The organism is Segatella buccae ATCC 33574 (assembly GCF_000184945.1).
Taxonomy (GTDB): Bacteria; Bacteroidota; Bacteroidia; order Bacteroidales; family Bacteroidaceae; genus Prevotella; species Prevotella buccae.
This window is the reverse complement of sequence record NZ_GL586311.1, coordinates 2,874,435-2,915,061: the sequence shown is the minus strand read 5'-3', so window position 1 is coordinate 2,915,061 and position 40,627 is coordinate 2,874,435. Positions and strand designations below refer to the sequence as shown.

32 protein-coding genes and 1 tRNA gene are annotated in these 40,627 nt (G+C 56.9%); 19 read left to right on the top strand and 14 right to left on the bottom strand.

The window, feature by feature from the left end; translation table 11 throughout:
* The first annotated feature begins 694 nt into the window (after positions 1 to 694).
* From HMPREF6485_RS11560 to HMPREF6485_RS11525, 8 genes are all read left to right on the top strand, one after another.
* Positions 695 to 1,363 carry a ParA family protein gene (locus HMPREF6485_RS11560; protein ID WP_004342380.1) on the top strand — a complete coding sequence of 223 codons (669 nt, stop codon included), beginning with the start codon at positions 695 to 697 and terminating at the stop codon, positions 1,361 to 1,363.
* 350 nt (positions 1,364 to 1,713) lie between these two features.
* Complete coding sequence (locus HMPREF6485_RS11555; RefSeq protein WP_248622308.1) at positions 1,714 to 2,424, top strand: hypothetical protein; 711 nt, start codon at positions 1,714 to 1,716, stop codon at positions 2,422 to 2,424.
* 332 nt (positions 2,425 to 2,756) lie between these two features.
* Positions 2,757 to 3,485 carry a hypothetical protein gene (locus HMPREF6485_RS11550; protein ID WP_004342382.1) on the top strand — a complete coding sequence of 243 codons (729 nt, stop codon included), beginning with the start codon at positions 2,757 to 2,759 and terminating at the stop codon, positions 3,483 to 3,485.
* 653 nt (positions 3,486 to 4,138) lie between these two features.
* Positions 4,139 to 5,194 carry a MotA/TolQ/ExbB proton channel family protein gene (locus HMPREF6485_RS13780; protein WP_155814413.1) on the top strand — a complete coding sequence of 352 codons (1,056 nt, stop codon included), beginning with the start codon at positions 4,139 to 4,141 and terminating at the stop codon, positions 5,192 to 5,194.
* A complete protein-coding gene (locus HMPREF6485_RS11540; RefSeq protein WP_004346705.1) occupies positions 5,191 to 5,706 on the top strand; it encodes a hypothetical protein in 516 nt (171 codons plus the stop codon). Before HMPREF6485_RS13780 ends, HMPREF6485_RS11540 begins: the two co-directional genes overlap by 4 nt.
* Positions 5,703 to 6,299 carry an ExbD/TolR family protein gene (locus HMPREF6485_RS11535; RefSeq protein WP_004346703.1) on the top strand — a complete coding sequence of 199 codons (597 nt, stop codon included), beginning with the start codon at positions 5,703 to 5,705 and terminating at the stop codon, positions 6,297 to 6,299. The genes HMPREF6485_RS11540 and HMPREF6485_RS11535 overlap by 4 nt, the downstream gene beginning before the upstream one ends.
* Positions 6,296 to 6,763 carry an ExbD/TolR family protein gene (locus HMPREF6485_RS11530; protein WP_004343374.1) on the top strand — a complete coding sequence of 156 codons (468 nt, stop codon included), beginning with the start codon at positions 6,296 to 6,298 and terminating at the stop codon, positions 6,761 to 6,763. Before HMPREF6485_RS11535 ends, HMPREF6485_RS11530 begins: the two co-directional genes overlap by 4 nt.
* A 71-nt stretch (positions 6,764 to 6,834) precedes the next feature.
* Positions 6,835 to 7,335 (top strand): Lrp/AsnC family transcriptional regulator, encoded by a 501-nt coding sequence (locus HMPREF6485_RS11525; RefSeq protein ID WP_004346701.1) that lies wholly within the window; start codon positions 6,835 to 6,837, stop codon positions 7,333 to 7,335.
* Between the two features lie 161 nt (positions 7,336 to 7,496).
* Here the strand turns inward: HMPREF6485_RS11525 and HMPREF6485_RS11520 are convergent, their stop codons facing one another.
* The 4 genes from HMPREF6485_RS11520 to HMPREF6485_RS11505 all read right to left on the bottom strand — a co-directional run bounded on the left by HMPREF6485_RS11520 (position 7,497) and on the right by HMPREF6485_RS11505 (position 11,600).
* The gene (locus HMPREF6485_RS11520) at positions 7,497 to 8,780 is read right to left on the bottom strand and encodes an ATP-binding protein (protein ID WP_004346700.1); all 1,284 of its coding nucleotides are present in this window, start codon (positions 8,778 to 8,780) and stop codon (positions 7,497 to 7,499) included.
* A 206-nt stretch (positions 8,781 to 8,986) separates the two neighbouring features.
* Positions 8,987 to 9,484: a dihydrofolate reductase gene (locus HMPREF6485_RS11515; protein ID WP_004346699.1), complete on the bottom strand. Its 498-nt coding sequence runs from the start codon at positions 9,482 to 9,484 to the stop codon at positions 8,987 to 8,989.
* Positions 9,485 to 9,493: 9 nt separating this feature from the next.
* A complete protein-coding gene (locus HMPREF6485_RS11510; RefSeq protein ID WP_004346698.1) occupies positions 9,494 to 10,288 on the bottom strand; it encodes a thymidylate synthase in 795 nt (264 codons plus the stop codon).
* 13 nt (positions 10,289 to 10,301) lie between these two features.
* Positions 10,302 to 11,600 (bottom strand): methyltransferase RsmF C-terminal domain-like protein, encoded by a 1,299-nt coding sequence (locus HMPREF6485_RS11505; protein ID WP_004346697.1) that lies wholly within the window; start codon positions 11,598 to 11,600, stop codon positions 10,302 to 10,304.
* A 162-nt stretch (positions 11,601 to 11,762) separates the two neighbouring features.
* Between HMPREF6485_RS11505 and HMPREF6485_RS11500 the strand changes: the two genes are divergently transcribed.
* From HMPREF6485_RS11500 to HMPREF6485_RS11490, 3 genes are read left to right on the top strand one after another with little or no spacing between them, the layout of a single operon-like run.
* Positions 11,763 to 12,482 carry a DUF6249 domain-containing protein gene (locus HMPREF6485_RS11500; protein WP_004346695.1) on the top strand — a complete coding sequence of 240 codons (720 nt, stop codon included), beginning with the start codon at positions 11,763 to 11,765 and terminating at the stop codon, positions 12,480 to 12,482.
* Between the two features lie 44 nt (positions 12,483 to 12,526).
* On the top strand, positions 12,527 to 13,069 hold the full coding sequence (locus HMPREF6485_RS11495) for an RNA polymerase sigma factor (RefSeq protein WP_004346693.1): 543 nt from the start codon (positions 12,527 to 12,529) through the stop codon (positions 13,067 to 13,069).
* Positions 13,050 to 13,457 (top strand): DUF5056 domain-containing protein, encoded by a 408-nt coding sequence (locus HMPREF6485_RS11490; protein WP_004346692.1) that lies wholly within the window; start codon positions 13,050 to 13,052, stop codon positions 13,455 to 13,457. The genes HMPREF6485_RS11495 and HMPREF6485_RS11490 overlap by 20 nt, the downstream gene beginning before the upstream one ends.
* Positions 13,458 to 13,597: 140 nt before the next feature.
* Here HMPREF6485_RS11490 and HMPREF6485_RS11485 read toward each other — a convergent pair whose 3' ends face one another.
* Together HMPREF6485_RS11485 and pyk are read right to left on the bottom strand one after the other, a co-directional pair.
* Positions 13,598 to 14,518 carry a putative 2-dehydropantoate 2-reductase gene (locus tag HMPREF6485_RS11485; RefSeq protein WP_004346691.1) on the bottom strand — a complete coding sequence of 307 codons (921 nt, stop codon included), beginning with the start codon at positions 14,516 to 14,518 and terminating at the stop codon, positions 13,598 to 13,600.
* 163 nt (positions 14,519 to 14,681) lie between these two features.
* On the bottom strand, positions 14,682 to 16,139 hold the full coding sequence (pyk, locus tag HMPREF6485_RS11480; RefSeq protein WP_004346690.1) for a pyruvate kinase: 1,458 nt from the start codon (positions 16,137 to 16,139) through the stop codon (positions 14,682 to 14,684).
* Between the two features lie 222 nt (positions 16,140 to 16,361).
* Between pyk and HMPREF6485_RS11475 the strand changes: the two genes are divergently transcribed.
* Positions 16,362 to 16,436 (top strand) — tRNA-Val (locus tag HMPREF6485_RS11475).
* Between the two features lie 957 nt (positions 16,437 to 17,393).
* Here the strand turns inward: HMPREF6485_RS11475 and HMPREF6485_RS11465 are convergent.
* The 6 genes from HMPREF6485_RS11465 to HMPREF6485_RS11440 form a co-directional block, all read right to left on the bottom strand.
* Positions 17,394 to 18,677, bottom strand: coding sequence for a hypothetical protein (locus HMPREF6485_RS11465; protein WP_004346688.1), 1,284 nt, complete (start codon positions 18,675 to 18,677; stop codon positions 17,394 to 17,396).
* A 232-nt stretch (positions 18,678 to 18,909) separates the two neighbouring features.
* Positions 18,910 to 19,128, bottom strand: a complete 219-nt coding sequence (locus HMPREF6485_RS11460) for a hypothetical protein (RefSeq protein WP_004343358.1) — start codon at positions 19,126 to 19,128, stop codon at positions 18,910 to 18,912.
* A 15-nt stretch (positions 19,129 to 19,143) separates the two neighbouring features.
* A complete protein-coding gene (locus tag HMPREF6485_RS11455) occupies positions 19,144 to 20,544 on the bottom strand; it encodes a RagB/SusD family nutrient uptake outer membrane protein (protein ID WP_004346687.1) in 1,401 nt (466 codons plus the stop codon).
* Between the two features lie 13 nt (positions 20,545 to 20,557).
* Positions 20,558 to 23,869, bottom strand: a complete 3,312-nt coding sequence (locus HMPREF6485_RS11450) for a SusC/RagA family TonB-linked outer membrane protein (protein WP_004346685.1) — start codon at positions 23,867 to 23,869, stop codon at positions 20,558 to 20,560.
* A 15-nt stretch (positions 23,870 to 23,884) separates the two neighbouring features.
* Positions 23,885 to 26,200 carry a S9 family peptidase gene (locus HMPREF6485_RS11445; RefSeq protein ID WP_004346684.1) on the bottom strand — a complete coding sequence of 772 codons (2,316 nt, stop codon included), beginning with the start codon at positions 26,198 to 26,200 and terminating at the stop codon, positions 23,885 to 23,887.
* A gap of 69 nt (positions 26,201 to 26,269) precedes the next feature.
* Positions 26,270 to 27,799 (bottom strand): S8 family serine peptidase, encoded by a 1,530-nt coding sequence (locus tag HMPREF6485_RS11440; protein ID WP_044126087.1) that lies wholly within the window; start codon positions 27,797 to 27,799, stop codon positions 26,270 to 26,272.
* Positions 27,800 to 28,908: 1,109 nt separating this feature from the next.
* Between HMPREF6485_RS11440 and HMPREF6485_RS11425 the strand changes: the two genes are divergently transcribed.
* Complete coding sequence (locus tag HMPREF6485_RS11425) at positions 28,909 to 29,463, top strand: hypothetical protein (RefSeq protein WP_004346680.1); 555 nt, start codon at positions 28,909 to 28,911, stop codon at positions 29,461 to 29,463.
* A gap of 7 nt (positions 29,464 to 29,470) precedes the next feature.
* The gene (locus HMPREF6485_RS11420) at positions 29,471 to 30,415 is read left to right on the top strand and encodes a nucleotidyl transferase AbiEii/AbiGii toxin family protein (RefSeq protein WP_004346679.1); all 945 of its coding nucleotides are present in this window, start codon (positions 29,471 to 29,473) and stop codon (positions 30,413 to 30,415) included.
* 122 nt (positions 30,416 to 30,537) lie between these two features.
* Here HMPREF6485_RS11420 and HMPREF6485_RS11415 read toward each other — a convergent pair whose 3' ends face one another.
* Entirely contained in the window at positions 30,538 to 31,245 is a 708-nt protein-coding gene (locus HMPREF6485_RS11415; protein ID WP_004346677.1) for a tRNA1(Val) (adenine(37)-N6)-methyltransferase, read from the bottom strand.
* A gap of 292 nt (positions 31,246 to 31,537) precedes the next feature.
* On the opposite strand from HMPREF6485_RS11415, the gene HMPREF6485_RS11410 reads away from it, so the two are divergent.
* The 5 genes from HMPREF6485_RS11410 (at position 31,538) to HMPREF6485_RS11390 (ending at position 39,843) form a co-directional block, all read left to right on the top strand.
* Positions 31,538 to 32,893 (top strand): ATP-binding protein, encoded by a 1,356-nt coding sequence (locus HMPREF6485_RS11410; RefSeq protein WP_044126436.1) that lies wholly within the window; start codon positions 31,538 to 31,540, stop codon positions 32,891 to 32,893.
* 284 nt (positions 32,894 to 33,177) lie between these two features.
* Entirely contained in the window at positions 33,178 to 35,664 is a 2,487-nt protein-coding gene (lon, locus tag HMPREF6485_RS11405) for an endopeptidase La (protein ID WP_044126435.1), read from the top strand.
* Positions 35,661 to 36,788, top strand: coding sequence for a tRNA guanosine(34) transglycosylase Tgt (gene tgt / locus HMPREF6485_RS11400; RefSeq protein WP_004343123.1), 1,128 nt, complete (start codon positions 35,661 to 35,663; stop codon positions 36,786 to 36,788). Before lon ends, tgt begins: the two co-directional genes overlap by 4 nt.
* A gap of 24 nt (positions 36,789 to 36,812) precedes the next feature.
* The gene (locus tag HMPREF6485_RS11395) at positions 36,813 to 38,063 is read left to right on the top strand and encodes an LptF/LptG family permease (protein WP_004346672.1); all 1,251 of its coding nucleotides are present in this window, start codon (positions 36,813 to 36,815) and stop codon (positions 38,061 to 38,063) included.
* Positions 38,064 to 38,103: 40 nt separating this feature from the next.
* Positions 38,104 to 39,843 carry a DEAD/DEAH box helicase gene (locus HMPREF6485_RS11390; RefSeq protein WP_004346671.1) on the top strand — a complete coding sequence of 580 codons (1,740 nt, stop codon included), beginning with the start codon at positions 38,104 to 38,106 and terminating at the stop codon, positions 39,841 to 39,843.
* A 304-nt stretch (positions 39,844 to 40,147) separates the two neighbouring features.
* Here the strand turns inward: HMPREF6485_RS11390 and HMPREF6485_RS11385 are convergent.
* Positions 40,148 to 40,627 (bottom strand): HU family DNA-binding protein (locus tag HMPREF6485_RS11385; protein WP_004346670.1); only part of this gene is annotated, 480 nt, incomplete at its 5' end.

Sequence of the window (40,627 nt, the reverse complement as noted above, 5' to 3'; positions counted from 1 at the left end):
AAGGTGTAAATTGTTATAGAATAAAGTGCTTTAAATCTTTAGAATGTTAGTGTTATAACGCTAAATAAATATAGTTGTATAATTGTAAAGGTGTAAATATCTAAATGAATAAAATGTTTTAAGTCTTTATATCTTTATGATTTTAGTGTTGTATGACTTTGTTTGTAAAAAGATATAATTATAAATATGTTTAGGTGGAAAGTAAATTATATCTTAATAATTATAACATTATAGTAGAAAAGGGGTAAAAGAGCATAAAACTATAGTGAAATATACACTTTCTCCGGGGTTTGTTTGGCCGGATAAAGCAAAATTCTTAAATTTGCCAAAGGTTTGGACGAAAGTCAAACCGCGTGCCAAGAAATAGCCGGTCTCACGCATATAATTATGTGTTTTCATTGGTTGATGAACATGATTTGATGGGCTGGCGAGTGACGTTCGAATGAGTGGGCGAGTAAGTGGACTCCGAATGATAGAGGAAACATTTATAAGCTGACGAAAAAGGTAGCTGGCGTGATGAAGGAAGCTGAGTGAAATGATGAGGAAAAATAGCTGGCGTGATGAAGGGAGATGAATGAAATGATGAGGAAAAATGGATAGGAGGATGAAGAAGGAAGGGTAAAATGATAAAAGGGAAAAGAATAGAAGAATAAAGGAAAATGGATAGAACGATAAAGAATAATAAATAAAAACGATGAAGAAAAACTTGAAAATAGTATTTGCCAATCAAAAAGGTGGGGTGGGGAAGACAACGCTTTGTATGCTCTTCGCCAACTATCTGGCAAGCAAAAACAAGCCCGTGTGCGTGATAGACACCGACTTGCAGAAGACGATATTCACGCAGCGGGAGGACGATTTGAAGGAAAACGGCGAGGAGGTGGAAATACCCTACGTGGTGCAGGCGTTCTCGCTGAAAGATCCCGAGAACGTGCGGCAGCTCATGGAGAGCGTGGAAGAGACACCGGGCTACTTCCTTTTCGACGCGCCGGGAAACATCAATGAAGACGGGCTGGTGCAGCTCTTCGCAGGAGCCGACTACATCGTGTGCCCCTACCAGTATGAGAAGAAGACCATCAACTCCACGGGCATTTTCATTGAAGTGATCAATCAGCTGAAAGACCAGATACCTCAGATGGCTGCCGAGATGTTTTTCGTGCCCAACAAGTTCGATTCCCGCACGGGCACGGTGCGCGAATTGCAGTCGTATATGGCCACCGACGACCTTTTCAAGAAGTTCGGACAGGTGACACCGCGCATCCCGCAACACATCGGGCTGACGCGCATCGACACGATTTCCAACTCGAGCGATCAGGTGAAAGACGTGAAAGGGACGTTCGACTACATGATTCGCAACATGAAATAGGGTAGGGGAGAGCTCCTTCCGATGCCTATATATAATAAGGTGGAAAACCATCGGCGCGGGGCCTTCCGCACACTCTGTGGCGGATGCACGCCCGACCCAATGCTCGGGCAGGCTGCAGGAAGAGGCCCCCACGGCCCGGAGAGGAAAACCTCCGAACGGTGATGCGAGCGATGTGAAACACGTTGAGTGTCAGAGGAATAGTCCCAAAAGAAGCAGGATAGGCTGAACTTGGCGGCTTCAGCAGGAGAGTGGGGGCAACCGACAGCCCCTTTCGTTCCGAAACGAGAGTTTACGAAACTTAAATAATTGATATAACCGATACGAATATGGCAAAAAAGCACAAAGAAAATATGATTTCGATACCGTCCTCGCTTGCAGGACTTGTTGAACGCGCACAGGGTGTGCAAACCATTCCCGCGATGCCCCCGATAGGCGGCCGACGCGAAGAATCCAAAGAGGAGAAGCCGGCTGCCGAGGCTGCCGCACCTGTTCCGGCCCATGAGACAGCGGCTCCCACACAGTCGGAAACCGCCCCCGTGCAGTCTGCCTCCGCCCCCACACGGCAGGAGACGGCTCCCGCGCAGCAACCGTCAGCACCCAACGGCAGGCCGGCTGGCGAGGAAGTGGCCTCCCCGGCCGTCGCCCCCGCCCTTTCAGCCGCTTCCGCCCCTTCCGCAGACGAGATGGCGGCTGCTCCCGCTGCCCGTCCGGCATCGGCCCGCGATACTTCCGCTCCGGCCAATGGCGCCGTAGAGTCGGCTGCCGAACTCGATGATGCTGCCGCCAAAGGTGAAGAGAAGAAGGCACCGAGCCGTCGCAGCAAGCGGGGGCAGGAGTGGCAGAACTTCATCGACTCTGCCGTGGCCTTCAAGAAAAACAAGACCTACATGGAGACGATTCTCATCGACAAAGACATGAAAAACATGGTGGAGTTCTTGAAGTCTATCGTGGGTGAGAAGGTGACGGCCAAGGATGTGGTGAGCGGCATCGTGCGGGCCTTTGCCGAGGAGAACAAGGACATCATCAATGAGGTGTTCAACACGCGGCAGATAGGGCGTTGAAGAAAAAGGCCTCACCCCCGGCCCCTCTCCGAGGGGAGAGGGGAGTGATGTGCCCATAGGTGAGGTGGTAGGTGATGGGTGGTAGAAGATGTGTGAAATGGTGGGGATGTAAAAGCATAAATTATTTTAGTAATAAAGTTGTTTGTTGCTATAATTCTTTGTGATGATATTCCTTTTTTACTGTGATCTCGCCTTCCTCTGCCTTTGTAGCTACCCAAGGGTAGTGTCGCTCATGTGCGAAGTGGGGGCTGAGTGGGGGCGAAGTGGCGTCGCTCACGCACAGAGTGGGAGCGGAGTGTCTGCCATGATAGAGACGATATAATCCTTGCAGTATGAAAAAGACGATACTTGCAGCGGTTTGGCTGCTGTTTTCCGTTGCCGCTCAGGCTGGCAATGGGAAGAATGGAAATCTCCCCCAGTCTGCGGTGGGCCTGGAGGGAGAGCGGGGCGTGGAGCGAGTGGCTGCGGCCGGAGAGCCCGGAGGGGCGTCGGATGAGGGCAAGTTGCCCCTACGCCGCCACGAGATAGGTTTCCATGCCGGCCTGTTCGGTGAGTGCTCCTCCACCCGTGACGAGCGGCAGACGGCTCCCAAAGATGCCCCGGGCGGCGACTGTTGCGACGATGATTTCTGCGGACTGCGGTTGGCTGCCCACATCACTGCCGCCGTCGAATACTACTACAACATCGACCGCCACTGGGCCGTGGGCGGACTGGTGGCCACCGGCAGCGGTGCCCATTCCTTCAACGGCCCCTCGGGGTGCGAGGAGCGGCGGGGCAGCAACATCTGGTTTGCGATGCCCCACGTGCGCTTCACGTGGCTGCACAGCCGTTTCGACATCTTGCGCCTCTATTCCCGCATAGGGCTCGGTTATCTATGGCAGCACCTTAGTGCCGAGCAGAGCTGTGCGGGCAGGGTCTATGCCGCCGACCACCGTTCCCGGTTGGCCTATCAGGTGAGCGTCGTGGGCGTGGAGTTTGGCTGCCGGGCCGTGCGCCTTTACAGCGAGTGCGGCTACGGGGCGCAGGGCGTGTTCACCCTCGGGGTGAAATATGCGTGGTGAGCGAGCGTGAGGGCAGGCGGAATGTCTGCCCCGAGGGGCGCGGCAGGAGGGAGCCCGACCGTGGCCGGGAGAGGCTTGAGGTGTAAAGGAAATTCGCCGCGCGTTTGCATTTCGCGCGTTTTTATTGTATCTTTGCGGTAGCGGAGGGAGCACGGGTGTGCCCCCTTTTTTTGTGCCCGGGCGGTTGGGGAGGGTGTCGCGCGGGCCGAATGGCGGGACAAAAGGGCTGCGGCGGGTGGATGAAAGGGCCCCTTTCGCCGGATGAGAGGGGCCTTTTTGCCGGATGAGAAAGGCCGGATGAGGGAGAGGAGGGGTGTCGATGGCGGGGAGAGGGGGAGGCCCTCACGGCGTGAGGGCTTACCCGACCACAGCCGCGTGTCCGCTATTTTCATTTTTGTGATGAGTTTCAGGCTATAGACCGAGGAGGGAGAGTGGAGCGGAGAGCGGGGCGGGAGGAGATGCCGGAGGGAAAAAAGACGGAGGAAAGAAAGGGAGGCTGGCGGAGTGGTGGGGGAGGCTGGCGGAGTGGGGGGCGGCTGGAGGCGCCGGGCGTAAGACGGGCGGGGGCGGCTGTAAACAGAAATTAAAAGAAAAGGTTTGGCTGTTTCTGCAAAATGTCGTACTTTTGTGCCCAACTATCAACCAAGAAGAAAATGATGAAGGCTAAGTCGGTTGTTGCCCGAGTGGCAATGTTGATGATGATATATGGCAGCACGCTTGCACTTGCCGCACAGACGGGCGACGCTCCCCACAGACAATCGGCGGCGCAGGCTGCCGCTCAGGCCCCAGCCGGCGGTCCGGCCGTGCAGGCGAAAGATGCTGCCACGGCGACCCGTACCAAGGGTGTAGCCGCCCGGAGTCAAGGCCCGGCCGCCCGGCAAGGAGGCGGGTCCGCTCAAGCCGGGGAAGGCGCAGCTGCTTCGGGAGCCGCTTCCGCCCCCGGCGGAAAGGCAAATGCTCCGGCGACGGAGGCTGCCGCCGGAGCCGACACGGCCGATGTTGGCGCGCAGGCCGGTCTCGACAGTCTGCCCGAGGCAGGCGGCGAGGCCTTTGGCGAAGCCGACGAGGGCGGCGGCATCTACCACTCGCTCAAGACGAAATTCATTGAGGGCAACGCCGGCTTCATGTCGCTCGTGGCACTGGCCCTCATCCTCGGTCTGGCCTTCTGCATCGAGCGCATCATCTATCTCAGCCTGTCTGAAATCAACGCCAAGCGTCTCATGGCCGACATCGAGGAACGCTTGCAGCGCGGCGATCTCGAAGAGGCCAAGACGCTCTGCCGCAACACCCGCGGACCCGTGGCCGCGATATGCTACCAAGGCCTGTTGCGCGCCGCCGACAGTCTGGAAGACATCGAGCGTTCGGTGGTGAGCTACGGCACGGTGCAGGCCGCCAATCTCGAGAAAGGCTGCTCGTGGATCACGCTTTTCATCGCCATGGCCCCCTCGCTCGGCTTCTTGGGCACGGTGATCGGCATGGTGATGGCCTTCGACCAGATAGAGCTCGCCGGCGACATCAGCCCCACCATCGTGGCCTCGGGCATGAAGGTGGCCCTCATCACCACCATCTTCGGCATCATCGTAGCCCTCATTTTGCAGGTGTTCTACAACTACATCCTCTCCAAGATTGAACACATCACGAGTCAGATGGAGGAATCGGCCATCACGCTGCTCGACCTCCTCGCCCGTGAGAAACACCCCACGGCATGAAACACTCCCTCCCCCGGCGGCTCCCCGCCGAACGACTCTCCCTGCGCGTGCTCTACGTGCTGCTCGCGCTGACGGTCCTGCTTTTTGCCGCCTTTTTCCTTGTGGGCTTCGACCGCCCCTCCCTTGAGAGTCCCGGTTTTCGCGACCCCCTCTTCACCGACATGCTCCTGTGGTTCGCCCTCGCCCTTGCGGCCCTCGCCTTGGGTGCCGGCGCATGGGCCCTGTGGCGCGGACTGCGGCAGCGCGACGGCAGCGAACGCGTGGTCAACGGCGTGCCCTCGGCCAAGATTTCGATGGGCGTGGCCGCCCTCACCGCCGTTGTAGTCCTGCTCTCGTTTGTCTGCGGTTCGCCGGCTCCCGTCACGGTCAACGGCTCCCCCTTTGCCGATGTCTTCTGGCTCAAGGCCGCCGACATGTTTGTGGCCACCTCCCTCGTGCTCATGCTCGTGGCCGTGGGAGCCGTGGTCTTCGGCTACACCCGCTATTACAGAAAGGAGCGGCCCCGCCCATGATGTTCCGCCGCCACAGGCACAGCGTGCCCCTGCTCAACACCACGTCGACAGCCGACATCTCGTTCATGCTGCTGATCTTCTTCCTCGTCACCACCTCCATGGACGTGGACAAGGGGCTGCGCCATCAGCTGCCCCCCGCCGAGCGGCAGCGGCAGGAGGAATCCACTGCCGTGAACAAGGCCGACATGCTCGCCCTCACCCTCACGGCCGACGGCCGACTGCTCGCCGACGGCCACCCCTCCACCCCCGCCGCCGTGGCTGCCGAGGCCGAACGGCTCATCGGCAGGGTGGGCAGGCGGCACATCATCACCATCGAGGCCGACCGCGAGGCCGACTACAACCTCTACTTCGAGACCCAAAACGCCCTCGCCGACATGTATCGCCGCCTGCGCAACAGGGTGGCCCGCAGCCGTTTCGGCAGGCCCTACGGGCGGTGCGACGCCTCGCAGCGCGAAGTCGTCGACCGGCTCGTGCCCCAACGCGTGTCCGAATCCTACACCGGCGCAGCCTCCGCATCCCCTGCTCCGGCTGCCCGTCCGGCCTCTCCTGCCTCCTCCACTCCCGTCACCGCCGCGAAAGGAGGCCGCCCATGAGCCTTTTCCGCCGCCGCAGGAGGGAGGTGCCCGGACTCAACACGGCATCGCTGCCCGACCTGATATTCACCGTGCTCTTCTTCTTCATGATCGTCACCCACATGAAGGAGGTCACGCTCAAGGTGCGCTACCGCGTGCCGCAGGGCAGCGGCCTCTCCCGGCTCGCCCGCAAGTCGGCCGTGGTCTATGTCTACATCGGCCGCCCCGCAGGTCGGGACGACGGCCCCACGCGCATACAGGTGGACGACCGCTACGTCACCCCCGAGGCCCTCACCGACTATCTCGTGGCCCGCAAGCGCAGTATGCCGCCCGAAGATGCCGCCCGTCTTGTGGTCTCCATCAAGGCCGACCGCCACACCAAGATGGGTGTCATCAACGATGTGAAACAGGCCCTCCGGCGGGCCAATATCCTTAAAATAAGCTATTCTGCCACAGAAAAAAGTGAAAATAATCTATCAAAATAATAGATTTGCATTCTTTTTTATTGTGAAATTCATATTTTTGTTATACCTTTGTACCCAAATTAACAGTTATTATGGGACATCATCATTTAGATTTATTGGACAAGAAAATCCTCAAACTCATTTCCGAGGATGCTCGCATTCCATTTCTTGAGGTAGCGCGTGCCTGCAACGTGAGCGGTGCGGCTATCCACCAACGTATTCAGAAACTTTCCAATCTCGGTATCATCAAGGGTTCGCAGTTCATCCTCGACCCGGAAAAAATAGGCTATGAGACTTGCGCCTACGTTGCGCTCTACCTGCAAGACCCCTCGCGCCACGACACGGTGGTGGAGGCCCTGCGCAAGGTGCCCGAGGTGGTGGAGTGCCACATGACCACGGGCGGCATGGACCTTTTCATCAAGCTCTACGCCCGCAACAACCACCATCTCATGCAGCTCATCCACGACAAGCTCCAGCCCCTGGGCCTGTCGCGCAGTGAGACCATCATCTCTTTCAGCACCTCCATCGACCGCCAGCTGCCCATCGTCGACATGCCGGTGGACGAGGAGAGCGAAGACGACGACGAGGCGTAGGCCTTTTGCCCGTACGCCTCGCCGGGGCTGCCACCGCCGCCCGCCATGCAGCAATGGTGGGCGAGGCATCAGCCACCGGCATTCAAGCAAACACAAAAGCCACATTCCGACTCCCTTTGCGAGGCGGAATGTGGCTTTGCTTTGTTGCTTTTCTTCGTCTTTCAGAGCTGTCCGCCCTGTAGCCGCCGCTCCAGTTCCCAAGCCCGTATGTGGCGTATGCCTTCACGCGAAGGCAACTGCAGGTCGTCCAGCGACACCACGTATTTCTCATAGTGGTCGGCAATGCTTTGTAGCGACGCATATTCCCGCCTGACAGTTTCCTCGTCGACGAGCATGTAGGTGGCTTGCAGGTAGACGGTGCGGTCGCCTTTCATGGCAACAAAGTCTACTTCAAGTCCTTGGCTGTCACCCACATACACCGTGAAGCCACACCGTCGGAGCTGCAAGTAGACCAGATTTTCCAGTTCGTAGCCCACACCGTGGGCCGTGCCCTGAAAGAGATAGTTGCGGAAGGCAAGGTCGTTGGCGTAGTATTTGCACACGCCCGCAATCGTCTCCTTCCCCCGTATGTTATACCGGTCGGTGCGGTGGAGCAGGTAGGCATCCGACATGTAGGTGAGATATTGCGACAGTTTCTCATAGCTCACCATGCGCCCCTTGCCCTTGTAGAATTTCATGAGGCTGTTGATGGAGAACAGCGTCGATGTGTTGTTCACCAGATAGACGAACAAGTCTTCCAGCAGCCGGGGGTCTTTGATGCTTTCCCGCTGTATGATGTCGCGCAGCAAGATGGTGTCTTTCAGTGCCATCACATAGTTGCGGCGCACTTCGTCGCCCGTCAGTTTGAGCATTTCCGGCATTCCCCCCTGCTGCATGTATTCGATGTAGCTCTGCCTGTTCTCCTCTTTTCCCGCCATGCCGCAAAACTCCGCAAACGAGAACGGAAACACCTCTATCTCCACATATCGGCCCGAGAGCAGCGAAGCGAGTTCGCCCGAGAGCATCTTCGAATTGGAGCCCGTCAGAAACAGCTCGTAGTCGTGGGTGAAATCCTGCGAGTAGGAGTTGGCAAACCGCTCCCACTCGCTGATGTTTTGCACCTCGTCGATGAAGATGTAGACCTTGCCCTCGGGTTTCAGTTCACGCCGATAGCGTTCGAAGAGTTCCGTCAGGTCGTGGCAGTCTCTCACGCCGTCGAAGGCCAGCAAGTCTTTGTTGAGCATGAAAGTGTTTTCAGGCTTCACCCCGTTGTCGATGAGCTGCTTGGCGATCTGTCGCAGCAGATAGCTTTTGCCGGCCCGGCGTTGGCCCACGAGCACCTTCACAAGGCGGTTGCCCACGAAGGGCATGATTCTTTCCAGATAGGTCCGGCGGGTGAACCCCATGTCGATGGGCTCTCCTCCCCAGTAATTGTATTGTCGCAATGCGTCGAAAACGTTCTCCATACCTTAACTTTTTGGCAAATATAACAAAAGTTTTGGCCACGCCCAAAACTTTTGTTCGTTTTCTTGTTGTTTTCGAGTGTGGAGAGTGCTTTTGCTCTTATGAATAGTGCGCGGAGCATACAAATAAAAGCCACGCGCGTTGTGGAAGCGTGGTCTCGGCGGATAAAGTTCTGCCGGCGGTAAGCAGGCCTCCGGCTGCCTCGGCCCTATTTCCTCACATAGTCGACGAAGGCGTAGCGGTGGGCGTGTCGTTCGTCGGTGGGGTGGGGCTCGCGGGCAGTCTCGCGCCATGTTTCGCGATAGGGCGGGAAGAAGGCGTCGGCCTGCGCGGGCGTGTCGTCTATCTCGGTGAGACAGAGGCGGTCGGCGAGAGGCAGGGCCTGTTCGTAGACGGTGGCCCCGCCGATGATGTAGACCTCCTCCGCCGGGGTGCAGTGGGCGAGGGCCTCGGCGAGCGAGGCGTAGGTTTCACAACCGGGAAACACCTGGCCCGAACGGCTCAGCACAATGTTGCGGCGGTTGGGCAGCGCACCCTTGGGCAGCGACTCGAAGGTGCGCCGGCCCATGACGATGGTGTGGCCCGTGGTGAGTGCCTTGAAGCGTTTCAGGTCGTTGGGCAACCAGTAGAGGAGTTGGTTTTCGTAGCCGATGGCGCGGTTGGCAGCCACGGCGGCAATGATGTTGAGAGACATGTGAGTGGTCATTTCTTGTTTTCACACCGACACCGTGGCCTTGATGTGGTCGTAGGGGTCGTAGTTTTCGAGCGTGAAGTCTTCGAAGCGGAAGTCAAAAAGGCTTTTCACCTCGGGGTTGAGCCGCATCGTGGGCAGGGGGCGCGGCGTGCGTGTGAGTTGCAGACGGGCCTGACTGAGGTGGTTCAGATAGAGGTGGGTGTCGCCCGTGGTGTGGATGAAGTCGCCCGGCCGCAGCCTCGTCACCTGCGCCATCATCATGGTGAGCAGCGCGTAGGAGGCGATGTTGAACGGCACGCCGAGGAAGGTGTCGGCACTGCGCTGGTAGAGTTGCAGGCTCAGGCGTCCGTCGGCCACGTAGAACTGGAAGAGGCAGTGGCAGGGCGGCAGCGCCATGTCGTCCACCTCTGCAGGATTCCACGCCGACACCATCATGCGGCGCGAGTCCGGCGTGCGCATTATCTGGTCGAGCACGTTCTGTATCTGGTCTATCGTGCCCCCCTTGTAGTCGGGCCACGAGCGCCACTGGTGGCCGTAGACCGGCCCGAGGTCACCGTTCTCGTCGGCCCACTCGTTCCATATCCTCACCCCGTGTTCCTGCAAGTAGCGCACGTTCGTGTCGCCCTTGAGAAACCACAGCAGTTCGTAGATAATCGACTTGAGATGCAGTTTCTTGGTGGTGAGCAGCGGGAATCCCTCTTCGAGATTGAATCTCATCTGATGGCCGAACACGGAGAGCGTGCCCGTGCCCGTGCGGTCGCCCTTCGGGGTGCCCTCGTCGAGTATGCGTCTGAGCAAGTCGAGATATTGTTTCATTGTCGGTTTATGGTTAGTTGTCTTCGTTGATGATGTGCGGAGCCTCGTCGGGCACATGCCCGCTCTTGACCTTCCACTCCGCCGGATAGAGGTTGTTGGCCCGCGTGCCGATGTTCTTGGCAAACCCCAGAGGATGGCCTCCGTAGCTTACGGCCACGATGCCCCGCGGCACGGCGGACGGCAGCGTGACGGCTTCGTGGCGCAGATAGGCCATCGCCTGCGCGTAGGATAGTTCGGCTGCGGGATATTTCTCCTTATTATATAAGATGGACAGTGCCTCCGAGTGGTCGGGGATGACGCTCTTGCCCTTCACCGTGGGCCCGGCGATGCCGTGGGCGAGGATGCGCAGCCCCTTCAGTTGCCGCTCGTCCACACGCACACTGCCGGCCTTTGCCGCGCCCTGCAAGGGTAGGGGAGCGGTCTCGCCCCGCTTGCGCAGCACGGCCATGAAGAGCCCTTCGCCACGCGTTTTGCCCGGGATGAAGCGGTACATGGGGCGGTCGTCGGTCAGGCTGCCCGTGATGTTCCACGCCGCCTCCACCGGAATCTCCACAAAGTCGGCCCCCAGTTGGTCGGCTATCCATTCCGCATTCTCCTCATTCTCGCGGGCATTGAACGTGCAAGTGGAGTAGAGGAGCAGTCCGCCCGGCTTCAGCCTCGGCCAGATGTCGGCCACGATGTCGCGTTGCAACCGCCGGCACCGTTCCACATTGTCCGCGCTCCATTCGGCCACCGCCCCCTCGTCTTTGCGGAACATGCCCTCTCCCGAGCACGGCACGTCGGCCAGAATGATGTCGAAGTCGAGCCGTGTGCGGGCATAGTCGGCTGCGAAGTTGGCCGTCACGATGATGTCGGGGTGGCCGAATTTCTGCACATTCTCGGCCAGAATCTGCGCCCGCGGCTTGACAGGCTCGTTGGCACAGAGCACGCTCCCCGCCGGCAGGGCCCCCATCGCGCAGGTCGACTTGCCGCCCGGCGCCGCACAGAGGTCGAGCGCGAGCACCGGCCCACTGACCAGCGAGCGCAGCACGTGGGCCACAAACATCGACGAGGCCTCCTGCACGTAGTAGAGGCCGGCGTGGAGCAGCGGGTCGAACGTGAAGTTGGGACGCTCGCGCAGATACACCCCCTCGGCACACCACGGCACCCCCGCCTCACCGCGCGTGGCAGCCATCGCCGCCCCGCCGCACTTGAAGGGGTTGAGCCTGATGCTCACGGGCGGCACATCATCGAGTCCGCGGCACAGCGTGTCGTAGAGTGCGTCACCCATCAGCCGGCGGGTGTATTGTTCAAAATCCTTGGGCAGATTCATCGGTTCTCCGTATTGTGCATGCAAACTTACGCATTTTTTTCGACATTCCGGGCCCGCCGGCCGGTCTATTTTGAAGGTTATCTGAAAAAAAAGTCGTTTCTTTGCAACCAAAAGCCGGTCTGCTTCGTCTAACGGTCAGAAATCAATCAAGAAACGGAAAATATGAAACAACCATTCATGACCCTCCTCCTCGCACTCACCCTGAGTGCCGCCCCGCTGGCGTTCAGCGCCCTGCCCCTTCCGGCAAGTGCCGCTCCCGCCCGCCACACCTCCCACCATGCCGCCCCGGCCCCGGCCATGCAAGACTCCTCGGAGCCCATCGACCTTTTCTCCGATACCACCGGCATTGACACGGCCTTCGACGATCCCGTGTTCACCCACCATGCCGACGACGATGACGACGAGGGCTTCGCCCGCGACATCCTGCGCGACCTGTTCAAGGGCGGCTTTGGCATCGGAGCCACCCTCGTGGCCCTCGCCGCCGTGTTGATGGCGGGCCTGTTCTTTCTCGCCCCCCTCATCATCGTGGTGCTCATCGTGTGGTTTCTCATCAAGCGCCGCAACCAGCGCATCCAACTCGCCCAGAAGGCGATGGAGACGGGGCAGCCCATTCCCTCGGAAGCGTTGCCCGAAGAGCGGCAGACCGATGAGTATATGTGGCGGCATGGCATCAGGACGGCCTTCCTCGGACTCGGCCTCACGGTGATGTTCGCCTTATGGGATGCCGACTTCCTCACCGGCATCGGCGCGCTCGTCATGTTCTATGGCGTGGGCCAGCTCGTGATAGCCAAGTGGTCGCCCTCGCGCCGGCCTGAGAAAGGCGACCCCAAGCCCCGGCAGGACGAGCCCCGGCAGGAATCTCAAAAGGAGGACACACTGTAACGGCGGCCCTCCCGGAAAGCGGAACAAACTAAAAACGAACGGCAGTGAAAGAACTCAACGACCTCTCTCTCGTCACGCGGGTGGCTGTGCTGCACGACAGGCGCGCTTTCGACACGCTTGTGCGCAAGTATCAGTCGCCCGTCAGACGGTTCTTCCTGCACCAGACGCTGGGCGACGAACAGTTGAGCGACGACCTCGCGCAAGACACGTTTGTCAAGGCCTACACCCACATCACGGCCTTCCGCGGACTCTCGGGGTTTTCCACATGGCTCTTCCGCATAGCCTACAACGTGTTCTACGACTATATGCGCTCCCACCGCCAGCAGGCCGATCTCGACACGCCCGAGGTGGCCCGCCGCACCGCCGCCCATGCCGACACCTCACTGGCACTCGACGTCTACGACGCTTTGGCCCTGTTGGCCGACCGTGAGCGCACCTGCATCACCCTCCAACTCATCGAGGGACAGCCCATCGACAAGATTTCCGAAATCACGGGTATGCCCGCGGGCACCGTGAAGTCGCACCTGTCGAGGGGGAAAGAAAAATTAGCTGACTATTTAAAGAAGAATGGATATGACCGAAAATGACGAACTCCTCGTGGCCCGATTTCTGGCCCGCAACACCCGAGACGTGCCCGACGACGGTTTCTCCGACGGCGTGATGCGCCGCCTGCCTGTGCGCTCCCGCCCGCTCTACCGCATCTGGACGGCTCTCTGTGCCCTCCTCGGTGTGGCATTTGTCGTGTGGGCCCGCTTGTGGGAAGGGGTCGGCGAATTGTTTGCCGGCATCGCTGCCCACCTCCGCATCGAGTTCGACTTGGGGCTGAGCCGCGTCTGCGACTTCCTCTTCTCCTCCCATCTTTCCTCCCATTTCTCCTCCCTTTTCACACTCTCCTCCCTGCCACTGCATTCCCTCCTCATCACCGTCCTCGGCACCAGCATCCTTCTTGTGGCCTTCGCACGGCTGGAGAGATAAGGAGCCAAAGGAGACCCCCCAAGCTACGGACAGACCCCCAACCCCCTAAAGGGGGCTTTACATTCCTGCGAACAGGTGGATGGCAAAGCCCCCTTTAGGGGGTTGGGGGTCTGTCCGTAGCTTGGGGGGCCGTCCGTAGCTTAAGGGGTCTTTAAAGTCCTCCCTTCCTCAAAGCGGAGTTGGGCTTCGAGCATGGAGAGACGGGGCATGTCAAACCCGGCTTGGCGGGCCAGGGCGATGGGGCGCGTGTAGAGAAATTCTATCTCCATGGGTCGGTGGTAGTCGAAGTCGAGCTTCATACTGGGCGAATAGGGTTTCATGGCGAGGGTGTAGGCTATCATGCGGTCGGCCAGTTCGGGGGTGAGTGCCTCCACCCCGAGGGCACGGGCCGCCCCTATCACCTCCAGCATGAGGGCCCGCACGAGGCCGTGGGAGGCTTCATCGGCCAACAGGGCATCGGTGGTGGCGCGGAGAGCTACGGAAAGCCCGTTGAAAGGCATGTTCCACACGGCTTTGCGCCAACGGGCCTCGTGATATTCCACCTCGCGGGCTTCAATGCCGGCATCGGTGAGGTCGGCCATGAGGTGGGCCATGCGGGCGGCATCCCGACAGCTGTAGTTGCCGATGTCGATGCTGCCTTTATCCAAATGTTCCACCACCCCGGGACGGTTTTTGGCCACACAGATGAAAGCCAAGCCGGCAGCGAGCTGCACGTGGGGGAACATCTGCTGCACGGCGGCCTCCACGCCCACACCGTTCTGGATGAGCACCACCAGCGTGTCGGGCTTGAGCAAGGGTGGCAGCAGGGTGGGGAGCAAGTGCTGGTTGACCGTCTTCAGGCCCACGAGCACCACATCGCAGGGCGGCATGTCGGCCGCCCGACGATAGGCGTTGACCGCAGGAAGTGTGAAACTCCCGGCCACGGAGTCTACTTGCAGACCGTTGGTCGCCACTTGTTCGTAGTCGCTGTGCAACAGAAAATGCACGTCTTTGCCGGCCCGGGCCAGCTTGGCACCATAGTATCCGCCGATGGCGCCTGTTCCAATGATTCCGTAAAACATAATATAAGTGACTCCCCAACCCACGGACTCCCCATCCACGGACCCCCCATCCCCCCTAAAGGGGGGCTTACATTCCTGCGAACAGGTGGATGGGAAAGCCCCCCTTTAGGGGGGATGGGGGGTCCCGTGGGGTCTATGGGATGTTCTTTTATTTTTTTATTTTTTATTCTTCAATCTTGCACTCACTGTCAGGCAAATGGAACTGGTAGCTCTTGTCGAACACATCCTTCACCTTATTGATTTCCACAAACGTGGTGCCCCCGCCCTCACCGAAGCTGCCGCTGAGGTAGGCTATCTTGTCGTCGAGCTCGATGTAGCCCTTCTGCCGGAGCATGCGCAGGGCAGCGAGGAACATCTGCTGGTTGTGTATCTGTTCGCGCTGATAGATGGGTATCACCCCGTAGGAGAGGTTGAGCCAGCGCTGGGTCTTCTCCTTGTAGCAGATGGCCAGCACGGGCACCGGACCGCGGAAAGAGGCCAGGGCGCGGGCCGTCTGTCCCGTCTCGGAGTCGGTGATGATGCCCTTCACGCCCAGTGTGCGCGTGCTCTCGATGGCCGCGTGGGCGAGGAAGAGACGCTGGTCGATGCAGCCCGGCAGCATGGGGTCTATCCGGTCTTCCGCCACGCGGTCTTTCTCGGCCTGCTCGGCGATGGCTGCCATGGTCTGCACAGCCTCGAGCGGATATTTGCCGCTGGCCGTCTCCCCGCTCAGCATGAGCGCGTCGGTGCGGTAGAAGATGGCGTTGGCGATGTCCGTCACCTCGGCCCGTGTGGGTCGGGGGTTGTTGATCATCGTGTGGAGCATCTGCGTGGCCACGATGACGGGCTTTTTCCGCTCCACGCACTTGCGGATGATGCGGCGCTGGATGCCGGGGATGTTGCTGATGGGCACCTCTATGCCGAGGTCGCCGCGGGCAATCATGATGCCATAGGACGCGTCGATGATCTCATCGATGTTGTCCACCCCCTCCTGATTTTCTATCTTGGAGATGATCTTGATGTCGCTCCCGTGCTCGTCGAGGATGTCCTGCACGGCCTGCACATCGGCCGCCGTGCGCACAAACGAGTGGGCGATGAAGTCGATGTCGAGTTCGATGGCCAGCAGAATGTTGCGGCGGTCTTTCTCGGTGAGTGCCGGCAGGTCGATGTGCTCACCGGGCACGTTGACGCTCTTGTGGGCCCCCAGCGTGCCCTCGTTCTGCACCTGCGCCACGAGCATGGGGCCGACATTCTCGATGACCTTCATGTCGAGTTCGCCGTCGTCGAAGAGTATGTCGTCGCCCACCTTCACATCGTCGGTGATGTTGGGGTAGCTCACGTTCACGATGTCGTGGGAGCTATCCATCTCGGGCCGTCCGAAGATTTTCACCACATCGCCTATCTTGTAGTGTATCGGTTCGGCCACGCCCGTGGTTCTCACCTCCGGGCCCTTGGTGTCGATCATGATGCCGATGTGGGGCGACACGGCCCGCACGTTTTCCACGATCTTGCGTATGCCTTCCTCGGTGGCGTGGGCGGTGTTCATGCGCACCACGTTCATGCCGGCAAAGAACAGTTTGCGGATGAAATCCTGCTCGCATCGGCGGTCGCTGATGGAGGCTACTATCTTGGTTTGCTTCATATTTATAATTTGTTTTACGTTGTGTCTTCGTCTCCCGCACCGCGGCACGACATCGCTGCGTGCTCCGGATGCGGGCATCCCGACTCGTGCAAAGTTAGCAATTTTATCTGACAGCCGCACCTTTCCATCCGTCTTTTTCAAGCATTTTATGAAAAAAGAAGCCAATTTGTTTGGCAGTTCCGATTTTTCGCCGTACTTTTGCCGACGCAAACCGCATGGTATAGGGGCGTAGCCCAGCTGGTTTAGAGCGCTGCAGTCACATTGCAGAGGTCATCGGTTCGAGCCCGATCGTCCCTACGAAAAGACCCACCTCGGGCCATAGGAGACCCACCCCGGCCCTCCCTGTAGGGAGGGAGCAAAGGGCAAAGAGAATTTCCCCAATCTTCCCAATAGGGAGGGTTGGGGAAATTTCTTTGTGGGGGATGGGGATTTCCTCAAGCAGCCCTTTACCCGGCTCAATAGAAAAAGGTGAGAGCTATGTGTATAGTTTTGTTCTTTCTCAAGCAGCTCTTTGCCCGGCTCAATAGAAAAAGGTGGAAGCTATGCGTATAGTTTTGTTCTTTCTCAAGCAGCTCTTTGCCCGGCTCAATAGAAAAAGGTGAGAGCTATGCGTATAGTTTTGTCCTTTCCCAAGCAGCTCTTTGCCCGGCTCAATAGAAAAAGGTGAGAGCTATGCGTATAGTTTTGTCCTTTCCCAAGCAACCCTTGTCCTTTGCTCCCTCCCTACAGGGAGGGTCGGGGTGGGTCTCTTGGTTCTGATGGTGGCGAATAATATGAACAAAACCGCATCCGCCAAAATTCTCCAACCGGAGCGGAAAACCGGTTTTAAACCATCGAAGAAGCCCGCCTGTATTCCCGTTCCGTCTCTTCGAGTTTGCGAAAGAGCCACAGTTGAAAGCAAGAATGGCCACAGTTGCGACGCAACTGTGGCCATTTTTCAAGCCCGTTCGGGCCTTTTCAAACCCGTTTTCGGGTTGCAATATGTGTCAATGAAATTCAAGTGGTTGACTATCAGCAGCTTGGAAGTGTCGCCAAAATTGCTTGTTTTCAGTGGGATGGTTGCCCATTGCAAATATCGCAAGCACAGAGGCCGAAAACGAACAAATAATTTGACACTCATCTCTCCGGATTCCCCACCCTCCAAGAGCCCTCCATCTTCTTGATAAGAGGATGGGGAAGCTCTCTTTGTCCTTTGCTCCCTCCCTACAGGGAGGGCCGGGGTGGGTCTCTTGGTCGGATGGTGGGCGGGGTCTTTTACTTCACCCTCGTAAAGTGGAGTCTGATGGGGCACGACCTCATCACGGGGTTGTCGCCACTCGCCTTAAACGTGTTGTAGGTGCCGAGCCATGTTTCCCCCCAATCCATCTTGATGGTGTTTTCGGTGGGGGCATAGTCGTTGATGGTCATTTCGAGCAGTTCCTCGCCCGTCTTCGAGTCGGTGATGAGCCGGAATCCCACGCGGGTGGGCTTGACATTGCTGTCGGTGGGCGAGAAAGCCTGATTGATATGGTCGAACTTCAGCATGTTGATGACATAGCGGGGAGGCCGACCTGCGGCCAATTCTTGGAAGAACTCGCGGCTCGTCCCGTCGGCCTTGGCGGCACAGGGGGCGGCGAAATAGTTTTTCAGGTCCCCTTCGAAATGCGGCGTAAAGGCATAGTCGGCACCGGCACTTTGCAGGATGAAGTAGTCGGTGGCCGCGCTCGCCTTGAACAAAATCTCGGTGTTTACCCCACAGTTGTCGCGCAACCACTGATAGTTGGACACGGCCTTGAAGGCCCATGTGCCGCCGAACGCCGCTCCGCCCACTATCTTGATGGAGATGGCCGGGGTGTTGCCGGCTATCAGACCGTTGCTGTCGGCAAGTCTGAGCACGATGTTGTCTTTGCCCGCCTCCAACTTCAAGAACTCCAGAGAGATGGTGCCCACATCTTTCCCGGCCGGGAAGACCGCTTTCCTCTCATCGTTTGCAAACTTAAAGTGTGTGCCCTCAACGGCTGTGCTCTGCGGATCTACGGTGACATCGAGCTTGGTGGTGTCGGCATAGGAGAAACGCTGGCCGAGGTCGGTCTTCAGCTCTACGGGGTAACTTCTCTTGAGCGTGAGCACGTCGGAGGCCGATTCGAAGTTGTAGACATTGGCCCCCACAAGTTCCACTTGGGTGTAGCTCATCAAGCCCAGATGCCCTTGCGAGGGCTCTTGCAGATGCACGAGCATGGTTTTGGTGCGCGCCACCAGTTTGCGGGTCAAGGTGATGGTGGCCACGGTCTGCCCTTTGGCAATGTGGAAGGCGCGGGCCGAGGCGGTGAAATCCACCCCTTCTTCGGCTCCGGTGAAGGTGACGGGCACGTCGACATCCTCCTCTACGGGATGAAGGGCTTTGACGGCCACATCCACGGTGGCACCTTCGGCGTTGGCCAAACTGTATTTATAGGTGGCGACACCTATCGCCACACCTTGGTCCTGCTCTTTGTCGGCGCACGAAAGCATGGCGATCGCGGCCACGAGGAGAAGCAGCAGGGATGTTATCTTTTTCATGTGATGATGCGTATTTTAGTTAATGAGTATTTAATTTTAGGAGTTAAAGGCGTTAAGGGAGTTAGCACTCGCTCCGCTCGTTAGGAGAAGTTCCTTGAGCGTAAGCGAAGAAAGACATCGGCTTTATTGCTTGAATTACTTGGAAAATAGGAGGAGTAGAGCTGTTGTCTTAACTCCCTTAACTCCCTTTAACTCCTTGACTCCCTTTCATTCCTACCGAATCGGCGAAACTTCACTTGATCCCTTTCTCGTATTCAGCTTTCACACTGTCTACCTCCTTCTGCTCTGCGGCATTGAGAACGGTGGGGTCGGGCTGTTTATACTCTTTGTTTGCCTTGTTGTTGGTCTCTTCAATGGGTGGCAGTTCGTTGGCCTTGCCGCACGAAACGGCCGTGAGGGTGAAGAGCAGAAGCGCAGCCGCAGCAAGCGCGAGATATTGTTTTGTGTGCATTGTCGTTGTTTTTTATCAGTTGGACAACAGTTCGGTGTAGCCCGCATTTTGAATGATGGCGGGGTTGATTCTTATCTCCGACTCGGGTATGGGGAAGGTGTACATGTAGCGAAGGGTGTTGTAGCGCAGTCCGTTATACGCCGTCCAGAACTCCGGAGTGCCGTTTCTCTTGAGTTCAAACATGCGGTCGCCCTCCAGGAAGAGTTCTTTCCGGCGCTCGTTGAGGATGGCCCCCATGAGTTTGGTGAGGGTTTTCCCCTCGGCGTCTACCTTGATTCTCTCGTCGGGATTGGCCTCGGGGAGCGTCAGCAAGGTGTAGGGCGTTGCCCCCGTTATGCGTGCTGCGCGCAACTCGTTGAGGGCTTTGAGTGCGGCGTCGGTCTGGCCCAGATGCGCCAACGCCTCGGCCTCGATGAGTTTCAGCTCGGCCCCACGAATGCCGCAGAAGAAGGGTTTGACGGCTTTCCGCTCCTTGTCGAGACACAAAGCATACCGGATGTCGGTGGCCGCCTCGCCGTTTTGGAAACAGTTGATGAAGCGTTTGCTCACCGGACGGTATTGCAGCGTGCGCGAGGCGAGGGACTCTTCGGAGTCGTTAGAGCCCGTGGATCGCCCGTAGGCCGTGAGAATGTGGTTATACTTCTTGGCCAGCGGATGCGCTATCATCTCTTTGTAGTCATCGCCCGACAGCAAAGGATATCGGGCCTGCAGCTCCCGGGCCGCATCAAGAGCCTTCTGCCACTGCTCCGTCCAAAAGTAAAGGCGCGCCAAATAGGCCTTCACCACATCGGCGGTGAAGAGGTATAGCGCGTCGGTGTTTTGGAAAGAGACGGCACGGTTGAGGTCTTCCTCGATGCGGCTGACGGTTTGTTGCATCGAACTGCGTATCGGCCGGGCGGTCATGTCAAAGGAAGTGACCAGCGGAACGCCTGCCTGCGCCTCGAAATGGCCTTGCTGCGGCGCTTCGCAATAAAGGCGGAGAAGCTGATAGTAGGCCACTCCGCGGAGGGCATAGGCGGTGGAGAGCGTGCGTGTGGACAGGTCGGTGCCGTCAGGCTGTATTTCGCCGATGACGATGTTGCAGTCTTTGATGACGCGGTAGAGATTGATGTAGGGCTCGTAGGCACTGCCATTGAGCAGCGACCCGATGTAGACGGGCAGCGTGCGGCCCGCCTGTTGGGTGAGCACGGCTTCGAAATCGTCGCCTGCCCCCACATCGTAACGGGTGATGCGGGTGGCGTTGTCGATCAGGAAAGTCGCGCCTTCGTCCACATTGTTCAGATGGGTGTGAATGAGCGCCGAAAACTCTTCGGGCGTCTTGGGTATGGTTCTGCCATACGGTTTCACGTCGAGGTAGCTGTCGCAGGATGCCGATAACATCACTACGGCAATGAGCGTGCATATTGATTTATTCATGATTGTCTTCTCATTAAAGTCCGATGGATAGTCCGAAAGTGAATGTCCGCGCCAAGGGATATACGGCTCCGGGGGTTTCGGGGTCGATGCCTGAGTAGTTGGTGAGGGTGAACAGGTTGTTCACCGTCAAGGAGAGGGCCAGCGAGCGCAGGCCGACACACTTGATGAGCTTCTCGCGGAAGGCGTAGCTTGCCGAGACGGTGTTGAGCTTGAAGTAGGACACATTCTCCAGCATCGCCGAATTGTTGATTTGCGAACTTGCCGGAACGTAATTCTGCAAGCCGAGGTTGGCGCCGTAAGCGTCGAGGATGCGCGGATTGGCATCTGTGCGCGGATTGGAAGGAGTCCAACGGTTGACAACGCCCCGGCGCACGTTGAGATGGTGCGCATAGAGGTCGTTGAGATGCGAAGGAACGGTTTCGAGCTTCTGGCCGGAGATGTCGCTGTAACTTGTATAGGGGGTTATGTCGTTCAGAATCTTTCCTCCCAAAGAGAAAGAGCCGCCAAGATTGAGCGAGAAGTCTTTGTAAGAGACATTGATGGAGTAACCTCCGGTGGTGGGAGCATTGGATGTTCCGAGATAATAGAGATAGTTATTGGCATTGCGGTAGTCGTTCACGGTGTTGAAAACGGCATCGGGCCGCCTTTGGAAGGTGTAGAGGCCGGTCTGCTCGTCGATGCCCGTGATGCGCCCTCCAAAGATGCTTCCCAGCGGATAGCCTTGATACTGGCCGTTGGCGAGCCCCGAGGTGGGCGGGGTGTATTTCACCAGTTTGTTCCTGTTATAAGAGATGTTGGTGCTCAAAGAGGCACTCCAGTCTTTCGTCTTGAGGACTTTGGCCGACAGAGAGAACTCCATTCCCATGTTTTCAAGGGTGGAAGTGTTGAACACCTGATCGCTGAAACCGGTGGTGTAGGGCACTCTCACGCTCGAGACGGCATCGTAGGTGCGGCGCGAGTAGAACTCTGCACCCAGCCGCAGACGCTCGTTGAACATGCCAAGGTCGAGAGACAGCTTCATGTCTCTTGTCTTCTCCCAGCGCAAAAGGGGATTGGGCGCATTCTTGATCCACCCCATCCGGTAGTAGTCGTCATCACTTTGGCGGAATCTGGAGTAGTAATCCATCACCAACTGGGGATAGACGGTCTTGTTGATGTTGCCCGTGTAGCCCATGGCCGTGCGTATGGAAAGACTGCTGATGACGGGCTTGAGGGGCTTCATAAACTCCTCTTGGTCCACATTCCACGACAAACCGAGCGAGCCGGTGGGGTTGAATTGCTCCTTGCTGCCAAAGTTATTCGAGCCGTCAGTCCGGGCCGTGAAGCTCGCCACATACCTGTTGTTGAGCACATAGTCGAGCGACAGGTAGAACGAGGCAAAGCGGTCTTCGCTGATATTCTGCCCCGAGAGGGCGTCGATAATCGCCGCATAGCGTTTCAAGTCGGCTTCCGTCACCTTCGTTCCGGCAGGAAACGTGGGCATGGAGGTGTTTCCCGACACCCTGTCGTAGCCGTATCGCTTCGCGAAAATTCCCTTTGCGTATTGCCCTCTTATCTCCGTTCCGAGCAGGGCACTCAGGTAGTGCCGCTTGTGGAAGGTGTGGAAGAAGTTCAGTTGTCCGCGAAGATTGTAATTGTAGTTGTAGGTGGACGATTGGAAGATGGAACTGTAAGTGCGCTTGGAGACCGTGCTGCTCCCCTCAAAGGGGCGGTCTATCCACGCCGCATAGGTGTCTTTGTCGTTGATATTCTCATCATTGCTATTGGTGTAGCCGTATGACGCCAGCCCCTCGAAGGTGAGATTGTCCAACAACTTGACCGACAGATTGAGGATGGAGGTCACATTCAGATTCTTTGCCACATTGCTCGTATGGTCCAACTCACGCATGATGTTGTAGCCATTGCCCGGCATTTGGGTGGTCGGAGCGCCGTTGATGTCTTGTATGGCCTTGAAGGTGTTGTCCGGAGCGTAAGACCCGTCTGCGTTATAGGGCTTCTCGTAGGGATTTGCAAAGTAGGCATACTTGAACGGATTGTCCCCCAATGCAGAGCCATTGGATTTCTGCCACGACACGTCCACCGAGACACCGAGTTTTATTCGCTCATTGGCCGTGATGTCGAGCTTCGAGTTCAGGTTGTAGCGGTCATAGCTTGTGCGCTTCACCAAGCCCAGATTGTTTTCATAGCCCATAGAGACATAGTAGGTGCTGCGCTTTCCGCCGCCCGAGAGAGACAGATAATGACTGTGCGAAAACGAGTTTCTGAACAGCTGCTTGAACCAATCGGTGTTGGTCTCGCTCAGCTTTGCGATTTCGGCATCCTGCTGTTCGCGTGTCATTCCCGCATACCGGCCATAGCCTGAGCGTATCATGCCCACGGCTCCAATCACGGGATAGGTCTCCCCCTTGGCGAATTTAGCCTGCGAGAACTCGTCCCACAGCTCTTGTTCCCACGCCAGTTTTTCTTTTGAAGTCATGAGGTCGGCACTGCGGGGAGGACTCGTCGTCAACGAGAGGTTGGTGGAATAATTCACCTGCATCTTGCCTTCCGTGCCGCGCTTGGTCGTCACCACAATCACGCCCCCGGCCGCCCGGGAGCCATAGATGGCCGCCGCCGAAGCGTCTTTGAGCACCGTCACGCTTTCGATGTCGTTGGGATTGATGCCCGAGATGCCCTTTGAGAAGATGTCGGAGAAGTCTCCCGACCTCACTTGCGAGGTTTCTATCTTCGGAATGTCCCGCTGCAAGGGGACACCGTCCACCACCCACAGCGGGTCGGCGTTGCCCGTGATGGTGTTGGTTCCCCTGATGCGAATCTTCGCAGCCTCCCCCGGCCGGCCCGAGACAGCCTTGATATCCACACCCGCCACTTTGCCTTGCAGCATCATGTCGAGGTTGTCAAGCGGCTTGCCTTTCAGGTCCGACGCGTCGATGGTGGCCACCGAGCCCGTCACTCTGCGCTTTGTGGTGCGCTGATAACCGTTCACAACCACTTGGTCGAGCGTGTTTTCCTCGTCTTGCAGTGTGATTTTGCCACTGATGGGCTTGTTGGCCACCAACACGCGCGATTGCATTCCGAGATAAGAAAGCGTGATCTTATCCCCCCGGTGCACCCAGAACGACACCTTTCCGTCGGCATCGGTAACCACGGCGACGGGCCTTCCCGACACTTTGGCCGTGGAACCGGGCAAGCCGTCACCATTGCTGTCGACAATGGTGATGTCTACCAGCACATCTTCATCGCTTTGTTTGTTTTGCGCTTGTACTGTTGTTACGAGCAAACAAAGCAACATCCAGATAAATAGTGTTGTTTTCTTCATACTCATGGACAGACGTTGTTTTTATTGGTGATGAATTATGTCTATGTCTTCTTTTTGCGGAACCACGAGATGTTCCTTGAAATAGTACCGCACCAGATTCTGGTAGTAATCACTCCACACACTGTGGTCCTTGCCGGGCAGAATCATCATGTCAAAACGCTTGCCGGCCTTGATGAAAGCGTCTGCCATGCGGAGGGTCGAAGCGTAAGGCACGTTGTCATCCACATCGCCCGACACCAGCATCAACCGCCCTTGCAAAGCGCCCGCAAGCTCCATGTTGGTCGGGATGTGGCCCGTCACCCCGTGGAAGACCTCCCCCCACCACTGGATGTAGATGTTGTTGTCGTGATTTCCCGATGCGGCCACCCCCACCTTGTAGAATTGGGGATAGGTGAGCATCGCCGCAACGGTCATGAAGGCTCCGCCCGAATGCCCGTAGATGCCCACGCGCGACAGGTCTATAAACGGATATTGCCCGGCCAGTGTCTCCAAGGCGTGCTTGTCGTCGGCCAGCGGATAGTCTCTCAGCCGACCGTAACCGTAGGTGTAGAAGTCGCGCCCCCTTAGCGGCGAACTGCCCCGGGGGGCAATGCTCACCACGATGAAGCCCATGTTGGCAAGACTCTGGTTGCCGTTGTCGTCCAGAGAGAAGCTGCGCGGCAGCTGGTCGTCCTGCGGACCGGGGTAGACGTTTGAGATGACGGGGTATTTCGCTTTGGGATTCAAGTTGCAGGGCACGTACATCAAACCGTAGAGATCGGTCTTCCCGTCGGCTGCCTTCAGGGAGAGGAGCCGCGGAGGCTGCCATCCGGCCTTGCGGAGGGCGGCATCCGAGCGTCTGGCCACAGCGAACCGGCGTTGCGGCCGCTCCACCGACACCACCTCATACACTGTGGGCAGATCCATGCGGGAATAGCTGTCGAGCGCGAAACGCTTGTCGTCGCACAGTTGCAGTTCGTGGGTGCCGTTGCCGCTGCACAGCTTTTGCTGCTTGCGCCCGTCCAGCCGCACCTTATAATAATAGGTGTAATAGGGGTCGATGCCTGCCTCCTGACCGTAGCCGGCAAATATCATCGTGCCTGCAAGCGTGTCGATGTTCACGATGCTGCCTGCCACGAGCCGATCGCCGCGGGTGATTCGGTTGAGCAGCGTGCCTTTGTTGTCGTATAGGTAGTAGTTTCCCCGCCCCGTGCGTTCCGACCACCAGATGATGTGCCGGCCTTTGTCCACGACATGATAGTTGAAAAGCGTGAGGTTGAGATGGGGCTTGCACACCTCGCGGATAACGGTCCGGACGGTGCCCGTGGGCAGGTCGAGCCGGCAGAGCTCAAGGCTGTCGGCGGCCCGGCTGCGGCTTGTGAAGTAAAGGGCATTGCCCACCGCCCCGAAACTCATGTCGACCACGCCGTCGCGAAAACGACTCACGGGCACGAAGGCACTCCTCCGGGTGTCGGCATCATACCAAAACAGCCTGAATTGCCTCACGTTCGGCTCGTTGGGGAGGGGCATCTTGCGGGTGCGCAACGAGGGGCGGCGCTTGCCGAGGGCGTTGATGAGATACAGGTCGCCCACCTTGCTGTCGTCTGTCACGAGGCAGATGTACACGTGCCCATACCAAAGGCCGGCGGCATTGCCGGCCGACAGCGAGTCGCCTGCCGAGCGACTGCAATAGGAGGCATACTCCTTGCCGTCGTGCGTGAGCCGTGTCACCGCTCCCGAACCATTGTCGCGCACATACAAGTCGTAGCGGCTGCCGAGCATGGTGAAGAGCGAGTCGCGCGTGGAAGACGAGCGTTGGCCTGCGCCCGAAGCAGGAGTCAGAAAACGGGGCGGCATCTTTTCGGTGGTCAAAGCCAGCCGACCGCTTGGACGGTGATACACAAAATGCTTGCCGCCCTTCGCCCAATACACGCTGCGGGCATCGCCGTTGCGCATACGCAGACTGTAAAGTTTGAGATTGTCTGCCGTTATCGACGTGTCTTTCAGCAAGGTGCGATATTGCCGGACGAAGGCATCGGTGTCTTTGATGAGCCTTTCCCGCTTGCCCGTGGCGGCATTCATGAGATAGACCACGCGACCCGAGGCCTCTTTCACATCGTAGAACAGATAATGGCTGTCGCCCACCCATGCCGGCGACACGGCGTTTTCCTGATACAACGGCTGCAAAGCGCGCTCCGAAGCGTTTTCGACCAACTGCCAGTCTACCGTGGTTTGTGCCGGCGACAGCACGGGAAACGCGCTGCCGAGCAGCAGCAATGCCACGCCCGTGACCGTGCGTTTGCGCTGCCGCAGTCCACAACTGAGATGCAAAAAGAGATGCTGCAAAGATTGAGTCATATTTAGTTTATGTGTTCATTGCCGCCCGCAGGCTCTGCCGATTGGGAGCGGCGGCAAACTGTTTTCCGTCTACCGGCACAACGCACGTGCCGCCCTCACAGCCTTTTCGGCATCCAACAGGCCGTCGGAATCTTTCCGGACGCTCTGCACCAAAATCGCCTTCACCGTCTTGGCACTCAGCTTGGGGAAACAACTGCGCAGCAGTGCCGCCACCGAGGACACGATGGGGGCCGCCACACTGGTGCCTTGCGAAAAGTCGTAGACATCGCCCGGAAGCACCGAAGCGATGTATTCGCCCGGAGCCAGCACGTCTACGGCGTTTCTGCCGTAGTTGGACAACGACGAGAGGTGGCCGGCGAAATCGGATGCCCCCACCCTGATGAAGTTGTCGAAGCGCCGCCCCTGCGCGTCGGTGGCCGTGGGATAATAGGCCACACTGTCTATATCGCGATGGTGGTTGCCCGCCGCCTGCACGATGAGCACATCTTTCCGGGCCGCATAGGCAATGGCCCGGTTCACCATATCCGCCTGCGGCGAGGTGTATTTGCCCAAGCTCATGTTGATGACTTTGGCACCGTTGTCCACCGCATACCTTATCGCCGAGGCCACATCCTTGTCATATTCGTCGCCATCGGGCACACACCTCACTATCATCAGGCGCGCCTCCGGGAAGATGCCCGCATAGGCGCGGTGGGCCGCATCGGGCTTTGCGGCGATGATACCCGCCACAAACGTACCGTGGTCGCACCCCTCCACCGTGAGCCGGGCGTTGCCGTAAAAGCGGTCGGCGGCATCGCCCATGTCGTCGCCCATGAGCAGTCGCTTGTCGACATCGTGCTCAATGCCGCGGATGCGCTGCCCCATGAGCCGGAAGGCACTGTGCTGCTGCGCCACAAAGGCCGGCCACGTGGTGCCCTCCTTGGCCTTCATCAGGTCTACGAGCAGTGCTTGGCAGTCGTCGGCCCATGTCGTGGTGGGCGCGGGCACACGGGCCAGCGAGGCGAGCCGCAGCGTGTCTGTATGGACATTGGGGAGCGTCTTCAGTGCCGAGTCCATCCGCTCCATCACCTTCATCTTGGCTTTCGTGGCTTTGTAATACAGCAAATAGCGGTTGATGCCTGCCGCTTTGCGCATCTGCCGATAATAGGCATATTCGGGATTGGCCGCCTCCGCGCTGTCCGACGCGTGTTTGTAGCGCGGATAGAGCCGCTTAAACTCGCGGTACTCCTCGGTGCCGGCACTCGTCATGTCGAACGTTCCGTCGGCCGTTCCCAAGAAGTTCCATCCATGCACGTCACCGGCATAGCCGTTGCCGTCGCAGTCTTTGCGCCCGGGGCGTTCTTTCCTGTTCACCCACAGGGCGTCCTTGAGTGCCACGGTGGCGGTGTCGATGCCCGAGTCCAAGATGCCCACAACCACCGTCCGGCGGGGTTTGATGCCTTGTTTGGCGAGATATTGCAGTGCCGCAGCGATGTTTGCCCCCCGCAAGGTGTCGCCATATAGCTTGTGCCAGCCTGCATATCGCGCATAGGAAGGCGTTTGCGCGCAGAGTTGCAAAGCAACGGCGGCGAAGAGGGAACAAAGAATATATTTTCTCATCACAATATTTCTATTTTTATCAAGCGTGTGCAAGCGAGTTTGGTTAATGTATAGTATTCGGAGCAAAAATAAGTAAAAATATGAAGACTGAAACATCGTGAAGACATAAAAAACGTTAAGGAGTGGGAAATAAATTGCTGTCTTGCCGTGTCCGGTCTTTTAACCGACTCTGTAAAATGTTCATAAACAAAAGATGGGATGGCTCTCCCCCTTCAAGCCCGCAACGGATGTGAGGGGATAAACGCGAGGCGGCAACGCGCAGAATGGGGGAATGCGGACAGTTGACGGCCGGCGGAAAACGAGTCCGTGCATGGCCCACGCACCCACAAGCCCGGCGTAGGCTGTCTCTGCAAGCCATCGGGTGGTGGCGAATAATATGAACAAAACCGCATCCGCCAAAATCCTCCAACCGGAGCGGAAAACCGCCTTTAGACCGCCGAAGAAGTCCACCGTTTTCCCCGTTCCGGCCCGCCAAACTTGCAAAAGGGCCACACCGAACTTGAGGAAAAGCACACCGAACTTGCGAAAGAGCCGCCCTTGAACGCCGAAACGGCCACAGTCGCCGTGCAACTGTGGCCGTTTCGCAAGCCCGTTTGGGCCTTTTCAGGCCTGTTTTCGGGCCCATCATCGTGTCAGTAAAATTCAAACGATTGATTGTCAGCGTGTTGGAAACATCGCCAAAAATCGCATATTTGCACCCAAGTGGGTAGACGGTTGCGAATATCGCAAGCACAGATGGCGAAAACCAATAAATAATTTGACAGGCATTACGGACCCACCCCGGAGACCCACAGGAGACCCACAGGAGACTCACTCCGGAGACCCACCCCGACCCTCCCTGTAGGGAGGGAGGAAAGGACAAAGGCTGCTTGAGGAAGCCTGAACAAAAAGGCCAAGAGACCCACTTCCACCCTCTCTATAGGAAGATTGGAAAGAGTCTCTTTGTCCTTGCCTCCCTCCCTACAGGGAGGGTCGGGGTGGGTCTCTGGGATGAGTCTCCTGTGGGTCTCCTGTGGTCCGTTTTTTCCGGCCATTCGTTTGGCATATTCCCGGAGAATTTGTATCTTTGTGAACTGTAAAACCAAGAATATTAGATTTTCGTACCACAAATGTCTACAAAAAGCTACATACAGTCATCCCCAAGAACGGTCTTCACGCTGCCCTCCCTTTTGGTGGGCACCAAGGAAGCGGACTCCACGAAGATGACCAAACGCCTCAACTACTATGTGAGGAACGGGGAGCTCTTGAATCTGCGCAAAGGTCTGTATGCCAAACCGGAATACAACGAACAGGAGATAGCCTGCTCCATGTATGCCCCTTGCTACATTTCGTTGCAGTATGTCCTCCAGAGGGCCGGCGTCATCTTCCAATATGACAGCTGTGTGACCTCAGTAAGCTACCTGAGCAGGGAAATCACGATAGACGGCAAAATCTACAGTTACCGAAAAGTGAAAGAAGCCATCATCGTCAACAGGCAGGGAATCGTAACTGAAGACAATATCAACATTGCCAGTCTCGAACGTGCATTTCTCGACACGGTTTACCTTTATCCTGACTTCTATTTCGACAACACCGGCATTCTCAACAAAGACAAGGTGTTAGAGCTTCTGCCGCTATACATGAACAAGAAAATGGAAAAACGAGTATTGACCACTTTACTATAAGAAGAATATGGATATCAACAAGCACAAGTTCTTAATGCTGAGAATCTTGAAGGATATATTTACAGACACCCGCCTCGCCCCACTTCTGGCATTCAAGGGTGGCACTTCACTGATGTTCTTCTATGGGCTCCCGAGATTCTCAACCTACTTGGATTTCAACCTTCTGGACAGAACCAAGGAGCAGGCTGTCTTTGATAAGGTTGCCGCCATCCTTTCAAAATATGGCACGGTAGCTGATTCCAACATGAAGTTTAACGGCCCGATAGCGGTCTTGGACTATGGCGTGGGAGAACGCAAACTGAAAGTCGAGATTTCCAATAGGGAATACGGCAACCATTATGAGATGAAAAACCTTAGCGGCATAGACATGACCTTGATGCAGAAGCCAGACATGTTTGCCCACAAGCTCTGCGCCCTGCTGGACAGAAAGGGCATCACCGGGCGAGACGTGTATGACTGCTATTTCTTTCTCTCCAATAACACGCCCATCAACCAAGACATCGTGGAATACAGGATGGGGAAACCGCTGGCAGACTATCTGCAAGACTGCATAGAGGCATTGCGGAAATACTCTGACAAGGCCATTATGAGCGACATAGGAGAATTGTTGACGGAAAAGGACAAAGACTTCGTAAGAACGAAGATGCGGACAGAGACCATCAGCCTGTTGGGCTTTTTCAAGGATTATCCACTGATAGCCGAATATCCTGACAGCAAAATGCACGTGGAAGCGGCTGCCGTCTATGAACAAGGGGACGGGAAGTTCGCCGTCCGTGCCACCATAGACTCCAGAGAATATCCGGGAAAAGAAATGGCGGGGAGTGATGCCCAAGCATTCAAAGAACTTGGAAAAGAATCAGAGCAAGAGGCTTTCGGAAAACTGATGGCGAAAAAGTATTTTATCAAAGAATGGAATATGAATAACGGCCATCGGGATAGTGTTAAAAAATAAGCCGGCTCCTAAAAACGGAGTCGGCTTGCCGCACAAATATCATAAGCTGCCTTTTCGCAGATCCAACCGTAGTGAAAGGAACTTCTCCCTTACCCCCTAAAATCAAACCTGCGAAACTTAAATTACAGATAAAATTCGGCCGTGAGCCCGCGATACCACTCGGAGCGGATGCCGTCGGCCCGGGACATCACGCACTCTTCCTCGACCAGCGTGTCGGGGCGCAGGCGGGAGAAAGCCACGAGGCTGCGCTTCGGGGGCTTGCGGGGCGTGGTGCGCACGCGGGTGAGGCGGCTGACGAAGAGCCCGGTGATGGAGGCCTCGGCCGTGAAAGCCTCGAAGACCTCGGCGGGCACGATGGCCGAAAACACGCCGGAGGGGGCGAGTAGGGCGGCCACGCCGCGGAAGAGGTCGGCAAAAGGCAGCGAGTCGGCATGGCGGGCCACGGAACGGCGGGCGTCGGGATTCTTGAGCGAGTGGAGGAAAAAGGGGGGATTGCACACGATGCTGTCGAAAGAAAGCGGGGGAGAGGCGGCGGCCACAAACCCGGCAAGGGAGGAATGTGCCACCTCGATGCGTGGGCCGAAAGGCGAGTCGGCGGCATTTTCACGGGCCTGAAGGGCGGCATCGCCGTCGATGTCGATGCCCGTCACGTGGGCTTCCGGAAAACGCTGGGCCATCATGAGGGCAATGAGTCCGGTGCCCGTGCCGATGTCGAGAATGGAACGGCCGCCCGGAGCCCATGCCCCGAGCAGCACGCCATCGGTGCCCACCTTCATGGCGCAGCGGTCGTGGCGCACGCTGAATTGTCTGAATCTGAATCCGTCTGTCATGTGCCTGTCATCGCGGGATAGACGCGTCAATATCTCCACGCATGTAAAGATAACGGCGGAAAAGCGGGATTATTTTAAGGGCAGTTCTAAAATGTTGTGGCTGTAGAGTTGGCAAATCAATATGGGAAAAATGATAATCGCTGACTATCAATGGAAAAATATGTCTTGTTTCTTTTGCTTTTTCCTTGAAATCGTGTATCTTTGCGGTTGATAATTTCTTGATTTCGTGAAATATCGGCAAAGAATATTTCTTGAAATCGTGAAAGAAGCTGATAAAACGGATAGACATATTATGCTAAAAAGAAAGATATACGAACAGCTCCGGAACTGGAAAGCCACCAGTCAGGGCACAAGTGCTTTGATGATAGAAGGTGCGCGCCGAGTGGGAAAAAGCTTCATCGTAGAAGAATTTGCCAAGAGGGAATACGCCTCATATCTGTTCATCAATTTCACCACGGCACCGGAAGCGGTTAAGGATTGGTTCGGACAATACATGGACAATCTTGACCAACTGCTGATGAACTTACAGCTTTACTACAACAAACGGCTGGAATCGAGGCAGTCGCTCATCGTGTTCGATGAGGTACAAGACTGTCCCAAAGCACGAGAGGCCATAAAGTTTCTTGTGGCTGATGGACGGTTCGACTATATAGAGACGGGATCGCTCGTCAGCATCAAGAGCAAAGTCAAGGGCATCAACATCCCGTCGGAAGAGGATGTCATAGAAATGTTCCCGTTGGACTTCGAGGAATTTCTGTGGGCAATGGGTAACGATATGCTTATGGCGCATATCAAGGATTGTTTCATCCGGCAGCAGCCCATAGGACAACAGATGCACCGCAAGGCGATGGATATTTTCCGACTTTACATGGTGGTTGGCGGGATGCCACAGGCCGTGCAAGAATATGTGAACAGCAAAGACTTTGAAAAAGTAGAGGCTGTGAAACACCGCATCCTGACCCTCTACCGCAACGACATACGTAAGTACGCCGACAAGGAAGAGTTGAAGGTTACTGCCATCTTTGATGAAATACCGGGGCAGCTTCAAAAGCATGAGAAGAAGTTCACGCTGGCCACTCTCGGGAGCGACGCGAGAATGCGCGACTACCAGAATGCTTTCTTGTGGCTGTCTGACGCGAAAATCATCAACTGCGCCTTTAACACGACAGAACCGAGCTTTGGACTGCGGCTGAACGATGAGCGATCCACGCTGAAATGTTACATGGCCGACACGGGGCTGCTCATATCACATGCTTTCGACGAGAACGGGAAAGTGCCTATCGAGGTCTATCAGAAGCTCATCTTGGGCAAACTGGAAATCAACGAAGGAATGATTGTGGAGAATATCGTGGCGCAAATGCTTACGGCTTCGGGGCACCGACTGTACTTCTACAGCAACCCTGACCGGGAGAATAAGGATAATAGGATGGAAATAGACTTTCTGATTGCCAAGTCCAAGATTACGGGCAAGCACAACATTTCGCCCATAGAGGTGAAATCGGGCAAGAACTATGCCCTGACATCCTTGAAGAAGTGCATCAAGAAATATCACGACTATCTCTCCACACCCTATGTCACCCACACGCGCGACCTGATGCTGGCCGACGGAATCGTCTACATCCCCCTGTATATGATCCCTTTGCTCTGATAGGATCAAAATGGTCAAGAAAAGACACAGGCACATGACAAACCGAATCTGTCTGTCATGTGCCTGTCATCGCGGGATAGGCGCGTCAACATCTCCACGCATGTAAAGATAACGGCGGAAAAGCGGGATTATTTTAAACATTTTACGTTTTTGTCTCCTTATTTAATTAAAAACTCGGGCCGCCGTGGCTGTATCTCACCGAAAATTAGTAACTTTGCACGCCGATAAAAACAAGAAATCAAGGAAGAGAAAAAATATAAGTGAACATGGATATCAAACTCAATATGAACACAAGAAGCAACACCAGTGTGCAGATGATAGCCGACTTTGACGGCGACGCATCGATGCTCATGGAGGAACAGCCGGCGGGGGACTATCCCATACTCACGACGCGCAACATCGTGATGTTTCCCACGGTGCTCACCCCCATTCTCGTGGGCCGCACGCCGAGCCTCAATCTGCTCAAAAGGCTGGAGAACCATCCGGGAGAGGTGTTCACCGTGTTCAGTCAGAAAGACAGCAACGTGGACGACCCGGGTATGAAAGACCTCTATCCCGTGGGCGTGTTTGCAAGGCTCATCAAGGTGATCGATATGCCCACCCAGCCGGGGGCCACCAGCAAGACGGCCATCATCCAGGGGCTGGGGCGGTGTACGCTCGCCGACCTCAAGAGGAAGCGTCCCTACTACATGGGCACCGTAGAGCCCAGAGACGAGGAGTTTCCCGCCGAGGGCGACAAGGAGTTTGACTCGGTCATCGAACTGCTGCGCTCCACCACCCACGACTATATCGCCAACAACGAAAACATACCCAACGAGTCGGAATATGCCTTGAGCAACATCCAAAACAAGGTGATGCTCGTCAACTACATCTGCGGCAACATGCCCTTCCCGGTGAAAGACAAGTTCAAGTTGCTCAAGCAGGACGCAATTCTCGCGAGGGCCTACGAGACACTGAAGATAGAAAACCGCGAACTGGAGTTCTTCAAGATACAGAACAACATCCGGCAGAAAACCCACTTCGACATCGACGAACAGCAGAAGGAATACTTCTTGCAGCAGCAGATGAAGAATATCAAGGAAGAGTTGGGAGGAAGTACGGGAAGCCCCGAGCGCGCAGAGCTGACGAAAAAAGCACTCACAAAAAAATGGCCCGAAGCCATTGCGGATACATTCAACAAGGAGATGGACAAGCTCGACACGCTCAATCCGCAGAGTCCGGACTACAGCATACAGCTCAACTATCTCCAGACGATGGTGGCACTGCCGTGGGGGGAATGCTCGAAAGACGACCTCAACCTCACACGGGCTGCCAAAGTGCTCGACCGCGACCACTACGGCATGGAGAAGGTGAAGGAGCGCATCCTCGAATACATCGCCGTGCTCTCGCTGCGCGGCGATCTCAAGTCGCCCATCCTCTGCCTCTACGGGCCTCCGGGAGTGGGCAAGACATCGCTGGGCAAGAGCATCGCCTCGGCCTTGAAGCGCAAGTATGTGCGCATGTCGCTGGGAGGAGTACACGACGAAGCCGAGATCCGCGGCCATCGCCGCACCTACGTGGGGGCCATGCCCGGCCGCATCATCAAGAGCATACAGAAGGCGGGGACATCCAATCCGGTGTTCATCCTCGACGAGATAGACAAGGTGACGCAGAGCACCATCAACGGCGATCCGTCGTCGGCCTTGCTCGAAGTGCTCGACCCGGAACAGAACAATGCCTTCCACGACAACTATCTCGATGTAGACTACGACCTGTCGAAGGTGCTCTTCGTGGCCACGGCCAACGACCTCAACACCATTCCCCGGCCGCTGCTCGACCGCATGGAAGTCATCGAGGTGAGCGGATACATCACCGAGGAGAAGACGGAAATAGCGCGGCGTCACCTCGTGCCGCGTGAACTGGATGCCACGGGACTGGACAAGGTGACGCCGAAAATCAAATTCAGCAAACCGGCATTGGAGAAAATCATCGAGCAATACACCCGCGAGAGCGGCGTGAGACAGCTGGAGAAGCAAATCAACAAGGCACTCCGCAAGATAGCCTACCGCAAGGCCATGGACAGCAGTCTGGAGATACCCAACATCACGCCGGCCGAACTGGAAGACCTGTTGGGCAAACCGCCTTTCTACCGCGACATCTATCAGGGCAACGCCTACGCCGGCGTGGTGACCGGACTGGCGTGGACCAGCGTGGGCGGAGAGATACTCTTCATCGAGACTTCGCTCAGCAAAGGGAAGGCCGGCAAGCTCACGCTCACTGGCAACTTGGGAGAGGTGATGAAAGAGAGTGCCGTGATAGCCCTCGAATATGTCAAGGCGCACATAGACAAGCTGGGGGTGGATTATCACATTTTCGATCAGTGGAACATCCATATCCACGTGCCCGAGGGAGCTACGCCGAAAGACGGCCCGTCGGCCGGCATCACCATCGCCACCTCCATCGCCTCGGCACTCACGCAGCGCAAGGTGAGGAAAAACACGGCCATGACCGGCGAAATCACTCTCCGGGGCAAAGTGCTGCCTGTGGGGGGCATCAAAGAGAAAATCCTCGCTGCCAAGCGGGCCGGCATCACAGACATCGTGATGTGCCGGGACAACCGCAAGGACATCGAGGAGATTCCCGAAGAGTATCGCAAGGGAGTGGAATTCCACTATGTGGAGAACGTGCAGGACGTGTGGGACTTCGTGCTCACCGATGAGTTGGTGGACAATCCCGTAGACCTCACCGTGAAGGAGGAAGAAACGAAAGGGGAGAAGGAGGGTGCCAAATGACCTTTGAGCTGCAACACACCGATCCGTCGTCGGATGCCCGCGCCGGCATCATCACCACCGACCACGGACCAATCAAGACTCCCATCTTCATGCCCGTGGGCACTTGCGGTTCGGTGAAAGGCGTACATTTCAGCGAATTGCGCGAGCAGGTGAAAGCCCAAATCATCCTCGGCAACACCTATCATCTCTATCTGCGCCCGGGACTCGACGTGCTCCGCAAGGCCGGGGGCCTGCACGGCTTCAACGGCTGGGAGCGCCCCATCCTCACCGACTCGGGCGGATTTCAGGTGTTTTCGCTCACCGGCATCCGCAAACTGCGTGAGGAGGGATGCGAGTTCCGTTCCCACATCGACGGCAGCAAGCACTTCTTTACGCCCGAGAATGTCATGGACACAGAGCGCGTCATCGGAGCCGACATCATGATGGCTTTCGACGAATGCCCTCCGGGACAGAGCGACTACCGCTATGCCAAGGAGAGTCTGGCCCTGACCCAGCGGTGGCTCGACCGGTGCATCAAGCGTTTCAACGAGACCGAACCGCTCTACGGCCATCGCCAGAGTCTGTTCCCCATCGTGCAGGGCTGCACCTACAAGGACCTCCGAGAGGAAGCCGCCAAGTTTGTGGCCGACAAGGGGGCCGACGGCAATGCCATTGGCGGACTGGCCGTGGGTGAACCCACCGAGGTGATGTATGAGATGATCGAGGTGGTCAACGGGATTCTGCCCAAGGACAAGCCGCGCTACCTCATGGGCGTGGGCACTCCGCAGAACATCCTTGAGGCCATCGAGCGGGGGGTAGACATGTTCGACTGTGTGATGCCCACCCGCAACGGGCGCAACGCCATGCTCTTCACCTACGAGGGCACGATGAACATGCGCAACAAGAAGTGGGAGGACGATTTTTCGCCCGTAGACCCCGACGGATGCGACATCGACCGCATCACCACCAAGGCCTACCTCCACCACCTGTTCAAGGCGCAGGAACTCTTGGCCATGCAGATAGCCTCCATCCACAATCTTGCTTTCTATCTGCGACTGGTGGGCGATGCCCGCCGGCACATTGAGCAGGGCGACTTTGCCCGGTGGAAGGCCGGTATCATCAGCCAACTGGGCCGCAGAGTGTAAACCGATTTCGACAAAGATGGAAAGATGGAAATAAAGAAAATCAGAAAGCATCGCAGATTTTTCCGCGCCCGGCGTTCGCTTGACCGTCGCCACCGGCAGCTGTCCGGACTGCTCGCCCGCTTTCAACCCCTGCTCGGGTGGCTGAGGAAACACCTTGGCTTCCTGCGCTTCTTGAATCCCAAGCGTTATGTCAAGATTCTGGACTGGTATATCATCAAGAAGTTCATCGGCACCTATTTCTTCTCCATTGCCCTGATCATCTCCATTGCCATAGTCTTCGACTTCAACGAGAATCTCTCCAAGTTCACGCAGTATCATGCCCCTTGGCGAGCCATCATCTTCGATTACTATGCCAATTTCATCCCCTACTATTCCAATCTTTTCAGTCCGCTTTTCGTCTTCATCGCCGTCATCTTCTTCACCTCCAAGTTGGCCGGCAACTCGGAGATCATCGCCATGCTGGCCGCCGGCGTCTCCTTCAAGCGTCTCATGCGCCCCTACATGATTTCGTGTGTGCTTATCGCCGCCCTCACCTACTATCTCGGGGCCTACGAGATACCCCACGGCACGGTGATACGCCAAGATTTCGAGGCACTCTACCGCAACAACACCAAGAACACGGCGGCCGACAATGTGCAGTTGCAAGTGGATAAAGGCGTGATAGCCTACATCCAGCACTACGACAACAACACGAAGAAGGGCTACGGCTTCAAACTCAACAAGTTTGAGGACAAGAAGCTCGTGAGCGACCTCACGGCTATGGAGGTGCAATATGACACCATCTCCGACACCAAGTTCCACTGGCGTATGCGCAACTGGAAGCAGCGCAAGTTGCAGGGACTCAAGGAGCACATCACCAGCGGTGCCGAGAAAGACACGGTCATCCTCATGGAGCCTACCGACCTTGTCTATTCCAAAGGCCAGCAGGAGACATTCACCAGTCCCGAACTGCGCGAATACATCTCCAAGCAAATCGACCGCGGATCGAGCAACGTGGTGCAGTATCAGGTGGAATACCACAAGCGCATTGCCACCTCCTTCGCCTCGTTCATCCTCACGGTCATCGGCCTCTCGCTCTCTTCGCGCAAGCGCAAGGGCGGCATGGGGCTCTATCTGGGTCTCGGTCTGGCCTTGAGTTTCGGCTACATCATGCTCCAGACCGTTTCGGCCACGTTTGCCATCAATGCCGGCGCACCACCGATGCTCGCGGCATGGACACCCAACATGGTGTTCGCCATTGTGGCCTATTTTCTCTATCGGAAGGCTCCGAAATAATAACACAACATTCATTTTAAAACAGAAAAAACAAGAAATAATGTATTTTGACGAGTTAGACTTAAACGACAATGTGCTCGACGCGCTCTATGACATGCGTTTCGATTCGTGCACACCGGTTCAGGAAAAGTGTATCCCTGAAATATTGAAAGGTAACGATGTGCTCGGCGTGGCACAGACCGGTACCGGCAAGACGGCCGCCTATCTGCTGCCCATCTTGAGCAAGCTCGACGACGGCGGCTATCCTAAGGATGCCATCAACTGTGTCATCATGTCGCCTACGCGCGAACTGGCACAGCAAATCGACCAAGCCATGCAGGGCTTCGGCTACTACCTCAATGGGGTGAGCAGCGTGGCTGTGTATGGCGGCAACGACGGCAACCGTTACGACCAAGAACTCAAGAGTCTCCGTCTCGGGGCCGATGTGGTGATTGCCACTCCCGGCCGCCTCATTTCCCACATCAGTTTGGGCAATGTGGACATGAGCAAGGTGAGCTATTTCGTGCTCGACGAAGCCGACCGTATGCTCGACATGGGCTTCTCCGAAGACATTCTCCAGATAGCCAAACTGCTGCCCGACACGTGCCAGACCATCATGTTCTCGGCCACCATGCCCGCCAAAATCGAAGAACTGGCCAAGACGCTGCTCAAGAATCCGGTCGAGATCAAGCTTGCCGTGAGCAAACCCGCCGAGAAAATCAAACAGGAAGCCTACGTGTGCTACGAGACGCAGAAGCTGGGCATCATCAAAGACATCTTCAAGGCCGGCGATCTCAAGCGCGTCATCATCTTCTGCGGCAGCAAGATGAAGGTGAAGCAGGTCAACGCCGCCCTCCAGCGCAAGCACATCAACTGTGGCGAGATGCACTCCGACCTCGAACAGGCCGAGCGCGACGACATCATGTTCAAGTTCAAGAGCGGACAGCTTGACGTGCTGGTGGCCACCGACATCGTGGCCCGCGGCATCGACATCGACGACATTGCCATGGTCATCAACTACGATGTGCCCCACGACGCCGAAGATTATGTTCACCGCATAGGCCGCACCGCCCGGGCCGACCGTGACGGACGGGCCATCACGCTCGTGAGTGAAGACGACATCTACCACTTCCAGCAGATAGAGAAATTCCTTGAGAAGGAAGTGGAGAAGATCCCACTGCCCGCCGACTTGGGCGAGGCCCCTGAATATACCCGTCAGAGCAGGCCCTCAAAGGGGCGCACAACGGCCAAGAGCCGCCGGCGCAAAGACCGCGACCAGCAGGCCCACCGCCACAAGCCCAACAACCAGCGCCGCCCGGCCCGGCCTGAGCAGGACAAGGAGCGGGAAGCTGCCCGGCCTGCCAACGCCACCGAACAATCTGCCGGTGACAAGCCGCGCCGCAACCGTCGCCAGAGTGAAGCGCGCCTCGCAGAGGGAAAACCGACGGAAGAAAAGCAGACCGAAGGTAACCCCACTGCCAACCGGCAACCCCGGCAGGAAAGCGACCGGCAGCCCGACAAGTCGGGACGCGGCAACCGCAATCGCCGCAACGCCAAGTCGGCCGGTGGCGACAGCAACCGCAATGGCAACCGTCCCGCTGATGCAGAGAATCGCATGGATGCCGACAAACCGCGCCGCAGCAACAATCGCAACCGGAAACGTGGCAATGGGCGTGACCGCCGTCAGGACGAAAACCGCACCGCCTCCTCTGCACGGAGCATGGAGCCGGGCACTCCCCGAAAGCCCGAGGGCACTTTCAAGATGTTCTTCAAGCGCATCCTCGGCATCAAGAGGCGGTAACCGGCCTTTGAGAGGTCAAAAGAGATTTTTCTTTGGGGGAGTTAAAGGAGAGCGAAAAGCCTCCGGCAGCAGTAAATTCAGCTATGATCCATTGTCCTAACTCCCTTGACTCCCTCTAACTCCCAAAAAGAAAAGAGAAGCGCACCCGGGTGCGCTTCTCTTGTTTTTGATGCTCATCCGATGATTCCCGCAGCATCAGCGCCCAGAGCACCGAGGGCACCGGCCAGTGCGGCCACCAGCACCTTGAGCAAGGCCATCCAGTGGTTGGAGTGAAGTGTCTTCATCTGTCCGTTCCTCCATTCCTTTAGGCGTGATGCTCTTCTGAGGTGCCGGCGGGAGCCGAAGGATCGGCCTTCTTCCCGGCCTTGTCCTTCTTTTTGTCCACCCGGTAGTCGGCATATTCCTCCACCTTGCAGCCCGTGAGGAAAGAGCGGGTGCGCTTCTTGTCGGCGCTGATCTTCACCTCCGGCTGGAAGAGCACGTGCAGGCCTTTCACATGCTTGCCCACGTTGAAGTCCTTGGCCGTATCGGCAGGGGCCGAAGTGATGCCGATCTTGAAGCTGCCAAACTTGTCCAACTTCACGCGCTGTCCGTTCTGCAAGGCCGTCTGCATGGTCTCCACCAGTTCCGAGATCACGGCGATGATGTCACTGCGTTTCAGCGTGCAGTTGCGCTGCATCGTCTCGGCCAGTTGGTCGGTGGTCACAAGGCCGTCGGCAGCCGCACGGGCATACCACTTGCCCTTGGTGGAAGATCCTTCACGCTTGTTCTGATACAATTTGTA

What these genes read in the sequence shown, in the direction of transcription:
- HMPREF6485_RS11560 (WP_004342380.1), top strand. Translation starts at nt 695, where the DNA reads ATGAAGAAAAACTTGAAAATAGTATTTGCCAATCAAAAAGGTGGGGTG.
- HMPREF6485_RS11555 (WP_248622308.1), top strand. Translation starts at nt 1,714, where the DNA reads ATGATTTCGATACCGTCCTCGCTTGCAGGACTTGTTGAACGCGCACAG.
- HMPREF6485_RS11550 (WP_004342382.1), top strand. Translation starts at nt 2,757, where the DNA reads ATGAAAAAGACGATACTTGCAGCGGTTTGGCTGCTGTTTTCCGTTGCC.
- HMPREF6485_RS13780 (WP_155814413.1), top strand. Translation starts at nt 4,139, where the DNA reads ATGATGAAGGCTAAGTCGGTTGTTGCCCGAGTGGCAATGTTGATGATG.
- HMPREF6485_RS11540 (WP_004346705.1), top strand. Translation starts at nt 5,191, where the DNA reads ATGAAACACTCCCTCCCCCGGCGGCTCCCCGCCGAACGACTCTCCCTG.
- HMPREF6485_RS11535 (WP_004346703.1), top strand. Translation starts at nt 5,703, where the DNA reads ATGATGTTCCGCCGCCACAGGCACAGCGTGCCCCTGCTCAACACCACG.
- HMPREF6485_RS11530 (WP_004343374.1), top strand. Translation starts at nt 6,296, where the DNA reads ATGAGCCTTTTCCGCCGCCGCAGGAGGGAGGTGCCCGGACTCAACACG.
- HMPREF6485_RS11525 (WP_004346701.1), top strand. Translation starts at nt 6,835, where the DNA reads ATGGGACATCATCATTTAGATTTATTGGACAAGAAAATCCTCAAACTC.
- HMPREF6485_RS11520 (WP_004346700.1), bottom strand. Translation starts at nt 8,780, where the DNA reads ATGGAGAACGTTTTCGACGCATTGCGACAATACAATTACTGGGGAGGA.
- HMPREF6485_RS11515 (WP_004346699.1), bottom strand. Translation starts at nt 9,484, where the DNA reads ATGACCACTCACATGTCTCTCAACATCATTGCCGCCGTGGCTGCCAAC.
- HMPREF6485_RS11510 (WP_004346698.1), bottom strand. Translation starts at nt 10,288, where the DNA reads ATGAAACAATATCTCGACTTGCTCAGACGCATACTCGACGAGGGCACC.
- HMPREF6485_RS11505 (WP_004346697.1), bottom strand. Translation starts at nt 11,600, where the DNA reads ATGAATCTGCCCAAGGATTTTGAACAATACACCCGCCGGCTGATGGGT.
- HMPREF6485_RS11500 (WP_004346695.1), top strand. Translation starts at nt 11,763, where the DNA reads ATGAAACAACCATTCATGACCCTCCTCCTCGCACTCACCCTGAGTGCC.
- HMPREF6485_RS11490 (WP_004346692.1), top strand. Translation starts at nt 13,050, where the DNA reads ATGGATATGACCGAAAATGACGAACTCCTCGTGGCCCGATTTCTGGCC.
- HMPREF6485_RS11485 (WP_004346691.1), bottom strand. Translation starts at nt 14,518, where the DNA reads ATGTTTTACGGAATCATTGGAACAGGCGCCATCGGCGGATACTATGGT.
- pyk (WP_004346690.1), bottom strand. Translation starts at nt 16,139, where the DNA reads ATGAAGCAAACCAAGATAGTAGCCTCCATCAGCGACCGCCGATGCGAG.
- HMPREF6485_RS11465 (WP_004346688.1), bottom strand. Translation starts at nt 18,677, where the DNA reads ATGAAAAAGATAACATCCCTGCTGCTTCTCCTCGTGGCCGCGATCGCC.
- HMPREF6485_RS11460 (WP_004343358.1), bottom strand. Translation starts at nt 19,128, where the DNA reads ATGCACACAAAACAATATCTCGCGCTTGCTGCGGCTGCGCTTCTGCTC.
- HMPREF6485_RS11455 (WP_004346687.1), bottom strand. Translation starts at nt 20,544, where the DNA reads ATGAATAAATCAATATGCACGCTCATTGCCGTAGTGATGTTATCGGCA.
- HMPREF6485_RS11450 (WP_004346685.1), bottom strand. Translation starts at nt 23,869, where the DNA reads ATGAGTATGAAGAAAACAACACTATTTATCTGGATGTTGCTTTGTTTG.
- HMPREF6485_RS11445 (WP_004346684.1), bottom strand. Translation starts at nt 26,200, where the DNA reads ATGACTCAATCTTTGCAGCATCTCTTTTTGCATCTCAGTTGTGGACTG.
- HMPREF6485_RS11440 (WP_044126087.1), bottom strand. Translation starts at nt 27,799, where the DNA reads ATGAGAAAATATATTCTTTGTTCCCTCTTCGCCGCCGTTGCTTTGCAA.
- HMPREF6485_RS11425 (WP_004346680.1), top strand. Translation starts at nt 28,909, where the DNA reads ATGTCTACAAAAAGCTACATACAGTCATCCCCAAGAACGGTCTTCACG.
- HMPREF6485_RS11420 (WP_004346679.1), top strand. Translation starts at nt 29,471, where the DNA reads ATGGATATCAACAAGCACAAGTTCTTAATGCTGAGAATCTTGAAGGAT.
- HMPREF6485_RS11415 (WP_004346677.1), bottom strand. Translation starts at nt 31,245, where the DNA reads ATGACAGACGGATTCAGATTCAGACAATTCAGCGTGCGCCACGACCGC.
- HMPREF6485_RS11410 (WP_044126436.1), top strand. Translation starts at nt 31,538, where the DNA reads ATGCTAAAAAGAAAGATATACGAACAGCTCCGGAACTGGAAAGCCACC.
- lon (WP_044126435.1), top strand. Translation starts at nt 33,178, where the DNA reads ATGAACACAAGAAGCAACACCAGTGTGCAGATGATAGCCGACTTTGAC.
- tgt (WP_004343123.1), top strand. Translation starts at nt 35,661, where the DNA reads ATGACCTTTGAGCTGCAACACACCGATCCGTCGTCGGATGCCCGCGCC.
- HMPREF6485_RS11395 (WP_004346672.1), top strand. Translation starts at nt 36,813, where the DNA reads ATGGAAATAAAGAAAATCAGAAAGCATCGCAGATTTTTCCGCGCCCGG.
- HMPREF6485_RS11390 (WP_004346671.1), top strand. Translation starts at nt 38,104, where the DNA reads ATGTATTTTGACGAGTTAGACTTAAACGACAATGTGCTCGACGCGCTC.